The sequence below is a fragment of the Caloramator sp. Dgby_cultured_2 genome, from assembly GCF_028872215.1.
Lineage (GTDB): Bacteria > Bacillota > Clostridia > Clostridiales > Caloramatoraceae > Caloramator > Caloramator australicus.
In genome coordinates, this window is record NZ_CP118396.1 from 403,701 (window position 1) to 461,371 (window position 57,671).

At 42.6% G+C, this 57,671-nt stretch carries 46 protein-coding genes and 23 pseudogenes (2 of these 69 cut by a window edge); 53 read left to right on the forward strand and 16 right to left on the reverse strand.

What is annotated here, in order from left to right; genetic code table 11:
* From whiA to rlmD, 6 genes and pseudogenes are all read left to right on the forward strand, one after another.
* Positions 1–568, forward strand: a pseudogene (gene whiA / locus PWK10_RS02705) (DNA-binding protein WhiA); it begins 380 nt to the left of the window's first position.
* Between the two features lie 11 nt (positions 569–579).
* Positions 580–1,886, forward strand: a pseudogene (locus PWK10_RS02710) (DRTGG domain-containing protein).
* A gap of 4 nt (positions 1,887–1,890) precedes the next feature.
* Positions 1,891–5,355 (forward strand): annotated as a pseudogene (locus tag PWK10_RS02715) (DNA polymerase III subunit alpha).
* Between the two features lie 403 nt (positions 5,356–5,758).
* Entirely contained in the window at positions 5,759–6,736 is a 978-nt protein-coding gene (gene pfkA, locus PWK10_RS02720; RefSeq protein ID WP_274767308.1) for a 6-phosphofructokinase, read from the forward strand.
* Positions 6,733–8,489, forward strand: a pseudogene (gene pyk / locus PWK10_RS02725) (pyruvate kinase). Before pfkA ends, pyk begins: the two are co-directional and overlap by 4 nt.
* Before the next feature lie 208 nt (positions 8,490–8,697).
* Positions 8,698–10,067, forward strand: a pseudogene (rlmD, locus tag PWK10_RS02730) (23S rRNA (uracil(1939)-C(5))-methyltransferase RlmD).
* Between the two features lie 208 nt (positions 10,068–10,275).
* On the opposite strand, the gene PWK10_RS02735 reads toward rlmD, so the two are convergent.
* From PWK10_RS02735 to PWK10_RS02790, 14 genes are all read right to left on the reverse strand, one after another.
* Positions 10,276–10,977 carry a hypothetical protein gene (locus PWK10_RS02735; protein WP_274767309.1) on the reverse strand — a complete coding sequence of 234 codons (702 nt, stop codon included), beginning with the start codon at positions 10,975–10,977 and terminating at the stop codon, positions 10,276–10,278.
* A gap of 19 nt (positions 10,978–10,996) precedes the next feature.
* Positions 10,997–12,016 carry a hypothetical protein gene (locus PWK10_RS02740; RefSeq protein WP_274767310.1) on the reverse strand — a complete coding sequence of 340 codons (1,020 nt, stop codon included), beginning with the start codon at positions 12,014–12,016 and terminating at the stop codon, positions 10,997–10,999.
* Positions 12,017–12,115: 99 nt separating this feature from the next.
* On the reverse strand, positions 12,116–12,781 hold the full coding sequence (locus tag PWK10_RS02745; protein ID WP_274767311.1) for a DEAD/DEAH box helicase family protein: 666 nt from the start codon (positions 12,779–12,781) through the stop codon (positions 12,116–12,118).
* Positions 12,782–12,924: 143 nt separating this feature from the next.
* On the reverse strand, positions 12,925–13,074 hold the full coding sequence (locus PWK10_RS02750) for a hypothetical protein (protein WP_274767312.1): 150 nt from the start codon (positions 13,072–13,074) through the stop codon (positions 12,925–12,927).
* Positions 13,075–13,121: 47 nt separating this feature from the next.
* On the reverse strand, positions 13,122–13,910 hold the full coding sequence (locus tag PWK10_RS02755; RefSeq protein ID WP_342455608.1) for a hypothetical protein: 789 nt from the start codon (positions 13,908–13,910) through the stop codon (positions 13,122–13,124).
* A gap of 83 nt (positions 13,911–13,993) precedes the next feature.
* Positions 13,994–14,347: a hypothetical protein gene (locus PWK10_RS02760; protein WP_274767313.1), complete on the reverse strand. Its 354-nt coding sequence runs from the start codon at positions 14,345–14,347 to the stop codon at positions 13,994–13,996.
* On the reverse strand, positions 14,344–14,877 hold the full coding sequence (locus tag PWK10_RS02765; protein WP_274768079.1) for a DNA methyltransferase: 534 nt from the start codon (positions 14,875–14,877) through the stop codon (positions 14,344–14,346). The genes PWK10_RS02760 and PWK10_RS02765 overlap by 4 nt, the downstream gene beginning before the upstream one ends.
* A 229-nt stretch (positions 14,878–15,106) precedes the next feature.
* Complete coding sequence (locus PWK10_RS02770) at positions 15,107–16,744, reverse strand: DUF2326 domain-containing protein (RefSeq protein WP_274767314.1); 1,638 nt, start codon at positions 16,742–16,744, stop codon at positions 15,107–15,109.
* Positions 16,719–16,826, reverse strand: coding sequence for an ABC-three component system middle component 7 (locus tag PWK10_RS18315; RefSeq protein ID WP_342455609.1), 108 nt, complete (start codon positions 16,824–16,826; stop codon positions 16,719–16,721). The genes PWK10_RS02770 and PWK10_RS18315 overlap by 26 nt, the downstream gene beginning before the upstream one ends.
* Positions 16,811–16,960 carry an ABC-three component system middle component 7 gene (locus PWK10_RS19360; RefSeq protein ID WP_446715286.1) on the reverse strand — a complete coding sequence of 50 codons (150 nt, stop codon included), beginning with the start codon at positions 16,958–16,960 and terminating at the stop codon, positions 16,811–16,813. Before PWK10_RS19360 ends, PWK10_RS18315 begins: the two co-directional genes overlap by 16 nt.
* The gene (locus PWK10_RS02775) at positions 16,944–17,414 is read right to left on the reverse strand and encodes an ABC-three component system protein (RefSeq protein ID WP_274767315.1); all 471 of its coding nucleotides are present in this window, start codon (positions 17,412–17,414) and stop codon (positions 16,944–16,946) included. Before PWK10_RS02775 ends, PWK10_RS19360 begins: the two co-directional genes overlap by 17 nt.
* A complete protein-coding gene (locus PWK10_RS02780) occupies positions 17,384–17,929 on the reverse strand; it encodes a hypothetical protein (RefSeq protein ID WP_274767316.1) in 546 nt (181 codons plus the stop codon). Before PWK10_RS02780 ends, PWK10_RS02775 begins: the two co-directional genes overlap by 31 nt.
* Before the next feature lie 68 nt (positions 17,930–17,997).
* Entirely contained in the window at positions 17,998–18,180 is a 183-nt protein-coding gene (locus tag PWK10_RS02785) for a hypothetical protein (RefSeq protein ID WP_054644783.1), read from the reverse strand.
* A gap of 16 nt (positions 18,181–18,196) precedes the next feature.
* A complete protein-coding gene (locus PWK10_RS02790) occupies positions 18,197–18,424 on the reverse strand; it encodes a helix-turn-helix domain-containing protein (protein WP_028306832.1) in 228 nt (75 codons plus the stop codon).
* Positions 18,425–18,696: 272 nt separating this feature from the next.
* Here PWK10_RS02790 and PWK10_RS02795 point away from each other — a divergent pair, with 272 nt between their 5' ends.
* The 34 genes and pseudogenes from PWK10_RS02795 (at position 18,697) to PWK10_RS02970 (ending at position 44,133) form a co-directional block, all read left to right on the forward strand.
* Positions 18,697–18,906 carry a hypothetical protein gene (locus tag PWK10_RS02795; RefSeq protein ID WP_274767317.1) on the forward strand — a complete coding sequence of 70 codons (210 nt, stop codon included), beginning with the start codon at positions 18,697–18,699 and terminating at the stop codon, positions 18,904–18,906.
* 150 nt (positions 18,907–19,056) lie between these two features.
* Positions 19,057–19,326: a hypothetical protein gene (locus tag PWK10_RS02800; protein ID WP_274767318.1), complete on the forward strand. Its 270-nt coding sequence runs from the start codon at positions 19,057–19,059 to the stop codon at positions 19,324–19,326.
* Positions 19,327–19,931: 605 nt separating this feature from the next.
* Complete coding sequence (locus PWK10_RS02810; protein WP_274767319.1) at positions 19,932–21,107, forward strand: DEAD/DEAH box helicase; 1,176 nt, start codon at positions 19,932–19,934, stop codon at positions 21,105–21,107.
* A gap of 93 nt (positions 21,108–21,200) precedes the next feature.
* A complete protein-coding gene (locus PWK10_RS02815) occupies positions 21,201–21,617 on the forward strand; it encodes a gp33 family protein (RefSeq protein WP_274767320.1) in 417 nt (138 codons plus the stop codon).
* A gap of 132 nt (positions 21,618–21,749) precedes the next feature.
* Positions 21,750–22,501 (forward strand): annotated as a pseudogene (locus PWK10_RS18320) (hypothetical protein).
* Between the two features lie 56 nt (positions 22,502–22,557).
* Positions 22,558–24,478, forward strand: a pseudogene (locus tag PWK10_RS02830) (bifunctional 3'-5' exonuclease/DNA polymerase).
* Positions 24,479–24,482: 4 nt separating this feature from the next.
* A pseudogene (locus PWK10_RS02835) lies at positions 24,483–25,304 on the forward strand (phage antirepressor).
* Between the two features lie 15 nt (positions 25,305–25,319).
* The gene (locus PWK10_RS02840; RefSeq protein ID WP_011838167.1) at positions 25,320–25,745 is read left to right on the forward strand and encodes a DUF7768 domain-containing protein; all 426 of its coding nucleotides are present in this window, start codon (positions 25,320–25,322) and stop codon (positions 25,743–25,745) included.
* On the forward strand, positions 25,742–26,701 hold the full coding sequence (locus PWK10_RS02845) for a phage NrS-1 polymerase family protein (protein ID WP_274767323.1): 960 nt from the start codon (positions 25,742–25,744) through the stop codon (positions 26,699–26,701). Before PWK10_RS02840 ends, PWK10_RS02845 begins: the two co-directional genes overlap by 4 nt.
* On the forward strand, positions 26,689–28,173 hold the full coding sequence (locus tag PWK10_RS02850) for a DNA-binding protein (protein WP_274767324.1): 1,485 nt from the start codon (positions 26,689–26,691) through the stop codon (positions 28,171–28,173). Before PWK10_RS02845 ends, PWK10_RS02850 begins: the two co-directional genes overlap by 13 nt.
* 420 nt (positions 28,174–28,593) lie before the next feature.
* Entirely contained in the window at positions 28,594–28,896 is a 303-nt protein-coding gene (locus PWK10_RS02855) for a VRR-NUC domain-containing protein (RefSeq protein WP_274767325.1), read from the forward strand.
* An 89-nt stretch (positions 28,897–28,985) separates the two neighbouring features.
* Entirely contained in the window at positions 28,986–29,324 is a 339-nt protein-coding gene (locus tag PWK10_RS02860; RefSeq protein WP_274767326.1) for a hypothetical protein, read from the forward strand.
* Positions 29,325–29,566: 242 nt separating this feature from the next.
* Entirely contained in the window at positions 29,567–29,824 is a 258-nt protein-coding gene (locus PWK10_RS02865) for a hypothetical protein (protein WP_274767327.1), read from the forward strand.
* Between the two features lie 105 nt (positions 29,825–29,929).
* Positions 29,930–30,289: an HNH endonuclease gene (locus PWK10_RS02870; RefSeq protein WP_274767328.1), complete on the forward strand. Its 360-nt coding sequence runs from the start codon at positions 29,930–29,932 to the stop codon at positions 30,287–30,289.
* A gap of 118 nt (positions 30,290–30,407) precedes the next feature.
* Positions 30,408–30,957: pseudogene (locus PWK10_RS02875) on the forward strand (P27 family phage terminase small subunit).
* Positions 30,958–31,105: 148 nt separating this feature from the next.
* A pseudogene (locus PWK10_RS02880) lies at positions 31,106–32,409 on the forward strand (site-specific DNA-methyltransferase).
* Between the two features lie 5 nt (positions 32,410–32,414).
* A pseudogene (locus PWK10_RS02885) lies at positions 32,415–33,667 on the forward strand (site-specific DNA-methyltransferase).
* A gap of 116 nt (positions 33,668–33,783) precedes the next feature.
* Complete coding sequence (locus PWK10_RS02890; protein WP_274767329.1) at positions 33,784–34,209, forward strand: hypothetical protein; 426 nt, start codon at positions 33,784–33,786, stop codon at positions 34,207–34,209.
* 41 nt (positions 34,210–34,250) lie between these two features.
* The gene (locus PWK10_RS02895) at positions 34,251–34,457 is read left to right on the forward strand and encodes a hypothetical protein (protein ID WP_274767330.1); all 207 of its coding nucleotides are present in this window, start codon (positions 34,251–34,253) and stop codon (positions 34,455–34,457) included.
* Positions 34,444–34,779 carry a hypothetical protein gene (locus PWK10_RS02900; RefSeq protein WP_274767331.1) on the forward strand — a complete coding sequence of 112 codons (336 nt, stop codon included), beginning with the start codon at positions 34,444–34,446 and terminating at the stop codon, positions 34,777–34,779. Before PWK10_RS02895 ends, PWK10_RS02900 begins: the two co-directional genes overlap by 14 nt.
* A 3-nt stretch (positions 34,780–34,782) precedes the next feature.
* On the forward strand, positions 34,783–35,013 hold the full coding sequence (locus PWK10_RS02905) for a DUF4314 domain-containing protein (RefSeq protein ID WP_013297311.1): 231 nt from the start codon (positions 34,783–34,785) through the stop codon (positions 35,011–35,013).
* Between the two features lie 142 nt (positions 35,014–35,155).
* A pseudogene (locus tag PWK10_RS02910) lies at positions 35,156–36,054 on the forward strand (amidoligase family protein).
* Between the two features lie 61 nt (positions 36,055–36,115).
* Positions 36,116–36,610: pseudogene (locus tag PWK10_RS02915) on the forward strand (gamma-glutamylcyclotransferase family protein).
* A 111-nt stretch (positions 36,611–36,721) separates the two neighbouring features.
* Positions 36,722–38,288, forward strand: a pseudogene (locus PWK10_RS02920) (terminase large subunit).
* A pseudogene (locus PWK10_RS02925) lies at positions 38,285–39,553 on the forward strand (phage portal protein). The pseudogenes PWK10_RS02920 and PWK10_RS02925 overlap by 4 nt, the downstream one beginning before the upstream one ends.
* Positions 39,540–40,292, forward strand: a complete 753-nt coding sequence (locus PWK10_RS02930; protein WP_051533789.1) for a head maturation protease, ClpP-related — start codon at positions 39,540–39,542, stop codon at positions 40,290–40,292. The pseudogene PWK10_RS02925 and the gene PWK10_RS02930 overlap by 14 nt, the downstream one beginning before the upstream one ends.
* 14 nt (positions 40,293–40,306) lie before the next feature.
* Positions 40,307–41,503 carry a phage major capsid protein gene (locus PWK10_RS02935; protein WP_274767332.1) on the forward strand — a complete coding sequence of 399 codons (1,197 nt, stop codon included), beginning with the start codon at positions 40,307–40,309 and terminating at the stop codon, positions 41,501–41,503.
* Positions 41,504–41,524: 21 nt separating this feature from the next.
* Positions 41,525–41,831 (forward strand): annotated as a pseudogene (locus PWK10_RS02940) (head-tail connector protein).
* A 2-nt stretch (positions 41,832–41,833) separates the two neighbouring features.
* The gene (locus PWK10_RS02945) at positions 41,834–42,169 is read left to right on the forward strand and encodes a head-tail adaptor protein (RefSeq protein WP_028306856.1); all 336 of its coding nucleotides are present in this window, start codon (positions 41,834–41,836) and stop codon (positions 42,167–42,169) included.
* Positions 42,170–42,185: 16 nt separating this feature from the next.
* Positions 42,186–42,617: an HK97 gp10 family phage protein gene (locus PWK10_RS02950; protein ID WP_014256681.1), complete on the forward strand. Its 432-nt coding sequence runs from the start codon at positions 42,186–42,188 to the stop codon at positions 42,615–42,617.
* Positions 42,614–42,958, forward strand: a complete 345-nt coding sequence (locus PWK10_RS02955; RefSeq protein ID WP_003516028.1) for a hypothetical protein — start codon at positions 42,614–42,616, stop codon at positions 42,956–42,958. Before PWK10_RS02950 ends, PWK10_RS02955 begins: the two co-directional genes overlap by 4 nt.
* A gap of 5 nt (positions 42,959–42,963) precedes the next feature.
* Positions 42,964–43,563 (forward strand): major tail protein, encoded by a 600-nt coding sequence (locus PWK10_RS02960; protein WP_274768080.1) that lies wholly within the window; start codon positions 42,964–42,966, stop codon positions 43,561–43,563.
* Positions 43,563–43,945 (forward strand): annotated as a pseudogene (locus PWK10_RS02965) (hypothetical protein). The gene PWK10_RS02960 and the pseudogene PWK10_RS02965 overlap by 1 nt, the downstream one beginning before the upstream one ends.
* Entirely contained in the window at positions 43,942–44,133 is a 192-nt protein-coding gene (locus PWK10_RS02970; RefSeq protein WP_028306858.1) for a hypothetical protein, read from the forward strand. Before PWK10_RS02965 ends, PWK10_RS02970 begins: the two are co-directional and overlap by 4 nt.
* 48 nt (positions 44,134–44,181) lie before the next feature.
* On the opposite strand, the gene PWK10_RS02975 is transcribed toward PWK10_RS02970, so the two are convergent.
* Entirely contained in the window at positions 44,182–44,397 is a 216-nt protein-coding gene (locus PWK10_RS02975; RefSeq protein ID WP_274767333.1) for a PIN domain-containing protein, read from the reverse strand.
* A 184-nt stretch (positions 44,398–44,581) separates the two neighbouring features.
* A complete protein-coding gene (locus tag PWK10_RS02980; RefSeq protein WP_004463997.1) occupies positions 44,582–44,854 on the reverse strand; it encodes an AbrB/MazE/SpoVT family DNA-binding domain-containing protein in 273 nt (90 codons plus the stop codon).
* A gap of 133 nt (positions 44,855–44,987) precedes the next feature.
* Here PWK10_RS02980 and PWK10_RS02985 point away from each other — a divergent pair.
* The 13 genes and pseudogenes from PWK10_RS02985 to PWK10_RS03045 all read left to right on the forward strand — a co-directional run.
* Positions 44,988–47,171: pseudogene (locus PWK10_RS02985) on the forward strand (phage tail protein).
* A 13-nt stretch (positions 47,172–47,184) separates the two neighbouring features.
* Positions 47,185–47,958 carry a distal tail protein Dit gene (locus tag PWK10_RS02990; protein WP_028306860.1) on the forward strand — a complete coding sequence of 258 codons (774 nt, stop codon included), beginning with the start codon at positions 47,185–47,187 and terminating at the stop codon, positions 47,956–47,958.
* Between the two features lie 4 nt (positions 47,959–47,962).
* A pseudogene (locus tag PWK10_RS02995) lies at positions 47,963–50,484 on the forward strand (phage tail spike protein).
* Between the two features lie 10 nt (positions 50,485–50,494).
* Positions 50,495–50,690, forward strand: a pseudogene (locus PWK10_RS03000) (hypothetical protein).
* 9 nt (positions 50,691–50,699) lie between these two features.
* Positions 50,700–51,275 carry a hypothetical protein gene (locus PWK10_RS03005; RefSeq protein ID WP_274767334.1) on the forward strand — a complete coding sequence of 192 codons (576 nt, stop codon included), beginning with the start codon at positions 50,700–50,702 and terminating at the stop codon, positions 51,273–51,275.
* Positions 51,272–53,741 (forward strand): annotated as a pseudogene (locus PWK10_RS03010) (glycosyl hydrolase family 18 protein). Before PWK10_RS03005 ends, PWK10_RS03010 begins: the two are co-directional and overlap by 4 nt.
* Before the next feature lie 87 nt (positions 53,742–53,828).
* The gene (locus PWK10_RS03015) at positions 53,829–54,248 is read left to right on the forward strand and encodes a phage holin family protein (protein ID WP_274767335.1); all 420 of its coding nucleotides are present in this window, start codon (positions 53,829–53,831) and stop codon (positions 54,246–54,248) included.
* Positions 54,245–54,865 (forward strand): peptidoglycan recognition protein family protein, encoded by a 621-nt coding sequence (locus PWK10_RS03020; RefSeq protein ID WP_274767336.1) that lies wholly within the window; start codon positions 54,245–54,247, stop codon positions 54,863–54,865. Before PWK10_RS03015 ends, PWK10_RS03020 begins: the two co-directional genes overlap by 4 nt.
* Positions 54,841–55,248, forward strand: coding sequence for a LysM peptidoglycan-binding domain-containing protein (locus tag PWK10_RS03025; RefSeq protein WP_274767337.1), 408 nt, complete (start codon positions 54,841–54,843; stop codon positions 55,246–55,248). The genes PWK10_RS03020 and PWK10_RS03025 overlap by 25 nt, the downstream gene beginning before the upstream one ends.
* A gap of 57 nt (positions 55,249–55,305) precedes the next feature.
* Positions 55,306–55,524 carry an SHOCT domain-containing protein gene (locus tag PWK10_RS03030; protein ID WP_028306865.1) on the forward strand — a complete coding sequence of 73 codons (219 nt, stop codon included), beginning with the start codon at positions 55,306–55,308 and terminating at the stop codon, positions 55,522–55,524.
* Between the two features lie 62 nt (positions 55,525–55,586).
* Positions 55,587–57,154, forward strand: a pseudogene (locus PWK10_RS03035) (recombinase family protein).
* Positions 57,151–57,609, forward strand: a complete 459-nt coding sequence (locus PWK10_RS03040) for a recombinase family protein (RefSeq protein WP_446715287.1) — start codon at positions 57,151–57,153, stop codon at positions 57,607–57,609. Before PWK10_RS03035 ends, PWK10_RS03040 begins: the two are co-directional and overlap by 4 nt.
* Positions 57,572–57,671, forward strand: a pseudogene (locus tag PWK10_RS03045) (recombinase family protein); it runs 1,466 nt beyond the window's last position. Before PWK10_RS03040 ends, PWK10_RS03045 begins: the two are co-directional and overlap by 38 nt.

The following is a 57,671-nucleotide window of genomic DNA, read 5'->3' on the forward strand; positions in this document are numbered from 1 at the left end:
AAAGCTGCTGCAAGAAGGCATTTTTGCGAGGTGCATTTTTGGCATCAGGTTCAATAAGTAACCCTGAAAAAACTTACCATTTAGAATTTGTATCAAACAATCAAGAGCTAGCTGAAGATGTAATGAAGCTTCTAAACTCCTTTGATTTAGGTGCAAAAATAATTTTAAGAAAAACAGCTATGTGGTTTATATCAAAGAAGGGGATAAAATAATAGATCTTTTAAATATCATTGGAGCTCATAATGCTCTGTTAGAACTTGAAAATGTAAGAATATATAAAGAGATGAGAAATAATGTTAATAGACTAGTTAACTGTGAAACTGCTAATCTAAATAAAACTGTCGATGCTGCTGTAAGGCAAATAGAATCCATAAAACTAATACAGGAAAAGATAGGACTTAAAAAGCTTCCACCAAATTTAAGGGAGGTTGCAGAACTTAGATTAAATTATCCAGATATATCATTAAAGGAATTAGGGCAAATGTTAAATCCACCAATAGGAAAATCGGGAATCAACCATAGATTGAGAAAAATAGAAAAGATAGCAGAGGAGTTAAGGGATGAATAGGAGTTGATGGCATGACAAAACATGAAGAGATTATTAAGTATATTACAAATTTAAAGATTGGGACAAAGATTTCAGTAAGAACCATAGCAAATGAACTTAATGTTAGCGAAGGGACAGCCTACAGGGCAATAAAAGATGCAGAAAATATGGGGCTTGTTAGTGCTGTTCCAAGAATTGGAACAGTTAGAATAGAAAAAATGACTAAAAGAAATATAGAGAAACTAACCTATGCTGAAGTTGTGAACATCGTCGATGGACAGGTATTAGGTGGAAGAGAGGGACTCCATAAAACATTAAACAAATTTATGATTGGTGCTATGACTATTGATGCTATGGAAAAATATATGTCCCCGGGTAATTTGTTAATAGTAGGTAATAGAGAAGAAGCTCAGAAATTAGCTCTTGACAAAGAATGCGCTGTCCTTATAACAGGAGGCTTTGGATGTAGCGATGAGATAAAGCAATACGCCAATCAAAAGCAGCTGCCTATAATATCATGTTCCTACGATACCTTTACAACGGCTGCCCTTATAAATAAGGCATTAGCGGAAAATCTAATCAAAAGGATATCATCCTTGTTGAAGACATAATGAAAACAGATGTTGCATTTGTTACAACACAAGATGATGTAGGAAAAACTAGAAGAATTATAAAGGAAGCTAATTATGACTTACTTCCTGTTGTTGATGAACACCAAAAATTAGTTGGGGTTATTTCAGTAAACGATTTACCTCATGATGGTTTTGACTATGAAAAGGTTTATAAATTTATGAATAAAAATGTAATATTTGTAACCAACAAGACATCAGTAGCATATGCTGCTCATCTTACCATTTGGGATGGGGTAAAGTATTTGCCGGTTGTCGAAGGAAAGCGCCTTGTAGGTATGGTCAGTAGACAAGATATAGTTGCAGCGCTGCAGCAAATTAGCGGACAACCACAGATAGGGGAAACTATTGATGACATGATTTTAAAAAATTTCAATTTTGAAGAAATAGATAATGGTTTTAAATATGTTGGTAAAATATTGCCTGAAATGTTAAGCCCACTTGGAACAGCAAGCTGGAATACATTGTCATTAATTATGTCAACATTAGGTTTAATGGCTCTTAAATGCAATAATAATATTAATATCTCGGTAGATTCATTTACTGTTTATTATATGAAACCAGTTCAACTGGATACTAATATAGCTGTTTATGCACGTTGCATCGATAGTAGCAAAAACTATTCTAAGGTTGAAGTTGAAATGATTTCAGAGGATGATAAAGAGATAATTGGCAAGGCTCTTTTGAGCACAAGAATTTTTAGAAAGTAGGTGAATGAAGATGAGTTTTGTTCATCTTCATGTTCATACAGAATATAGTTTGTTGGATGGCTCATCGAGGATAAAGGATATAGTAAAAAGGCAAAGGAATATGGAATGCCATCACTTGCCATCACAGACCACGGAGCAATGTTCGGTGTTATTGATTTTTATAAGGCCTGCAGAGAAGTTGGAATTAAGCCTATATTAGGATGCGAAGTTTATGTTGCTCCAAGGAAAATGACGGATAAAGTGGCAGGCATAGATAATGAATATTATCATTTGGTTTTAATAGCTGAGAATAATGAAGGCTATAAAAATTTAATGAAGATAGTTTCAAAGGCTGCCCTAGAAGGATTTTACTATAAACCAAGGGTTGATAAAGAGCTTCTTAAAAAATATTCAAAGGGCATTATAGCCTTATCGGCTTGCCTTGCTGGTGAAGTTCAGGATTTACTATTAAAAGGACGCTATGAAGACGCAAAGAGAATAGCTCTAGAGCTTGAAGATATTTTTGGAAGGGGCAACTTTTATTTAGAACTTCAAGATCATGGTATAGAGGAGCAAAGGACTGTAAATGAAAAATTAATTGATCTTTCAAAAGAAACAGGAATTCCACTTGTAGCAACTAACGACGTTCATTATGTCAATAAAGAGGATGCAGTTGCCCATGAAATCCTTTTATGTATTCAAACGGGGAAGACAATTGATGATGAGGATAGAATGAAATTTCCAACAGATGAATTTTACTTAAAATCTCCTGAGGAGATGAAAAGGCTTTTGACTTTGTCCCTGAAGCTATAGAAAATACTATAAAAATTTCAGAAAGGTGCAATGTTGAACTTGAATTTAACAAGCCAAAGCTTCCTAAATTTGATGTTCCTGATGGAAAGGAAGCAAATGTGTATTTACGAGAATTATGCTTTAATGGCCTTTATGAAAGATATAAAGAACCGCCAAAGGAAGTTATCAACAGATTAAATTATGAGCTTGAAGTAATTGAAAAAATGGGATATGTTGATTACTTTTTGATAGTTTGGGACTTTATAAGATTTGCAAGGGAAAACAATATAATGGTGGGACCGGGTAGAGGTTCTGCAGCAGGTTCTATTGTTGCATACACATTAGGTATTACAAAGATTGACCCAATTAAATATAATCTTCTTTTGAAAGATTTTTGAATCCCGAAAGGATTAGCATGCCGGATATAGATTCTGACTTTTGCTACGAAAGAAGACAGGAAGTTATAGATTATGTTTTTAAAAAGTATGGAGAGGATAGGGTTTCACAAATTATTACCTTTGGAACCATGGCTGCAAGGGCTGTAATTAGAGATGTAGGACGAGCTCTTAACTATTCTTATGCTGAAGTAGATACTATAGCTAAAATGATTCCTATGGAGCTTGGAATGACCATAGATAGGGCTTTGGAATTAAATCCCGAGCTAAAGGGAGAATATGAAAACAACGAAAGAATAAGGCATCTTATTGACATTGCCCGCTCTTTAGAAGGACTACCAAGGCATTCCTCAACCCATGCTGCAGGCGTTGTAATATCCTCTGCGCCATTAGTAGAATATGTTCCACTTACGAAAAATGAAGATACGATAACAACACAGTTTCCAATGACTATTTTAGAGGAACTTGGACTTTTAAAGATGGACTTTTGGGTCTTAGAACCTTAACTGTATTAAGGGATGCTGTAGACTTGGTTTATAAAAATAAAGGAATAAAGGTAGACCTTGACAGTATCGATTTTGAAGACCAAAGCGTTTATGAAATGATATCACAAGGAAAGACAGAAGGAGTATTCCAGCTTGAATCTTCAGGAATGACAAATTTTATGAAGGAATTAAAACCATCAAGCCTTGAGGATATTATTGCCGGGATTTCCCTATATAGACCAGGACCTATGGATCAAATTCCTGAGTATATAAAAAATAAAAACAATCCTGAAGACATTAAATATATTGATGAAAAATTAAGACCTATTCTTGATGTTACCTATGGATGTATAGTATATCAAGAGCAGGTTATGCAAATAGTAAGGGATATAGCAGGATACTCACTAGGACGATCGGACCTTGTAAGAAGGGCTATGGCAAAGAAAAAGCATGACGTTATGGAGAAGGAAAGGGAAAATTTTATTTATGGTTTAAAAGATGATAAAGGAAATATTATCGTCCCTGGGGCCTTAAGGAATGGGGTAAGCCTTGAGGTTGCCAATAAGATATTTGATATTATGATGGATTTTGCAAGTTACGCCTTTAACAAGTCCCATGCAGCAGCCTATGCAGTTGTTGCATATCAGACTGCCTTTATGAAAAGATACTATCCTGTTGAGTTTATGACGGCCCTTTTAACAAGCGTAATGGGAAATTCAGATAAAATAGCCTTTTATATAAATGCATGCAGGAGGATGAATATAACTGTTCTGCCACCGGATATAAACAAAAGCTTTGAGAATTTTTCGGTAGAAGGAGATAAGATAAGATTTGGATTGGTTGCGATTAAAAACGTAGGTGAAGGAGCAATAAAATCAATTATTGAAGCCAGGGAAAGGGATGGAGATTTTAAAAGCTTTAGAGATTTTTGCGAAAGGGTTAATTTATCTGAAGTTAATAAAAAAACTATAGAAAGTTTGATAAAGGCAGGAGCCTTTGACAGCCTAGGACTAAAACGTTCAGTCTTAATGAATAATTATGAAAAGGTTATTGATTCAATATTAAGTGAAAAAAGCAAGTTATAGATGGGCAAATTGGTTTTTCCAAAAGGAACTTGTAAACCTTAAAAAGGATGATTTTGAGGATATCAAAGAATTTGATAAAAAATATCTTCTTGCGATGGAAAAGGAAATGCTTGGCCTTTATATAAGTGGGCATCCGCTTCAAGACTTAGAAAAACAATTAGAGCTTTTAACTAACACTAAAATTTCTGAAATATATTCAATCAGTGCGGAGGATCATGACCATATAGATGTTAAGGTTGAAGATGGTCAGAGGGTTGTCATAGGTGGAATAATAACAAATATAAGCATTAAATCTACAAGAAACAATGAAATAATGGCATTTATAAAAATTGAGGATATGAATGGAACTATCGAAGTATTGGTTTTCCCAAAGACGTATCAAAAATGTAGCAAGATTATCATGGAGGACAATATAGTTATAGTTAAAGGACGAGTATCGATAAAGGAAGAGGAACAGCCTAAGATAATTGCAGAGGAGATAGAACAGTTAAGGGGATATGAAAAGACGATCAATAAATTATATATTAGACTTGATGATAAGGAATGGAAAAAACAAATAGAAAGAATAAAGCCTGAGATAATTAAATTTAAAGGCCTTACACCAATCTATATAGTTTTAAAGGATTCAAAGAAGATCCTAATGGCTTCGAGGGAACTTTGGGTAGAGGTCAATGATGAGCTTATAGGGATTTTAAAAAGTGAATTTGGAGAAGATAATATTAAAGTAGTATAACTGCCTTTAGGCAGTTATACAGATTGTAGACAAACTCTCATTGGTGTTTAGACTTTGCAAGAGCCCCGTGAATGGATTTCAAAAAGGCATCTTTCATGAGCTCTAGCAATTTTTGCTTTTCGACTTTTGAAAACAAAGAAAAGCTTAGAATTGCTTAGCGAAATGAGCGAATGCCAGGGAAATCCTTCACGGGGCTTATCAAAAATAACTTTTTCAACAGTCTGATACCAAAATTATTGTTGTTATATAACAAAAAGAGTGTTAAAATTATTTAAAAGTATTGATTTTAAATTTAAAGTAAAATAAAATACTTTTTGTCTAAAGAAGGAACATGTAATATACAGCTAGATTATTCAAAAAGTGGGACAATGCTTGTCCCGTATGGACAAAGGAGGTTAAATATATGAAAACCATCGGAGTATTGACAAGCGGTGGAGATGCACCAGGAATGAACGCAGCTATAAGGGCAGTTGTAAGAACAGGACTTGCTAATGGTTTAAGAGTAATGGGAATACAAAGAGGTTATAATGGAATAATAAATGGTGAAATATTTGAAATGACATCCTCAAGTGTTTCTGACATAATTCAAAGAGGAGGAACTATATTAAGAACTGCAAGAAGCGAAGAGTTTAGAACAGAAGAAGGAAGAAAAAAGGCTTACAACGTATTAAAGGTTTTTGGAATAGAAGGACTAGTTGTAATTGGTGGGGATGGTTCCTTTACAGGAGCTATGAAACTATCAAACGAGCATGGCGTTAAAGTTGTTGGCATTCCTGGAACTATAGATAATGACCTTGCCTATACTGATTATACAATCGGATTTGATACAGCAGTTAACACAGTTTTGGATGCTATAAATAAACTAAGGGATACATCAACTTCCCATGAAAGGGTCTCAATTGTTGAAGTTATGGGAAGACGCTGTGGTGATATTGCTCTTTATGCTGGGCTTGCCGGTGGAGCTGAAAGTATAATCATACCTGAACAGCCATATGATTTTAATGAGTTATGTAGAACTATTATTGAAAGTAAGGCAAAAGGTAAGATGCACAGCTTAATACTTTTAGCAGAAGGTGTTGGAGGAGCAGAGGATTTGGCAAAGAAAATTGAAGAGATTACAGGAATAGAAACAAGGGCTACTAAATTAGGACATATTCAAAGGGGTGGAAGTCCAACTGCCTTTGATAGAATACTTGCATCAAAGATGGGTGCAAGGGCTGTTGAACTTTTAATGGAAGGAAAGAGCCAGAGAGTTATTGGAATAAGGGACGGCAAGATTATAGACATGGATATCGTAGAGGCGCTTTCAATGAAAAAGAAAAGCGATGATTATATGTATGAACTTGCAAAAATATTATCTTTTAAGGGGTTGAAGGTATGAGAAAAACAAAGATTGTGTGCACGATAGGTCCTGCAAGTGAAAGTGAAGAAATGCTAAGAAAACTTATAGACGCAGGAATGAATGCTGCAAGACTTAACTTTTCCCATGGGGACCATGAAGAACATGGGAGAAGAATTGTGCTTATTAAAAACTAAGAGAAGAGCTTGGAAAACCCATAGCGATAATATTGGATACAAAGGGGCCTGAGATTAGAACAGGCAATTTCAAAGGCGGAAAGGTTGAGCTTGTTGAAGGCCAGGAATTTATAGTTACTACAAGACAGATTGAGGGAGACAATACTATATGTTCTGTAACCTATGAAAAATTGCATGAAGATGTTAAGCCAGGAGATACCATCCTTATAGATGATGGACTTATAGGACTTTTAGTGGAAAGAATTGAGGGACAAGATATTCACTGCAGAGTTTTAAACAGCGGTCCTGTTGGAAATCACAAGGGAGTTAATCTACCCAATGTTAAGATTAACCTTCCAGCTTTAACTGAAAAAGATATTGCTGATATTAAGTTTGGTATTGAAATGGGAATAGACTATATTGCTGCATCCTTTGTAAGAAAACCCTCAGATGTGCTTGAAATAAGAAAGGTTCTAGAAAAATTCGGCGGACAAAATATACAAATCATAGCCAAAATTGAAAATCAAGAGGGACTTGATAATATTGATGACATATTAAAGCTTGCAGATGGAATAATGGTTGCCCGTGGTGATTTAGGAGTAGAAATTCCTGCGGAAGATGTTCCTTTAGTGCAAAAGATGTTAATTGAAAAGGCAAATAAAGCAGGAAAACCTGTTATAACAGCAACCCAGATGCTAGATTCTATGATTAGAAATCCAAGACCAACAAGGGCAGAAGTTACTGACGTTGCAAATGCAATATTTGATGGAACAGACGCTATAATGCTAAGCGGTGAAACTGCAAATGGTAAATACCCATTAGAGGCTGTAAAGACGATGGCAAGAATTGCAGAAAAGGCTGAAACTGCTTTAAACTTTGATATGCTTCTTGAAAAGAAGGCAAAACAAAGGTTAAACACAGTCCCAGATGCTATAAGCCTTGCAACAGTAACTGCAGCAGCAGAACTTAATGCCTCCGCTATAATCACAGCAACTCAATCCGGCCACACTGCAAGAATGGTTTCAAAATATAGACCAAAATGCCAAATAATTGCTGCAACTCCTTATGACGATGTTGCAAGAAAGTTATCTATAGTGTGGGGAGTATATCCGATAATTGCATCAAAAATGGAATCAGCCGATGCAGTTATAGATTTATCAGTTAAGGAAGCTCTAAACAAAGGACTTGTTTCAAAGGGGGACCTTGTTGTTATTGCAGCTGGTGTTCCGGTAGGATTTACTGGAACTACAAATATGATGAAGGTTTCAATTGTTGGGGATACCCTAGTTCAGGGTAAGGGTGTAGGCAATCCGGTATATGGAACAGCATGCGTAGTTATGTATAACAAAGATATTGATGATATGCTTGAAACAGGAAACATACTAGTTACAAAGGAATTACAAAAGGAATACATTCAGCCGGTTCTTGAAAGGGCAGCGGGAGTTATTATAGAAGAAGGAAGTTTGACTACAGATGCTGCAGTAGAATGTATAAACAATGGTATACCAATCATTGTTGCAGCAGAAGGTGCAACTAAGATAATAAAACACGGAACGCTCATTACTATGCTTCCAAGAAACGGAATGGTGTTTAGCGGAAAGGCTAATATTACGGCATAGTTGAATAAAACTTTTTAAACTTGGCAATAATTAAAAATGAATTAGTGGCAACTGATTCTATCTTTGCACACCTTAAGGTGTGCTATTTTTTGTTAAATGAAAAATTTATCTTTTGTGTTTTATCTTGCTTTACAGCATATTATTGTTTATTTTATATTTCTATTCTGATAAAATATTAAAGATAAAAATATTAAAAAGGGTGATGAAGTTGGCTAAATATATCCCAGTTGAAGAAGGAAAGATTTATGAACTTGATATAACAGGTATGGGTTTTCAAGGCGAAGGAGTTGGAAGGATTGAAAACTTTGCAATCTTTGTTAAGGGTGCATTAAAGGGAGAAAAGGTTAAAGTTGAAATCCAAAAAGTTCAAAAAACTTTGCCTTTGGTAAGTTAATAGAGATAGTAAAATCATCACAATATAGGACAAATCCCATATGTCCAATTTATGAATCATGTGGTGGGTGTCAAATTCAGCACATGACCTATGAAGGCCAATTAGAGTTTAAAAGGGAAAGAGTAGAAGACGTTATAAACAGAATAGGTAAAATAACTAATGTTAAAATACATAACACTATAGGAATGGAAAAACCTCTAAGATACAGAAACAAGGTGCAGCTTCCTGTAAGAAGAGAAAATGGAGAAGTAAAAATAGGATTCTTTAAGCAGGGGACGCATGATGTAATAGATGTAAGAGAGTGTTTTATACAAGATGAAATTGCTGATAAAGTTGTGAATTTGACAAGAGAGTGGATTAATAAATATAACATCGAGCCCTATGATGAAACAAATGGAAGTGGAATAGTAAGGCACATAATGATAAGAAAGGCTTTTGCAACTGGAGAGGTTATGGTTGTAATAGTAACAAACGGAGAAAAGCTGCCCTTTAAAGAAGAATTTATTGATTTAATGGTCAAAAACATTGATGGGCTAAAAAGTATAGTCCAAAATATTAACAGCAAAATCACGAATGTAATTTTAGGTGAGAAAAACATTTTGCTCTGGGGGCAGGATTATATAACTGATTACATAGGAAAGTTTAAATTTAGAATTTCCCCATTGTCATTTTTTCAAGTAAATCCTGTTCAAACAAATGTTTTATACAATAAAGCCCTTGAATATGCAAATCTTTCTGGAGATGAAATAGTTTTTGATGCCTATTGCGGAACTGGAACCATATCGTTATTTTTAGCTCAAAGAGCTAAAAAGGTTTATGGTGTTGAAATTGTAGAAGAAGCAATAAAAAACGCAAGAGAAAATGCAAGGGAAAACGATGTTCAAAATGTTGAATTCATTGTTGGTAAGAGCGAAGAAGTAATTCCAAAACTAATCGATAAAGGCATTATTCCTGACGTTGTGGTTGTTGACCCTCCAAGAAAGGGCTGTGATGAAAAGCTTCTGTATTCCATTGCAAAGGCTAACCCCAAAAGAATTGTCTATGTTTCCTGCGATCCATCTACATTGGCTAGAGATTTGAATTTGTTAGATAAATTGGGCTATAAAACAATTGAAGTGCAGCCTGTTGATATGTTCCCATTTACAGCACATGTTGAGTGCGTCACATTGATGTCAAGGGTTTAGAAATAAAGAACAGAAAAGCTTGTAAATAAAGGGTTTCCAGACATTTAGTTTTTCCCGAGGCCGATCTGCCGGATGTGGCAATGTCAGGAAACCCTTATTTTGGTTGCTTGAGGGAACATATCAACCGTCCAGAAAATTAATAGTTGAGTTACCAGATTAGATAACCCCCTTTTTACAGGGGGTTGAGGGTGCAGGATGGATGTATAATTTAATCTTCTCGCTCAGCATCCGTATCAAAAATTCTATCAAGTTCCTCGTTTGATGTAATGCCACGAACTTTATTTCTAACAGCTACTTTTGCCATATCAAGTCTATAGAAATGTTCACGACCGTCTAATCCTTTCTTTTGCCGGATAAGTTGAATTCTTCCAAATTTATCCCAATGTTTCTCTGCGAATTTTGCTAGGCCAACTGCCTTGGGATAATTGTCCTTACGGCTGGGGTCGTGTGGTTCTAGAATATCAAAAATGTAACCTTGTACATCAGCTCTCACTACCACTAAATCAGGAAACATAGAAGTGATAACACCGCCGACCTCATATGGGATTTCAAGTGACCACTTTTTACGATCAAGATTACGTAACCAGCAAACGGCACCGTTTTTTAGTTCTTCTTCAATAACTCCCTTTTCCCATGGGTTTAGTGATGCTTGGAATGTTCCATCCTCAGAACAATAGAGGTGTCGATCAATTTTTATACTGTTATCTGAAACTGAAAAATCGATTGAATCTGGCAATACCCAAGGAATAGCTATTGGTTGAGCGGAAGCATTTATTAATCTTTCATAGATGTTTTTTCGAGCCTCATTTAATCTTGCAATAGAGCGTTTATTATTCTCATATAGACTAATAAATTTCTCTTCTGCAAAGGCGTTTATTCGCTCCATAGCAGCAGTATCACTTGTAAGCACAATGACTTCAATCTTTACTTCAATATGGTCTCGGTATGTGGCGAATCCAATACTCCTTATGTAAGCCTTCTCCCAATATCCTTCCAGCTTGTTCAAAATGTCGAGAAATGTCAAATTCGGTAACAGCCATGGTTTGTGTAGCTTCATCAAATGAATAAGCATTTTCTCCATAGTCAAATGTTAGCGTATTAAGAGCAAATCCAGTGATTGAAGCAACTCGACCATCAAAGTCACCACTTTCTTTTATGCGAGCAATTTCTTCGTCCATTTTTGATAAAACTGCATTTTTAACGGCTTTTTGTGCTTCCAAATCAATACCATCCATTGTTAATGCTCTAGAAAGCTGTATTAATAACTTAAGCGGTGCTTGCTTGCGGGATGAATCCAGGCGGTATGTAATGAGCTTATCCATTGAATCAAACACATCAGAATAAGCGAGGTTGCGCCCGAGTGTTATAAGCTCTTTATTTGTACCAGTTTCAGTGGGCATAACCGATTCACTATCATGTAGAGCATTAACAACATTTTTTACTGTATCTTTATCAAAGTATGGAAGAAACAGACTTACATTATTAAGTTCAGCATCGGAGGCAATTCTTCTTGCCAAAGGAGTGCGAATCATACGCCCCAAAAGCTGTGCTATGTAGGTATAGTCCTGCGCGCTACGAAATGACATCATTGTTTCAGCACGAGGACAGTCCCAACCTGTGGAAAGGTTCATTTTGAAGAACACAACCTTCACATTTTCTTCGTCTTCGATTCTAGAAGCTTCAATTTGATGAATTTCAACGTCACGCACTTTGATCGTACCATAATCATTAAAGGTATGTACCACTTCACCGGGCAATAACTTGCGTACCATTGCCTCTTCCAGCAAATCGATACAAATCCCTAAATCGGTATGGGTTATTTCTCGTTCATTACCATCTTCGACTTGGACGACAAGGATAGGGTTTACCATTTTCTCATTTTCACGTTCACAGTAAGCTTTCCAGTGAGCACATTTATTAAGCCAATTTTCGACTGCACCTTTGAACATTGTCATATCGGCACCAAGTTGGATATCTGGGTAATGAATAATGATTCTGTCCTTTAAAAGCCCCGATTCACGTACTTGTTCAGGTGGAACAATAACTTTTTATATTGTCGAAGTAGTCCCAGCAATTAAGTTATCAAATCTCTGGGGTGTTGCGGTCACGCCGATAACTAAAGGCATAATACAAAGTCCGTCTTCTTCGCTACCTTTGATGAATTTTTGCATGATGGATTGTGCTTTATTTTCTGCTTGAGCAGATGTATAAGTCCCTCTATGTGCTTCATCAATGACCACATAGAACTGTTTGGGAATGCGTTTAGCTGTATTTGTGAGTGTTTCCCAAATTGTATATTGCCTTGTATCGGACTTAGTTGTTAATAACTTGTCAGAACCGAGTTTTTGTGTGTTAATAAAATAAATACGTCCACCCTCCAAATACTCGGCATCAAAGTTTGAATCTACAGTTACTAAGTCCCATACACGAATTTTGTCTGATTTGCTTTCAATTTTTAATCGCGTTTGCTCGTTAAGTTCCGGCGAATCGGAAAGCCAAACAAACACTGAATTCGGATCGCCGATATTATCTGAACCTCCATATAGGATTTCTTCAAAAAGTGCAGTCATAATTATAGTTTTTCCAGAACCCGTAGGTGCGGAAAACGATATTACCTGAGGGTCTTTTTCGCTCCACATTAAATGAGCTTTATTAATTTTCTCATGCAATTCTGCAAGAGCCGTTTCCTGAAATGGAAATAAAGTAACTCTCATTTATGAATCCCTCCTACTTCCCAACACAAAGTTATCAATGTAATCTCGGTATAGTTGGTATGTATTTTTTATTTTTATGCCATCAGTCATTTCGCGGAAAGCTTCCTCCGAGTTTGTTACAAAATATACCACTTTAATATTATTTACTTCTGAAATCTTTTTGCAAACTCGGCATATTTTGCTTCATCAACCAGAACTGCAAAGCCGTTTTGAGGAAGAATTAACATATCTGGTTCTTCATCGCTGTTTATTTCTGGCCTCCGGCCGATAGCACCGGATTTTAGCCAAAGCAATGGTAATATTTCGCGGAATTGTTGACCTAGTGATACGCTGTTTTTATCTAAAAACCTAGTTTAAAATACTCAACATTTGCAGGAAAACCATCGCTCATGGGACGTTTAACTTGCAATGTTACATTCATTGGACCGAGCAAGTTTGATACCTGTGCTTTAATTTCCTTGAAAGTGGCAGCAGATTTTACCACTATATAAAAGTCTGTGATGTGGTCTTGATCTTCTAAAGCTTCCAGCCATTCATTAACAGCATTTACATCAAACAAGATAGTCGCCGAATGTTTATCCGAAACAATAAATTTACTATCTGCTTTGACTAATGATTGTGGTAATTGCGACTTTCCATCCTTACCGCGTAGCAAAGAAACAAGCTGCTTTTTTGCATTAGTTGTTAGTTCCGTAGGATTATCAATAAAGCCAAGCTGATAGAATGAACGCTCTACCTCTTTTGATACTGTTTGGTTTGTGTAATACTCTCCTGATAGGATAGTGCCATCATCACGTTTTCCAAGGATACTATATTTTATCCTAGGCCAAGTAACCGAGCGACATATACCATGTTTTTCCCATTCTGGGTCGCCAGGTTGATATCCTTGTTCGCGTAAAGCTTTTGATTCTGCGTCTGATACTTCGTTATTTGTTACTAAAATACAACGACGGTTACCATTATCCTCTACGTTTAGTAAATTTACCGCATGGAGCGTTGTTCCACTACCAGCAAAAAAGTCGACAATTAAAGCATTTTTCTTTCCTGATACAGCGAATAACAATGCATCATGGACAGCATAGAGTGATTTTGGGTAAGAAAAACCGCCACCAATTATGGTTTTAAGCATATCTGTACCATGGGCTTCTGCATTATATAAAGGATCAGTCCAAACCGCTTTTGGAGGTTCGCTTTCTCTACGTAAAATAATTTCTATTCGATTTCCTCTTTTTCAATAAACATTCTATCTTTTACTGATTCTACGGTATCACGTCCATATCGCCATTTCTTTTCAATGCCATTCTTATCAATTGGCCAAACATAAATTGTACCATCTGCATTATATTCTACTTGAGCTGTAGGGTGTAACTCTTCATCGAGTAAATCACCAAAACCGATGATGTTATAGTTAGAGTCTAGAATTACTGGATAAAAACATGTTGCACCTTCGTAGCGACCTGAAGTGCTTCCCCAACGTCTTAAATTATATACATCTCCACCAGTATGTTGCTTGCGAAAAATAATACTTTCTGATGAATATGAAAATATTGCATATTCATGAGTCACAGAAAATTTTTGCCCTGAGTTCCGCCGGGATTATGCTGAATGGTTATGCAGGTATGAGTTAGGTTTGGAAAAATTTCGTGAAGGAGAATCCATAGATGAGCATATTCATTGTCATCTATTGTAGTAATCAAAACACCATCATCAGCAAGTATTCTTTTTGCTATCTTTAAACGTTTCTGCATCATGGATAGCCATTTACTATGACGCCAATTATCAGTGGAATCAACATAATCATTATTATATTTCCAATCCCGAGCACCGGTATTGTATGGTGGATCTATATAAATGCAGTCTACTTTCTTTGGATATAAATATTCTAATAACTGGAGAGCGTGGTAATTATCTGCTTCAATAATAGTGTGCCATAAATTACTGTCAGGTGCATTCTCTACAGCAGCAATTGGCTGAAGCATGGGGAAAATAGGTTCTCCAAATTGAGCAACTGAAACCAACTCCGAAACTGGGATATTTCTAGTATCACCTGTTGTTTTGTTGCGGCAAAGGGCAATATCCTCTTCTATTTTTAACACCGTATACAAATCGTTAATATGACCTGTTTTGAGTGCAACCGTCGAGCCACGTTTTACAGGAACATCATAAAGAGGAGTACATTCAGGAATGTGCTCTTCAAATACAAGACCAAATTTTTTATTTTTGATAAGCGGGCAAATTCCTGTTCTAATCGATCACGCAAAGAAGTGTCAGGAATTTGACGCAGTAAATCATTGATTGCAGCCATATTTTTCATCCTCCTAATATTTAATCATTCGATTCGTATTTACTCCACGAACGACCAAATAGTTCATTACCATCTGATAATCGCAAGATTGCTGTTTCTTCTAAAATCTTGTGCGCTTTCTCAGTTGTAGAATCAGCTTTATCAAACGCAATGAAAACCTGGCGATTACTGGATTGATAACGTTCCAATATATGTTCTAAGTGTATATCCTCAATACGTTTAAGGATATTGGAGTCGTGGATAAGTGCAGGGATTGGACGTAGTTCAAGTATAGTTAAATCGTATATAACTAGGCTCTTGAAAGCGGTTCCCTCACTTGTGTTTCCGGGTGTTTCAAATATAATTTCCTTTTGAGGAGTTATCTGCAAAAGTGGGGCGATTTCCTGCTGTTCAGTTACTACGTCGTTAATCATTTTCATTCGTAGGTTAATGTTATCTTGTATTTCATGTATTATTTCGGTTTGTTGCAGCAGCAAATCTTTTAATTTCCTCTCCGCTTCAATGCGAGCTTCTTGAAGCTCTTTCTGACGAATTAAATCCGCCGTTTCTTCTTCAAGTCTATCAATTGTTTTAGACACATTAACACACTGTGATAGTATTCTCTCTGACATTTCCTTAGCTAAGCCAGTTTCTTTAATTTTTCTATTAAGGCGATTTATTTCTTTATCATATTGATCAATTATTTGCTGCAAACGCTCAATTTCCTGATTCATCTCTTCGCCTAAAATTTCTCTAATTTTCTCATGAAAATATTCAATCTTTTCAAATGCTGCTATATTAGCATTTGGGAAAAAGTGTAACAATGAATCAAATTCACTTGCGATTTCGGCCTTACTATCAGCTATATTGCTCATAATAGCATTAAGCTGCGATTGCAAGCGATTACGTTTGCGAATAAAACTATTCAATTCTTTTTGAATTGCAGTTATTTGTTCGAATGTATGTGTATCAAACCCAAAAACTGCTAATTGCGCTTCTTCGTTGTTTTTCATTAATTTTTGAAGCCTTTTCTTTAAAGACTCGATCATTTTTTGATTGGTTTCGATTTTTTCTATATCCACTCTCTGATGTTGGCGGTATTTGAGCTGCGAAAATTTAATCCCAAGTTCTTCTTCCATGCTCTTAATCGCAGATAGAATTTCATAATGCCCAAAAAGTTTTAATAAAAAATCGACTGCCTTTTCATCTTGTTCACGAGGTTTTACAAGTAATGGATACTTTTCAAGCGTATTTTCGCGCCCATAAATGCGGAAAAAACGCTCAGTTATATCTGAAAATGTAAGAGAGGGGATACCAACTTTATATTCTTGAAATAGAAAGCTACGAAATTCATCAAGTGTCAATTTTGTAATAAAATGTCCGTCCTTATCACTTCGATATACATTTTTAGTATCTTCAGTATTTCTATAAAAATAGTATGGTTGTCCTTCAAACTCGTAAGTGAAATGGATGGTATGTGGGCCTATTTCCTTTTTTATATCATCCGACATGGAGTAGTATCTGTCACCGCCGAATGCATAATCTATAACCCACAGAAATGTTGATTTTCCTATTGCATTAATACCGCTGGAACTGCCCAAAACCGTGTTTAATCCTTCATTAAGTTTTATCACTTGATGATTTGGAGCAAATTTATCGCATCGTATCTCTTTTAACATAGCGCAATACCCTCTTTTCCTCAATTAGTTTAATTCTGCCTAATGCAAACAAGCAGTCTAAAGCACTTAGAAAATCAGCCATGTTTTTTGGCGTGGCATGGTTCGTTCAAATAATTCTTTTGGGGACATATCTTGCTGTGACAATGCTTCTAAAATACCTGGAAAAAGCGCAATAATACTGTTTGAATATGATGTTACTTTATTTGGTAATCTCATCGAACACCTCACACCTTTGCACGAAGTAGGAGATTATTATCTCACAAGCCTCTCTGTATTTACGACCGGTCTTTTCAAATAATGTCTCAACAAGGAGGTTGTAAATAGCACTTTGTGAAATCTGTGATTCACTAGCATCTTCATACATCCGTTTAATACTTTTAGCAAATCTATCCACATTTAATTTATTTTCTCCGGCTAACCGATCTAATGTATCATTTACTCCTTCATAAAACCGTCTAACATCAAAAAGCACTCTTTCTTTCAGGCGTTTTTCAGTAATTTTATTTTCAACCTTAATAGGTTCCATTTTGAGTTGTGTATCGGCTGTAACATCCATTAGATCAACTTCTCGAAGTATTTGTTCAATTTGCTTTTCTATTTCATGTCTTGATGTAGCATCTCTTGCCTTAACAAGTATTTCTAAGTCATGCTTGTCGGATAATAAAGCCAATTTATCTTCTTCAGATAAATTTCGAATTTCGCGTTCACAGTCAACACATAGAATAATATCGTCAGTTTCTGAAAGGCGAACGATCTTAGCGTAGTTAATATCGTTGCCTTCTTTTTTATACCAAGAATTCTACCGCACTTTTGGCATCTGCCGCCCGTTTCAGCTAGTAGCACCAAAGCTCGAGCATCGATCGCAACTTCATTAGCGGCTTCCATAGAAAAATTATTGTAAGTTGTAATAAATTTAATGCTTTTCTTTTGAGTTTCAAAGGATTGTATGTACTCATCGGTTATCTCTCTTACACTATTTTCACAATTCCTGTTTTCGACATTAAGTACTGTATAAAGAAATATTCCGGCAAGAAAGTCTTCCAGAACAAATGAATTACAGCTAACAATATCCTCCTTTGTCATGTTATTTACTTTCTCAACAATTGTTTCAGGTTCGATTGTGTCATCAGAAGCAATGATGTCCTTCAATGCAAGAACTATTAGGCTATTTTTATTACTATCCAACATGGGGAGGACTTTCTCCTTAAAGAAAACCGAAATATCACGAGCATCTACATCCGGAGCAGCATCGGTTACAACAGGTGAAAGATTTTTTTACCTAATATCAAATCTGAAACGGTGCCATCATCGCTGCGAATATCATAAGTAGGCGCAATAGAAAGCAGCATGGTACCGCACAATTGCTTTTGTGTTACTCTTTTTGCCATGCAAATCTTTAAAATTGTTGCAAAAGTGCCAAAACATAGCTTCTTCATGTATTGCGCCCTCCTGTTATTTTGTTTTATTGGTTGGAATATCGTCGTCAACATAGTCGACAATATCGCCTATGTTGACATCAAGAGCTTTACAGATTCTTCCTAACACATCCATGCTTACCGGCAAATCTTTACTCAACTTCGCTATTGTTGTCGATGTTAAATTCGTCATCGCCATCAGATCTTTTTTCATCATCTTTTTATCAATTAATAGTTTCCAAAGTTTATTATAACTAAATGCCATTTTAATCGCCTCCAAGCACTATTGGATGGTATTCCCAACAGGTTATTTATTATTATAGCAATTAACTATACAAATTACAATTAGTTATTTATATATACAAACTTCGGCTTTACAAACGCTTATGTTAGTTTTGTTCCAAAAATAAATGGAGATTTGCGGAGTTTCAGCGGAGTAACAGCGGAGTCATAGCCGAGGACTTCAGGTGCTCGAATTAATAAAATTTAGATAGACGGCGGAACAAAGCTGTAATTTAAGAAAAAGGAGGGTAACTCATGAAAGATATTCGCGATTTCAATGGTCGCTTAGTCTGTAAAGCTGACGCAGCCACAGGTCTTGTAGAAGTTGCATATAAACGATGTAAAACCAATACACAGATACCTATCGGAGGAAGATTGAAGATTGAACGTGATGGGGTTGTCACAATAATCAAACGAATAAATGATGCTGCTTTTCATGTAGAAAGCTATGTCTGCGCAGCATAAGACGTTAATCAACTAAATAGAAAATCCGCGGAGCTGCATGACGGCCAGGATTAATTCTCATACCAGAGAATTATCCCGGCCGTCATTTTGTTCTACGGATTTTCGGCTCCTGCGGATTTCAAAAATCTGAAATTCAAGGAGCTGAGAAAAATGAAAATCAAATATCACTTCAACACTGAAACCATTGAAATTGAAGTATCTGAAGAGTGGGGAGAAATTCTGGTCGAACTTGACCGTCAGGAATACAACATTAACCATAAAGAGACTCGCCGACATACATCACTTGATGCAATGAAATATGAGGGAGAGATTTTCGCAAGCAATACCGACATTGCCGCAGAGTATATAAGAACTCAAGAAAATGAGACATTGCTAAAAGCCATCGATAGTCTTCTCCCACAGCAAAAAGAACTGGTATGAAGGGTGTACTTCAATAATGAATCCCTTGCTTCAATAGCACGAGAAGAAGGGGTCAGTAAGATGGCTATTACAAACCGCATGAAAAAGATCCATGAAAAACTAAAAAAATTTTGAGTTAGGGGATTTACTTTTACTGTTTTCGTGGCCTAACAGTGAGGGCCAAAACATCAGTCCTAAGAAAGATGAGGTGAAAAGAGCATATGAAACACAAACTCAAAATCAATATCTCGGATAATGACAGAGATTTAGGTATTGTGAAATGTCGCAATGTCACTCTACGAGAAAGGTTTTTGCAATATCTGCTGGGGAGAAAACAGAGAGTAACGATTATTGTTCCTGGTAACAGTGTAAAGTCTGTCGATATCCGCGAAGTTTCGGAGGTAGATGATCTTGATGCATTCTAAACGCGAAGAAATTATTCCAATGCCCATAAAGGGCAGACCATATAAGCATCAGATTCGTGCTTTCAATTTCATCTGCAGTCTATTTGGGCTTTTGAAGGGTGGTGGTGTTTCTGCCATTTCCGGATGGGGTGCAGCGCTCCTGATGGAAATGGGCTGAAAAGCACCGGGAAAACTCTTGTCTCAATCGCCATTATAGGAGCATTGCTTGCTGCAGGAAGAATAAAACGTGTGCTGATTGTTGCGCCACTTTCCATTCTGGGAGTGTGGGAAGACGAATTTAAACGGTTCGCAGATTTTCCATATCAGCTTGTAGTCCTTAATGGCACGATTCAGAAGAAAATCCAACAGCTAAGATTTTTAACTGGCGAAGGTATCCATGTGGTGGTAGTCAACTATGAATCAGCGTGGCGAATGGAAAAGGAACTGGCAAACTGGCATCCTGACCTTATCATTGCCGATGAAGGACACAAAATTAAAACTCATAATACAGCGGTTTCAAAAGCAATGCACCGGTTGGGCTTGCTTGCCCGGTGTCGGCTCTTGCTGACAGGAACGGTTATAACCAACAAAGCCATAGATGTATTCAGCCAGTACAAGTTTCTTGATCCTCGTATCTTTGGAAATAGCTTCTATGCATTCCGAAACCGGTATTTCAACATGGTTGGCTATGGCAACCATACGCCAGTGCTGAAAAAATCAATGGAACAGGATTTGATGAAAAGGATCCACAGCATCGCCTTCCGGGCGACCAAAGCGGAGTGCCTGGATTTGCCGGAAACCACCGATATTATTCGCCATATTGAGCTTGAGCCTGTCACTTTAAAGAAATATAAAGAGCTTGTCAAACAAAGCTATACTGAGCTGTCAGCAGGAGAAGTAACAGCTACAAACATACTGACACGCTTGCTTCGTCTTTCGCAATTAACCGGCGGCTTCATCGGAAGCGATGACGGTGGGAAAATCGAGCAAGTCAGTGATGCCAAGTTGAAAGCTCTTGAAGATATCCTTGAAAGCAGTATTCAAGAAGGACATAAGCTGGTTGTCATAGCAAGGTTTATCCCTGAAATTCATGCTATATGCAGGTTGCTGGAGAAAAAGAACATCGGCTATGCGTGTATTTATGGTGCGACTAAGGATCGCCAAGAGCAAGTAAACCGGTTTCAATGTGATCCCGACTGCATGGTGTTTGTAGGCCAGATTGCAACCGCTGGACTCGGTATTACGCTGACTGCTGCAAGCACAATGGTATTTTACTCCCTTGATTATTCCATGTCGAATTTCGAGCAGACAAAGGCCCGCATCCATAGAGTTGGACAGAAGAATGGCTGCACATATATCTACCTTATTGCCAAGGGCATGTGGATTCAAAAATCCTGACTGCCCTACGCAATAAGGCAGATCTTGCAAAAATGCTTATAGACGACTACCGCAAAGGAGCAAATCCTTTTGCCCCAGAGGGAGGTGAAAGCTATGAGCGATAATGCGATGTTTGAACTTGCTGACCGTCTTAAGGAGCTTCGCGATGCAAAAAAGGCCGCGGAAGAGGAACTAAAAAGCATTAATGCAGAGATTGACGATGTTGAATACCGCCTGTCTGAGCTGATGATCAGCAGTGAGACGCAAAACTTCACAAGAGCAGGAACAATGTTCTGCCTTTCAACGACAACAAGAGCCAGTGCTGCCGCAGGCATGAAGGAAGAACTGCTTGACGCTCTGCGCAGTAAAGGCTTTGGAGAACTCATCTATGAAACAGCCAATGCAAATTCCCTGTCAGCATTTGTTAAAGAACAGATTGCGGAGAATGGGGACGAGCTTCCGGACTGGCTGAAAGGCCTTGTGAATGTCTTCGAAAAGACAACAGTAACTGTGCGGAAAGCAGCAAGATAAATAGCTTCAGAAAGCAATGCTCCAATATCAATGTTCAAGGAATAACTGCTCGAAGAACAATGCTTCAAAGAACAATGATATAGATTACATTTCAAATTCATATCAAATTCATATTTACGGAGGTATAAAAGCATGAAAAACAATGAACTCGTAACTATTAGCGAAAATACAGGTTTTCTTCAGCTCGCTGATTTCAATCTTGACGAGGCAATGGCATCAGAACTTGACGGTCTTGACATGACTTTTGAACGCATAAAAATCCCGTCCGCAGGCAGCACAGTATTTGAAGTGCCTGGTGAGAATCCCGGAGAACCTGATACTGTCAAGGAATTCTCAGCGGTAATTCTTTATCATCATCCACTTTATGCATACTACAAGGACAAGTATACCGGAGGCAGTAACCCACCGGATTGCGGAAGCTTTGATGGTATAACCGGCGAAGGAGACCCCGGAGGAAGCTGTTCTAAATGCCCATATAATCAGTTCGGTTCGGGGAAAACGGCAGCAAAGCTTGCAAGAACCGCCGCAGGATATATGTACTGCGTGAAGGGGAGATTTTTCCGTTGATACTCTCATTGCCAACAGGATCGTTGAAAGAGTTTTCCCGCTACATCAAAAGGCTGCTTTCTAAAGGTAAAAAATCGAACAGCGTAGTTACCCGCTTTTCATTGAAAAAGGCGACTAACTCAAGCGGTATCACCTATTCCCAAGCTCAGTTTGCTGTAGATCGGGATCTGACCGCTGACGAATATGCGTTGATATCCAAGCTTTCCGAGCAGGTCAAAGCATTCAGTACCCGAGTCGGCCATGACACTGAACCTGCCGGTGAAGAGGTAATAAATGTAGACCCTGAATCAGGTGAAATTACTGAGCCGCTTAAGTGATCAAAGGCCCTATCGGAGGAACTTTCTATCTCCGATAGGGCGGAAAGGAGAACCGCATGGGATACAAATGTGTTTATATGCTATCTGAAATACAAGAGTATCTGAAAAACACTGTCCTATTTGCTTTCGATTTTGAAACCTCGCCTTGCGATAAATGGAGGAACGATAAAAGTGCAGCTCTGGATGCTCATAAAGCAGATATTACAGGAATCAGTTTTTCAGTATCAGAAGGGACTGCTATATATGTCCCACTTAAACATCGTAGCGGGCGAAATGCAGAGAATCAGGCGGCAATATGGGATTATCTGAAATTACTATTCGAATCAAAAGATGTAATAAAAGTTGCTCATAATCTGGCTTTTGAGTCTATGTTCCTTTACGCAAGATGTATCGTCCTTCAAAAGCCTTGCTATGACACGATTGCAGCATCACAACTTACATTAAAAAGCAAGTGGGAGTTCAGAAGTCTTGCTGACAGCGGACTTAAAACGCTTGCACCTGCACTCTGCAAAGCAGAAATGACAGAATTCTCAACGGTTACTGAAGGTCGGTTTTTCGATGAATTGAACCCTCAGGATGAGAAGACTGTCCGCTACGCTTGTGCTGACAGCGACTACACTCTTCGCTTGTATCATGTTTTCAATCAGTGGTTTGATAGATTTTTACCCAAACACAGAACTATTGTGGAAGAGGTAGAATCGCCTACATCAGTATATGTCGGGATAATGAAGTATAACGGCATATTGGTGGATAAGTCAGCCATGCTGAAGAAACAAGCGGAAGCCGCAGAAAAGATTGTCAGTATCAGAAAAGAGATTGCCGGAATTATCGGCAATGTAGAGATTGGGGCAAATGCTTCAACTTCAGCATTTAAAAATATCTTTTGTGGATCTCGGTCTTCCGGTAATGAAAACGACCGCAAAACATCAGGAAGCTGCCGATGATGAAACCATGATCCTATTAAAAGGATGGTGTGAATCCAACAGGCCTGAACTTGCTCGCTTATTTGAACTGGTGCAGGAATACCGCAAGTGGGGAAAACTCAAATCCACCTATATAGACGGGTATCTTCGATTTATCGATGAAAATACCGGCAGGATTCATCCGGATCTTATGCCACTGGGTACAGAGACAGGGCGGTTTGCTTCAAGAAATCCGAATATGCAGAATTGTCCGCAGAAAGACAATGACCCAATAGGCGTATGAAAATTTATCATTGCACCGGAAGGAAAGGTTCTTTTATCCCTTGACTTTTCACAGATAGAACTGCGCGTCGGAGCGTTTTATTGCAGGGACAAACGTATGCTGGAAACCTATCGTACTGGCGGTGATATCCATGCTCAGACCACTTCTGTTATTTACCGCATTCCTTTTGAAGAGGCAGCAGACAAAAATGCTCCGCATTATAAAGAGCGCAGGACCATTGCAAAGAACTGCAATTTCGGTGTGTTCTATGGCCTGTTTCCTACTGGCTTACAGAGAACACTTAAATTTAAAGCTGGGCTGAACCCAACTTTGTCCGAATGTGAGACCATCATTCAAAACTTGAAATCCGGATACCCCGGTCTTGCCAAATGGCAGGATGAGGTAAAAAAGCGGGCTGCTGTAAGCTGCTATTCAGAAACATGGCTGGGCAGGCGAAGATACTTGCTGGGAATTCGGTCATCAGATTGGGGCAAGAAGTCGTTTGCCGAGCGGTGCGCATTAAATACACCTATTCAAGGTACAGCGGCAGATATTCTAAAGCTTGCCTGTGGGCGCATCATCAGTGGACTTCCCGAAAGGCTTTGGCTGAAACCTATGCTGCAGATACATGACGAGCTGGTTTTTGAATTACCGGAAGACAAGGTGGACGAAGCAGTTGTTTTTATAAAAGAGTGTATGGAAACACAACCCTTCCCTGAATTTGATGTACCTATTGTGGCAGAGGCTTCGGTAGGAAGAAATTTTGGAGAAATGAAAGAAATGGAGGATTGATATTATGACTAATTTACAGGTTTTTAAGAATACAGAATTTGGAGAACTTAAAGTATTCGTTATTGATGGAAAGGAATACTTTCCTGCAACGGATTGTGCAAGGATGCTAGGATATAGTAACCCTCGTGATGCGATACAACGCCATTGCAAACCAGACGGGGTCGTGAAACACGACGGGGTCACCTTAACTACAAATCAATATGGTGTCTCGACTGAACAGCATGTTGAACGGACTTATATTACAGAGGGAAATCTATATCGTCTCATTATACGTAGCAAACTTCCTGCTGCTGAACGCTTTGAAAGATGGGTCTTTGATGAAGTGCTGCCCACGATCAGAAAATATGGAGTTTATGCTACAGATAAAGTTATCGAAGAGATGATTTCTAATCCGGAGTATGGCATCAGGATTTTCTCTGAACTAAAGGCAGAACGCGACAGGCGGAAAGCTTTAGAAATAGAAAATGCAAAGAATAAACAGATTATCAGTGAGCTAAAGCCCAAGGCGAGCTATTATGATCTCATATTGCAAAATAAAAGCCTTGTGCCGATCAGCAAGATTGCCAAGGATTACGGAATGTCTGGCCGCGCTTTCAATAAGCTGCTTCATGAGCTTGGAGTATAATACAAAATGGGAAACTGCTGGCTTTTATATCAGGAGTATGCCGATCAAGGATACACGCAGTCCAAGACCCACGCTATTGATGCAGAAAGAAGCGTAATGCACACATATTGGACACAAAAAGGAAGGCTATTTATCTATGACCTTCTTAAAAACAAGAAAGGTATATTGCCTGTAATCGAACGTGAACAAAAAAGCGCATAGGCAGGGGGTAATACCATGAGTATCAGCAAGTTTAACGCGGAAGGATATTACGACCCCACACCCTATGAAGCACTGCTTAGGATTGAGCGAGAGGCCAGGAAAGCGCCTTACAGACCGATGGTATTTATCTGCAGCCCATATGCTGGTGATATAGAACGTAATATCCGTAAGGCTCAGGGATACTGCCGCTTTGCAGTGAGCAGGAATTGCATACCTATTGCTCCGCACCTCTTGTTTCCGCAGTTTATGGACGACGATGATGAACAAATGCGAAATCTGGGCTTGTACTTTGGCATGGTATTGATGTCAAAGTGCTCAGAAGTGTGGGTATTTGGCAGAAAAATTACTAAAGGGATGTCCATTGAGATTGAAAAGGCAAAGCAGCGCAGCATTCCGATCCGGTATTTTAATGAACGATGCGAGGAGGTGCAGTGTAAGTGAGCATCTCATTCCCTAAAGAATTGGCAAACCGGAAGCAATGGATCTGCTGGCGTCTGGAACCAAACACAAAGGACGGAAGAGACAGTAAAATCCCTTATAATCCCTTAACTGGTAGAAAAGCCTCAAGCACTAACCCAAACGACTGGTCGACGCTTGACGATGCGATTGCGGCAAAAGAACAATACCTCTATACCGGATTAGGTTTTGTATTCGCAAAAAGCGGAGGTTTAGTGGGGATAGACATAGATCACTGCCGCGACAAAAACACTGGGGAATTAAGCGATACCGCCAAGGATATCCTTGAGCGGTTTCCGTCCTATACGGAAATCAGCCCTTCAGGAACTGGGCTTCATATTTTCTATAAAGGGGAGATGCCTGCTAAGGGCAATAAAAACACTAAAACCGGCGTTGAAATGTATGCCCACAGCAGATACTTCACAATGACTGGCGAGCGACTGCCAGGGACTCCTGATTACATTGCTGAAGATAATGGAGCTCTAGCCTGGATACATGAGAATTATATCAAAAGTAAAAAGCGGAGAGGAAAAAGCAAGAAAGACAGTAAGGTGGTTAAGCTAGAGCCGCTTACAGATGAAGAAATTCTGGAGAAAGCCCGGACAGCCGAAAACCATAAGGAATTTAATCTGCTATGGGAAGGAAAATGGCAGGAAGCAGGGTATCCGAGCCATTCCGAAGCCGACCTTGCCCTTTGCTGTATGCTAGCTTTCTGGTCAGGCAAAAACAAAGAGCAGATGGACAGGCTGTTTAGAAATTCCGGGTTATTCCGGGAAAAGTGGGATACGTACATCATGCAAGTGGAGCAACATATGGGCAGGAGACACTGGATAAGGCCATTGAAGTCACAGAGAACGTATACAGCCGCGAAAGCGAGTCAGTTATCTTTGAACATGAGGGCAGGTATTACCGCACCAGAGGCGAAAGTGTGTATCCTATAACAAACTTTATCATTCAACCGGTGGAGATGATTGTATCAGAAGATGAAACGCAGATGACTGCTGACCTTATTACAATTCGTGATGAAATATACCGCCAGACATTTATGACTACCGACTTCAATAACATCCAAAAATTTAAAAATATCTTGAACCGCCGGACGATATCCTTAGGCTATTTTGGCTCAGAAGGAGATTTGGAACTGCTGAAAGGTTATATATCTGAAATGGAGTGGGTAAGGAAAACAGGGGTCAAGGCTCTTGGGATTTATGAGCATGGCGGGCGGATGGTATATGTTTCAACGGATGGTGCCATTGAAGCCGGAAGCAACATTGTTGAAGATATCGTGCAGCTTGATAAGTATAAAAGCATAACAACCGATATCCTAATCTTTGAGCCATTGACAAAGGAACAGCTTATTATACTTGGTGAATGGCTCCTCAGCTATAACGAACCCATAAAAACGGTATCAGTAATGGCCTGGGTGGCCGGATGCTTTATTAAACCGCATCTTAAAAAATCAGGCATCAAGTTTCCTCATTTATTGCTTGTCGGAGAACAAGGCAGCGGAAAAAGTAATACATTGGAGCGGGTTATTCTGCCGGTATTTTCGTGCAGTAAAATCCGCGCGGCTACACAGGTTACTGCATTTACACTGATGAAGGAATCTGCATCATCGAATCTGATACCGCAGTTGATGGATGAGTTCAAGCCTTCAAAGATAGATAAGTTAAGGCTAAATGCCTTATACAACCATCTTCGAGATGCATATGATGGCCATGAAGGTGTCCGCGGTAGGGCGGATCAAAGTGCTGTTACTTATGAACTGTTGGCACCTATTATTGTAGCTGGTGAGGAATCGCCGGATGAAGCGGCCATCAGAGAACGGAGCATAGAATTGCTATTCAGCAAGAAGGACTTAAAACCAGCCAGCCATAGACAAGCATTTTATAAGCTGTGTGCAAAAGCGGATCTGCTTGGCAGCTTCGGTCGGAGCCTGCTGGATATAGCACTCAGAGTATCGGTTGCTGAGGCAGAGAAGTGGTATGAGGAAGCAAAGTCAGAGATATCTGATGAGTTTCCATCTCGTATCGTCAATAATCTCGCCTGTTGCTATGCCGGACTGAGCCTAGTAAACAAACTGTGTGAATTCCTTAATGTAACGTGGGCTGAAGTATTTCCCATTAACAAAGGGGCATGTATTCGATATCTTCAAAACGGTGTGCAGGAATACTTGCTGGATGGCGGCAGCAATAACAAGACCATTGTAGAACAGACCCTGGAAATCATGGCCCGGATGAAACTGGCTCCGAATCAAGACTACACTTTTGATAAAGATGGCAAGGTTATCGGGATTCGTTTCTGTGATGTATATGACCGCTATACCAAGTACAGACGCGATTATGCAATCACTGGTGAATGTCTTCCATATAACCAGTTTTTGAAGCAATTGAGGCAAAGTGACTTTTTATAGAGAGCAATAAAACGATGCGTTTCGGGAATGAAACAAAAAAGCGTGGGCTCTTGATTTCTCGATACTGAAAGAGCGATGCGATGTGAGCGGCTTTGAAATCACAGATATTGAGCCTCTTTAGTATTGAAAAAGGTAACAAGGTAACAAAAAGGTAACGCCCGAAACGCTAATGAATAGCCACTTGTTACCGATGTTACCTTTGTTACCTCAACTTTATATATACGCGCGAAAATACCATTGCTTTTTTAAGACTAAAAAATATAAAAATAAAAATATTTGTGTATACACCTACCCCAAAAAGAGGTAACAAGGTAACAAAATCCTGAAAAGCGCTTGGGAAGCTGATTTATGAGATGCCTTATTTGGATGTTACGAGGTTATAAGAGGGAAAAAGGTAACATTTTTGGAGGATGAGCGGTTATGTCTGAAAGAAGTATTGTGACTAAAATACTGCGGTACTTAAAGACAGTACCGGGGTGTTTCTGTTGGAAGGAACATGGTGGTATGTACGGGACAGCGGGGATACCAGATATTATTGCCTGTGTAAATGGGCGGTTTATAGCTTTTGAAGTAAAAACCCCATCGGGAAAGACAACAAAACTGCAGGAAGCAACTATAAGGAAAATCCTCAGTGCCGGAGGTGTGGCAGCGATTGTTCATTCGGTAGATGAGGTGAAGGTTATTCTGGAAAAGCATGGCCTTCTGCAAAGAACGAAGACATAACGAACAAGGGAACAAGCACTGCAAAGCAACGAAAAAAGCATACTGCTTCAAAGATCAAGGTTTTTTATCTTGATTTTTGGAGGTGCGATATGCTGATTGCATGGCAGTATTTAGATAAAAAAGCGGCTGCTGTTGAAGCTTTGAAAGATTACAGCAGCATGCAGTACATTATCGAACACAGTGATGAGGATATATATGAAATTGAAACCCGTATGACAAGCCCTCATAGTGCAAAGATTACCGGAGTTCCGGGCAAACACAATCCCAAAAGCGGCGAAGAACGCCTTGCTGCTTGCCTTGACGAGATTGATGTGTTGAAAGAACGTTACAGACGGGCATTGGAATATATGGAATGGTTCAAGCCTGCTTGGGAAGCCCTGTCGGAGGAAGAACAGTTTATACTGACAGAATTTTTGTTAATGATGTGAGCAAGACAGAAGCTGTAGCAAACATCGGAGAGAAGCTGTTTCTTGAAAGAGCACAGGTGTACCGCAGGAAGGACAAGGCACTTAATCATCTGGCACTGCTTTTATACGGGAAGTAGTAATGAGATTTTTATGAGATGTAAAACACAGGTATCCAATATATAATGATATCGTGAAAAAATGACATTAAAACGCATAAGCCCTTCGGGGCTTTTTCTTATGACATAAAACGGGAGTGAAGAAAGATGTATGATAATTGTTTTGGCAGTAACGGAAGGAATGGCTGCAATATCCTGACTATACACAAGTGCTTGCAAGATAAATGTTCCTTCTATAAAAGCACCCAGGAGTTAGAGGAAGATAGAAAAAGGCTTATCTTTTGCTTGCAGCTTTACCACCCGATATGCAGAGATATATTTCAGATAAGTATTATAACGGCAGGATGCCATGGGCAAAAAGTAAATGTTCTGTTTAGTATTCCAGATGAGATTTTTATGAGATGAAATTCAGTAAAAAACCAAATATAATGGTATTGTGAAAAGTTATGGATAAGCCTTCATGGGATGAACCTGTGAGGGCTTTTTTATACGCGTAAAGGAGGTGGCCAGATGCCAAGAAAACCAAAAAGGCCTTGCTCCTTTCCTGGCTGTCCTGAACTGACGGACGGAAGATGCTGTGACATGCATCAAAGGCAAATGGATGCTTATTACAGCAAATACGAACGAGATCCCCAAACAAGAAAATGCTATGGCCGGAGATGGAAACGCATCAGGGACAGATATATCTCAGAGCATCCGCTTTGCGAGGAGTGCCAAAAGTATGGAAGGCTTACACCAGCCGAAGAGGTACATCATATTATCCCTTTATCCAAAGGCGGAACCAATGCAGACAATAACCTTATGAGCCTGTGCAAACAATGTCACTCATCGATCACTGCTCGCGAAGGAGAACGATGGGCAAGACGGTAGGGGGTCAAAATCTCTGGTGAAGCAGTTTTGTGCAACGGGCGGGGGTCACGCGCGAAAAATCGCAGTTTCAAACGGGGTATATCCCCTGTTTATTTTTACATGAATCGAGGTGATGTGTATGGCAAAGGACGGTACCAACCGCGGCGGGGCACGTATCGGTGCAGGACAGAAGAAAAAACCTCTGGCGGATAAGATTTTGGAAGGAAATCCCGGCAGACGAAAGCTCATGGTAATGGAGTTTACGGATGCTGCGGAACTGGAAGGAGAGAGCATGCCGCCACCGAGGGATTATCTTGCTGCAAAGCAGAAGAACGGAAAAACAACACTGGCGGTGGAAATATACGAAAAAACATGGCAGTGGCTTAAGGAACGCAGGTGTGTTCACCTTATCCCTGCGCAGCTTATAGAGCAATATGCCCAGAGTGTGGCGCGGTGGATCCAGTGCGAGGAATGTATCACTGAATTTGGCTTTCTTGCTAAGCATCCGACGACTGGCAATGCCATCCCGTCACCTTATGTGGCTATGAGTCAAAGCTTCATGAAACAGGCCAATAACCTGTGGTATCAAATTTATCAAGTCGTGCGGGAAAACTGTGCTACCGAATACAAGGGGCCACTCCCACGATGATGTGATGGAAAAACTCCTGACAGCCAGGAGGGGTGGCTGATGCATAAAACAAATTCAATCTTTCTTAGGGAACTAAGAAAATATAAAGACCATTTAACGAAGCAGCAGTTTAAGACTCTGCGGGGACAAGTAATAAACGGAGATTGTGAGGGCGCAAAAAGGGTCTTAAGAAAATATTGAACAGGAGAATGCAGCATGAACATACAAAAATATCTGTTGAAAAACTTAATCCAGCAGCATACAACCCGCGCAAGGATTTAAAACCCGGCGATAAGGAATATGAAAAGCTAAAACGGTCAATAGAGGAATTTGGCTATGTGGAGCCTGTTATCTGGAACCAAAAACAGGTAATGTGGTAGGCGGGCATCAACGCTTAAAGGTTTTGCTGGACTTGGGACAGACTGAGATAGATTGCGTCGTTGTAGATCTTGACCTGCAGAGAGAAAAAGCGCTTAATCTTGCTCTTAATAAGATTCAGGGAGAGTGGGACGAGAATAAACTGGCTGAACTGATGGCCGAGCTTGACGCAGGCGCGTTTGATGTGTCGCTCACAGGATTTGACGCTTCTGAAATAGACGAACTGCTCAACCGATGGTATGCCAAGGAAGCGGTGCAGGACAGCTTTGACATAGATAAAGCGCATGAGGAAATTGTGCAGTGCGAGCCTGTAACGAAGCGGGGCGATATCTGGCTTCTCGGGAATCATCGCTTGATGTGCGGTGACTCTACTAAGGATGAGGATTTTGAGAAGTTGATGGAAGGGTGTCACGCACAGATGGCAGTGACTTCCCCTCCATATGGGGTAGGCAAAGAATATGAAAAGGCTGGGATTGAACCATGGTTCGAGACAGTACGCCCAGTGATTAGAAACCTGTGCAAGTATGCAGATATTGTCTGCTGGAACTTAGGTGATCTCTATGCCACCGGCTCTCAGTTTATTGAACCCACCAGTGTTTACAGTGTGAATATGTTTTTGGCCAATGGTTACCGCCCTATCTGGATCCGCATTTGGAAGAAACAAGGGCAAAATTTCGGCGTAGGACCTTATCATCTTGTTTCAAACAAGCCGGTTCAGCAATATGAGTATATTTCAGCCTTCAGCAATAAAGGAGAGACTGAGGAATATAACGATCAGGAATATGTATGGCTTTCAGCCTTTGCGGGACACAGTTATAAATTTGTGAAACGGCTTACAAAGGAAGAACGCAAGAAATGGGGCTATGCTGGGATATGGGAGATGACCACTATACGGGCAAACAAGGAGCATCCTGCAATGTTCCCTGTGGAGCTTCCATGGCGGTGCATCAAAATGCACAGCGACAAAGGCGGTATTGTGCTTGAGCCGTTCTCTGGTAGCGGAACTACTATAATTGCGGCTGAACAGACCGAGCGTAAATGCTACGCAATGGAGTTATCCCCTGTTTACTGTGATTTAGCTGTTAAGCGCTGGGAGGAATTCACCGGTGAAAAAGCCATCAAACTGGAGGGTTAAGATTTATGGATATACTGAAAATACCAACAGAAAAACTAAAACCATCTAAATATAATCCGCGGAAAGATTTAAAGCCTGGTGACCCTGAATATGAAAAATTACGTCGGTCTATTGAAGAGTTTGGATATGTAGAGCCGGTTATATGGAATAAACGCACCGGGAATATTGTCGGCGGACATCAGCGTTATAAAAGTACTTACAGCTTTGGGGTATAAGGAGATCGGCTGTGTTGTAGTTGATTTGGATGAACAGCGGGAAAAGGCGCTCAATGTTGCACTGAATAAAATCAGTGGCGAGTTTGATATTCCGCTTTTGACCGATCTGCTTATGGATTTAAATGAAGATGGTTTTGACGTTTCTCTTACCGGGTTTGATGCTTCGGAAATTGATGAGTTGTTCCGTGATAAAACAACCGCTAATGTCAAAGAAGATAATTTCGATACAGAAAAGGCAATTGCAGAGATTAAAACTCCGGTTACCAAAAAGGCGACATATGGGTACTTGGCAGCCACCGCCTGATGTGCGGTGATAGCACCATGCTTTCAGATGTGCAAAAGCTGATGAACGGACAAAAGGCGAGATTTGTTTTCACTGACCCACCCTGGAATGTTGATTACGGTTCAGATACCAGGCATCCAAGCTGGAAGCCAAGACAAATTCTAAATGACAATATGAGCACCGAAGAATTCGGCGCTTTTTTATTGCGCGCTTTTAAATGCATGAAAGAGGTTTCTGAAGCCGGATGCATGACCTATGTGGTAATGAGTGCTCAGGAATGGGGCAGTTTGATGAACGTCATGCGGGAGGCAGGGTATCACTGGTCGAGCACAATTATATGGAAAAAGACAGCTTGGTACTATCAAGAAAGGACTATCATACCCAGTACGAGCCGATCTGGTACGGTTGGCTTGAAGGAACACGCCTTTGCCCGCTTAAAGACCGTAAGCAGTCAGATGTTTGGGAGATACCCCGTCCTAAAGTATCGGAGGAGCACCCTACCATGAAGCCGGTATCGCTTGTAGCAAAGGCAATGCTCAATAGTTCCCATATTGGAGATTTAACTCTTGACCTGTTCGGTGGTTCTGGTATGACAATGATTGCAGCGCAGCAGACCGGGCGGGTTTGTTTTATGATGGAGCTTGACTCGAAATACTGCGATGTGATTGTAAAGCGCTATGTTTCACAATTTGGCGCAGATTCAGTATTCTTGGTAACAGGTAGTAGAAAAATACCTTACGCGGAAACACAGATTGATTAAAAATGTCCTTGCTTTCCCCTCAAAACAGAGCGTTAATATACCCCGCCAATAAAGAAAGGTGGGATTTTTTATGATCATCAGAGCAATTTCAGCTTTTCCGGAGGGAGGTGTATGGAATGAGAAATAACAGCTTCCGCTTTTCACAGAAGGTTGCCGGCCAGGAGAGGAAAGTCATTGCCGCAATAATCGCCGAGGCCCTCGGAGGCCAGGTGCGCTATGCCGGAGCGCCGGGCTTTACCTACGAAGCTGATGGCTGGACGGTTGACAGGGACAGCGTGGTGCATTCGCCGGAAATCGGCCTTGACAAAATCAAAAGCGTCAGGCCGGTGATCGACGCGATGAATATCGCCGGGCTGTCAGCGGAGGAAAACATGACGATTGCGCTTGCTTTGCACGGCTTTGGCGAGGCGAGCCTTGAAAACCTTAAAAACCTGCTGGCAAGCAAGGAAACGCTGCTCAAGAAAGCGCTGTCTGTCAAGCGCAATATTGAAGTTTCGGCTGAAAACGGCGAAATCACATTCCCTTTTGGAATGCGACTTTAAATGCCGACGAGGTGCAGACATATATCACGCTTGCAAGGCAGATGGCGGAACAGGCCGGGACACAAAAGCGCGTGCTGGCTGCCGAAAAACCGGCGGACAATGAAAAGTATGCCTTCCGCTGCTTCCTGCTTAGGCTGGGGTTTATCGGGGATGAATTCAGAACTGAGCGCAAGGTGCTGCTTTCAAGGCTGTCCGGCAACGGGGCGTACCGGAAAGGCAGAGCAAAGGCGGCGGATGGAGATGACTGATTTTCAAAACACCGCCTTCTTTGTGCGGCGTCCGTTTGCGATCGAGGATTTGAGAAAACCGCATCCGCATAAGGAGGAAAAGCCTTTTGCGGTTGTGAAAACTATCGGGCTTTCAAAGATTGACTATGAGAACTTTATTGCCGATCTGTGCGTCGGCCGCCGGTTTATCGAGGAAAATAAGGAACTCTGCCGCATTGACGAAGACGGGGTATGGCAATGCCTGCTGGTACAGCGGCGCGGGCGGCCGGACGGAGTCCTGGTGATGCCGGACGACACGGATTATCCCAAATACGCCGCATATTATCCGGGAGGAGAGGATTGAAAGATGAGCGCAGGAGGCTTTCCTTCAAAAGAAACTGTTCAAAGGCTGAGAGAGGAATATCCGCCCGGAACGCGCGTGGAGCTCATCCGCATGGATGATCCATACGCCGCGCTGAAACCGGGAGATCAAGGCACTGTTTCATTTGTGGATGATATAGGGACTATTTTTGTGGATTGGGACTGCGGTTCAACCCTCGGCGCGGCCTATGGCGCGGACATGATCAGAAAGCTGTAAATGTACACAAATTAAGACGCGAAAAATTGCTCAAAATCCTGCGGAAACTCATGCAGAATTGCCTTGCTATCCTGTGTTTTCAATGGCCTAATGTACACTGCCGAAGGGCAGAAAACACAGAGAAAGCGAGGAGAATGGCGCAATGCTTGAAACGAGATTCGGGATCGAGGTAGAATTTACAGGTATTACAAGGGCGCAGGCGGCAAAGGTCGCCGCGGAGTTTTTGGGCGGGAGGGTCGAAAGCGGCAGCGACTACTACAACACGCAGAAAGTTATCGCGCCGGACGGACGGGTTTGGAAATTCATGAGCGACGGGAGCATCCGGACGCAGAAAAAGGAACGCGGCCGGATTGTGGAGGCGGGCTGGGAATACAGCGTGGAGCTGGTAAGCCCCATACTCACCTACCGGGAGGACATTGAAACCCTGCAGGAGCTGATCAGGAGGTTCCGCAAGGCGGGCGGCTTCAGCAACAGCAGTGCAGGAATTCATGTCCATCTTGACAGCGCAAACCACACGCCAAGAAGCATCCGCAACTTCATCAACATCATTGCCAGCAAGAACGACCTGCTCTACAAGGCGCTGCAGATTGAGCCGGAAAGGATGCGTTTTTGCAAGAAGATGGACGCGGCGCTGGTGGAGAAGATAAACCGCCGCAAGCCGAAGACCATGGCGGCCATTGAGAGCATCTGGTATGAGGGTTACAGCGAAAGCCGCAGCCAGCGATATCATGGAAGTCGGTACTATTTTCTCAATCTGCACAGCTTTTTCAACGGCAACGTATGATCGAGCTTCGCGGCTTCAACAGCGAACTCCACGCCGGGATAATAAGGAGCTACATCGTCCTTGCCTTGGCGCTCAACCATCAGGCGCTGACGCAAAAATGCGCTTCCAGCAAAAAGCCGCAGGTCGAGAACGAGAAGTTTGCCATGCGGACATATCTCAACCGCATAGGACTTATTGGTGATGAGTTCAAAAATTGTCGGGAGCACCTTTGCAAACACTTGGGCGGCAACGCGGCATGGCGGTTTCGGGCGGCATAGATAGACAAGCGCAGGGGCGGATCTCCGCCCCTGCCTTGGTAAATACAAGGAGGATGATACGATGAGCAAAGAAAAAGGAACCATATATTTAGCATACGGAAGCAATCTGAACTTAAGGCAGATGGCATACCGCTGCCCGACGGCAAAAGTGCTGGGGAGTGCAAAACTCACAGGCTACCGGCTGTTATTCCGGGGCGGCAATGGAGGCGCGGTGGCGACGATAGAAAGGCAAAAGGCGGAAGCGTGCCGGTACTGCTCTGGAGAATCACGCCTTATGACGAGGAAGCGCTGGACCGCTATGAAGGCTATCCGCATCTATACCGGAAAGAAACGGTTAAGGTGCGTTTCAAAGGACAAGTGGTTGTCCGCAATGGTGTATATCATGGATGAAGGTAGACATTTGGGAGCACCGGGTCGTTACTATTACGAGGTAATCCGGCAGGGATATATGGACGCGGGCTTTGATATTTCCGTTCTCAATAAAGCGGTGCGGGATTCGGCGGCGCAGGAGACGGGAGATATAGGGAAAGACGCCGCCGGCATAGAAATTTCATAGAAATCCACTTGATGAGAGGAACTTCGTAAGGAGGTTCCTTTTTCTTGTTCACTTTCAGGAAGGGAGGCGGCAAAGCTGCGGAAGTTAAAGCGATATAAGCCAACCAAGTTTATGGCGGAAGGTTCCCGATACGACAAGGAAGCGGCGGACGCCGCCGTTGCCTTTATAAACTGCCTGAAGCATACCAAGGGCGAATGGTACGGGATGCCCTTTGAGCTTATTGACTGGCAGGAGCAGATTGTCCGGGATATATTCGGCGTCTTGAAACCGAACGGATACCGGCAGTTCAACACTGCCTATATAGAAATCCCAAAAACAGGGGAAGAGCGAGCTTGCGGCGGCCATCGCCTTATACCTTACCTGCGGTGATTTCGAGCATGGCGGCGAGGTTTACGGATGTGCATCTGACCGTCAGCAGGCATCCATTGTTTTCGATGTTGCAGTAGATATGGTGGAACAAGTGTCCGGCATTAAAGTCTCGAATTAAACCAATGCTGTCGCAGAAGCGGCTGGTATATAAACCGTTAGGCAGTTTTTATCAGGTGCTTTCAGCGGAGGCATATACGAAACATGGGCTAAACGTCCATGGTGTGGTATTTGACGAACTTCATGCCCAGCCAAACAGGGATCTTTATGATGTAATGCTTCACGGATCTGGCGATGCAAGAAAACAGCCGCTGTTTTTCCTGATTACAACTGCTGGCACAGACCGCAATTCCATCTGCTGGGAAGTACATCAAAAGGCTGAGGATATTCTTCAAGGGCGTAAGATAGATCCGACTTTCTACCCTGTTATCTACAGCGCAGCCGATACCGATGACTGGACAAGTGAAAAGGTATGGAGAAAGGTTAACCCGTCACTGGGCATTACAGCCGACATCGAAAAATTGAGGGTGGCTTGTGAAAATGCCAAGCAAAATCCTGCAGAGGAAAATTTATTCCGTCAGCTCCGCTTAAATCAGTGGGTGAAACAATCGGTGCGCTGGATGCCAATGGATAAATGGGATAAGTGTGCGTTTCCTGTTGATGCAGAAAAATTGCGCGGCAGAACCTGTTACGGAGGACTTGACCTGTCATCTACTACCGATATTACCGCCTTTGTGCTGGTGTTTCCACCGCTTGATGAATCTGATAAATATCAGATTCTACCTTTTTCTGGATACCGGAGGAGAATATTGATCAGCGTGTGCGGAGAGATCATGTGCCTTATGATGTCTGGGAGAGGCAAGGCTTTTTATATACCACTGAGGGTAACGTCGTGCATTATGGCTTTATCGAAACCTTTATTGAGGAACTCGGAATGAAATATAACATTAAGGAAATAGCCTTTGACCGCTGGGGCGCAATTCAGATGACGCAAAACCTCGAGGCTTTGGGGTTTACGGTTGTTCCATTCGGTCAGGGTTTCAAGGATATGTCGCCGCCTACAAAAGAGTTGATGAAGCTGACATTGGAAGAACGCATCGCCCATGGTGGTAATCCAGTACTGCGGTGGATGATGGACAATATCTATGTCAAAACCGATCCCGCCGGAAACATTAAGCCGGATAAAGAAAAATCCACCGAGAGAATAGATGGTGCGGTAGCGTTAATTATGGCGCTTGACCGCGCGTTAAGGCATGACGGGGATGAACGCAACGGATCAATTTATGATGAAAGGGGGCTGTTGATTATATGAGTGTATTTTCCCGTTTGTTCAAAGCAAGGGATAAGCCGAAAAACAGCCTGTTCGGTAATGCATATAGCTTTTTCTTCGGCGGCACATCCAGCGGAAAAGCTGTCAATGAGCGGACTGCTATGCAGACAACTGCAGTGTATGCCTGTGTAAGGATACTTGCAGAAGCCATCGCCGGGCTTCCGCTTCATGTGTACCGCTATAAAGAAGACGGTGGCAAAGAAAAAGCGCTGACCCACCCGCTCTATTATTTACTCCATGACGAACCAAACCCTGAGATGACTTCATTCGTGTTCCGAGAAACACTGATGAGTCATCTTCTTTATGGGAAATGCTTACGCTCAAATTATTAGGGACGGTTCCGGACGAGTGCTGGCGCTTTATCCACTTTTGCCAAACAAAATGACGGTAGACAGGGCTCCAAACGGAGAACTGTTTTACACTTATCGGCGCGACAGCGATGAGAGCAGGGTTAATCCAAAAGCAGGCCTTATATACCTACGAAGTGATGAGGTTCTTCACATCCCGGGACTCGGTTTTGACGGACTGATCGGATACTCCCCTATTGCTATGGCCAAGAACGCCATAGGCATGGCTATTGCCTGTGAGGAGTATGGTGCATCCTTTTTGCCAATGGTGCAAATCCGGGTGGCGTTCTGGAACATCCCGGCGTATTAAAGGATCCGGCAAAGGTGCGAGAAAGCTGGAACGCTGTTTATCAAGGCAGTGCCAACGCCCACCGCATTGCCGTTCTGGAAGAGGGCATGAAATTCCAGCAGATCGGCATCCCGCCGGAGCAGGCACAGCTTTTGGAGACAAGAAAGTTCCAGATAAACGAAATTGCCCGGATATTCCGCGTGCCTCCCCATATGGTTGGAGACCTTGAGAAGTCGAGCTTTTCAAACATCGAGCAGCAGTCGCTGGAGTTTGTCAAATATACACTTGATCCATGGGTGGTGCGATGGGAGCAGGCCATCCAAAAGGCGCTGCTTTTGCCGTCGGAGAAGCGGACATACTTTGTCAAGTTCAACGTGGACGGCCTTCTGCGCGGGGATTATGCCAGCCGCATGAACGGCTATGCCGTGGCGCGCCAGAACGGCTGGATGTCGGCCAACGATATCCGTGAGCTTGAGAACATGAACCGCATTCCCGCGGAACTGGGCGGCGACCTGTATCTCATCAACGGCAATATGCTTCCGCTGTCGCAAGCAGGCAATTTTTATGATAAGGAGGCAGATAAGAATGCAAGCAAAAATGCGGGCAGATAAGCCCCAAAACCCGCAAAACCCGGAGCGCGGATTGGGTCCAGCGTCACGCTGGTGGAACTGGGTGCAAAACGATGACGGCAGCCGGACTCTGTACCTTGACGGGCCCATAGCCGAGGAAAGCTGGCTTGGAGACGAAGTAACTCCCAAGCAGTTCAAATCGGAGCTGTTGTCCGGAGAGGGAGACATAACGATCTGGATCAACAGCCCGGGCGGCGATGTATTTGCGGCCAATCAGATTTACAACATGCTGATGGATTACAAAGGCAAGGTCACCGTAAAGATTGACGGTATTGCGGCCAGCGCCGCGTCGGTCATTGCCATGGCCGGAGGCGACGTCTTCATGTCGCCGGTATCCATGATGATGATCCACAACCCGATGACCATAGCCATCGGCGATACGGAGGAGATGGAGAAAGCCATCGCGATGCTGGAGGAGATCAAGGAATCCATCATCAACGCCTATGAGCTGAAAACCGGGCTATCCAGGGCGAAAATATCGCACCTTATGGATGCCGAAAGCTGGTTTAATGCAAGGAAAGCGGTGGAACTGGGCTTTGCCGACGGCATCCTGTTTATGGAGGACGAATCGTCCCCTTCCGAGTTTGAAATATCTGAGGGGATGATCTTTAGTCGGCAGGCTGTTACTAATTCCATCCTGCAAAAGCTTGCATATAAAGAAAAACCAAAAGGAACCCCGGTTGAGTCGCTTGAAAAGCGGCTTTATTTATTAAAACCATAAGGAGGAATTCGACCATGAGCAAAATACTGGAACTGCGCGAAAAACGCGCGAAAGCCTGGGAAGCGGCCAAGACTTTCCTCGACGGCAAACGCGGAAGCGACGGGCTGCTTTCACCTGAGGACACCGCAACTTATGAGAGAATGGAAGCCGACGTTATTGCGCTGGGCAAGGAAATCGAACGGCTGGAGCGCCAGGCCGCCATTGACCTGGAACTGCCAAAGCCGGTCAGCAATCCCATCACCAACAAACCCGCTCCTCAAGGCGAAACCAAAACCGGCAGGGCAACTGACGAGTATAGGAACGCGTTTTGGAAGGCCATGCGCAACAAGCTCAGTTTTGACGTACAGAACGCCTTGCAGGTAGGAACTGAAAGCGAAGGCGGGTATCTTGTGCCCGACGAATTTGAGCGTACTCTTGTGGAGGCGCTGGAAGAGGAGAATATCTTCCGCCAGATTGCCAATGTCATTACAACGTCCAGCGGCGACAGAAAAATTCCGGTGGTGGCAAGCAAGGGCACCGCGTCCTGGGTGGACGAAGAAGGCCAGATCCCGGAAAGCGACGACTCCTTTGCGCAGGTCTCCATCGGAGCTTACAAGCTGGCGACCATGATCAAGGTGTCCGAGGAACTGTTAAACGACAGCGTGTTCAATCTTGAGCAGTATATCGCCAGGGAATTCGCCCGCCGCATCGGAGCAAAGGAGGAGGAAGCCTTCTTCATTGGGGACGGCTCCGGCAAACCTACCGGAATTTTGGCTAATAACGGAGGCGGCGAGGTGGGAGTGACCGCGGCAAGCGCGGCAGCCATTACCCTTGACGAGATCATGGACTTGTTCTACAGCCTCAAGTCTCCCTACCGCAGAAACGCGGTGTTTATAATGAACGATTCAACCGCCAAGGCCATCAGGAAGCTTAAAGACAATAACGGTCAGTATCTCTGGCAGCCTTCTGTAACTGCTGGAACACCGGATACTATCCTCAATCGTCCAGTTAAAACTTCTGCATTTATGCCAGCCATTGCCGCCGGAGCAAAAACGATTGTATTCGGCGATTTTTCTTATTACTGGGTGGCAGACCGTCAAGGCAGGGTTTTTAAGCGGCTTAATGAGTTGTATGCTGCGACCGGACAAGTTGGATTCATGGCAACCCAGCGTGTAGATGGAAAGCTGGTACTGCCTGAAGCAGTCAAGATACTGCAGCAGAAATCAGCTTAATGAAAACGGAGGTGCTGCGGCATGGAACTTTTGGAGAAGGTTAAAGCAAACCTCATATTGCAACACAACGAAGATGACGCACTTTTACAAGAGTATATCAAAGCCGCAGTGGCCTATGCGGAAAGTTACCAGAAAAAGCCGGAAGGATATTATGCCGAAAACCCCATGCCGCCTACTACTGAGCAGGCTGTCATTATGCTGTCGAGCCATTTTTATGAAAGCAGGGATGGCTCGACGGCTGGCTTTTGGGGATAGTGTGCAGGCAGGACAGCAGGTATGGAATACAGTTAATCTATTGCTGCGGCTTGACCGGGATTGGAAGGTGTAAATATGGGCTTTGGGAAAATGAAAACTTTTGTGGATATTATTTCAACCAAGCCGGTTAAGGATAGTGAGGGTTTTACTGAAAAAGGTGATGTCATTCTCGCTTCGGTAAGGGCATACAAGGAAGATAGGCATGGCAGTGAAAAATGGGCAAACAGGGCGGCGTTTTCGCAGGCGTCTGCCCTGTTCCGCTTCCGTAGGATCCCTAACCTTGAAATTACCACAGATCTTGTACTCGTTTGCAGCGATGGCAGGTACAACATTATCAGTGTAGAGGACGTAAAAGGACGTGGAATGTATATTGAGGTGCTTGCGGAAAAGGTGAAATCAAGTAAAGCATAAGAGGAGGGGCCGCAACGTGGCTAAGGTGGAAGTTAAAATGCCGGAAGAGTTCTTGCTCAAGTTATCCAGACTTGGAGAAAGAACAGACGAAATCATACCTAAGGTGCTGGAAGCAGGCGGAGAAGTGGTACTTTCAAAAGTGAAGTCCAACCTTCAGTCAGTTATCGGGAGCGGCACTAAATATCCGTCCAGAGCAACCGGTGAATTGGTAAATGCTTTGGGACTCTCTCCTGCCAAACAGGACAGGGATGGAAACCACAACATAAAAATCGGCTTTACTGAACCAAGGAAGGATGGGGAAAGTAATGCGAAGATTGCTAATATTATTGAGTATGGCAAGTCCGGGCAGCCTCCAAGGCCCTTTTTGAAACCGGCAAAATCAGCTACAAGGAAGTCCTGCATCGAAGCAATGAAGTCAAGACTGGAACAGGAGCTGGGTCGTATATGAGCATATTGTCAGAATTAAACTCGTTATTGGATGGTTTGGGTATCCCCATTGAAACCGGGGTATTTAGCGGTGTACCGCCAGATGAGTACCTTGTCATTACTCCGATGACAGATACATTTGAAGTTTTTGCAGACAACCGGCCTCAGGTAGAAACCCAGGAGGTAAGGTTGTCTTTATTTATAAAGGGAAACTACACTGCCCGTAAAAACGAAATAGTGAACACATTGCTTCAAGCAGGCTTTACCATTACCGACAGGCGGTATATAGGCCATGAGGACGATACCGGCTATCACCACTATGCCATTGATGTGGCAAAAGAGTATGAAGTAAAGGAGGAATGAAAAACATGGCCACAATCGGACTGGACAGGTTATATTATGCCAAAATAACTGAGAATGAAAACGGAGAAGAGACATACGACACGCCTGTTCCGCTGGCTAAGGCTATTACGGCAGAACTTTCTGTGGAGCTGGCAGAGGCGACACTTTATGCCGATGACGGGGCGGCAGAAGTGGTCAAGGAATTTCAAAGCGGCACACTGACTCTTGGTGTTGCAGATATCGGAGTTGCCGCTGCAGAGGTTTTGACGGGAGCCACTCTTGATGATAATAAGGTGCTGATTTCCACCAGCGAGGATGGAGGTGCGCCTGTGGCAATCGGCTTTAGAGCCAAGAAAGCTAACGGCAAGTACAGGTATTTTTGGCTTTACAGGGTGAAATTCGGCATCCCGGCGACAAATCTGCAAACGAAAGGTGACAGCATTACCTTTTCGACACCCACCATTGAAGGGACAGCCATGAGACGTAACAAACCAGATGGCCAGGGAAAGCACCCTTGGAAGGCAGAGGTCAGCGAAGACGATCCCGGAGTATTGCCTGAAACCATTAATAATTGGTATACGGAAGTTTATGAGCCGGTCTTTGCTGTGGGAGGAGGCAGCGAATAATGCAGGATAATGACAGAAGCGCGATTATCAAAATCGGCGATGAAGAATATCAGCTTATACTAACCACTAAAGCGACAAAGGAGATTGCAAAAAGTATGGCGGTCTTGAAAACCTCGGCACAAAACTGATGAAAACCGAGAACTTCGAAATGGCTCTTGACGAAGTGGTATGGCTGATTACACTGCTGGCTAACCAGAGCATTCTGATACACAATCTCAAACATCAGGATAAACGTGAACTCCTGACTGAAGAGACAGTGGAACTTCTCACATCTCCCTTGGAACTGGCAGCATATAAAGACGCTATCATGGAAGCAATGTTCAAAGGCACCAAAAGAAATGTTGAAAGTGAGGATGATTTAAAAAACACACCGGCCGAGTGAGCGATGAGGAATTGTTCACTCGGCTTTTATATTACGGCACTGTCCAGCTTAATCGTTCAGAGGAAGAAGTATGGCTCATGCCTGTTGGATACCTGCTTGATTTATGGGAGTGCCACAAGCAGTTTTTAGGGCTGGCCAAACCAAAGCGTATGCTGACCATTGATGACGTGATACCTTATGGAATATAAGCAGCAAAAAAGCAGGGTGGCTGTAATCCCTGCTTTAAAAAGCTGCTTTTATTCCATTTGCAAAAACTCTGCCGCTGTTACGATCTTTGGGTTTGTTATGCCGGATTCAAGGAAATCCCTGTCTCCGGTTACAAGCACGTCAGCTTTTGCCGCAATGGCCGCCCTGAGTATTGGCCTGTCGGATGCGTCCCGGACAAGCGCCTCATCCGACACGTCAACTGCGGGAGTTGGAACAACTTCAAGAACAGTAAGCGCAATCGCCAAAAGCGTTCAAGCGCCTGGATCTTATGGGGGAATTTCCGGTTGTATACCCGGCGAAGCTCATCGATGTTTTGATCGCAAACCATACCATGGTTGGGGTGTGTTACAGCTTTAATGTACGCCTGATAAGGCGTTCCTTCGCAGCTCAAGGAAGCGGAGATCAGGATGTTGGTGTCAATTAACACTCTCATAGACCTTCAATCTCCGCGCGGACGTCCTTCACCAGATCCATAACATCGTCATCATTGCGGATCCCGGCTTTTTCCGCTTCGCCCTCCATTTCTTTCTGTAGCATTTTCATGGCGTAGACAGCGGAGTTCATAAGGATAACCCGGTCTTCCTCGCAAATGAGGGTGACGCGGTCTCCGGTGGAAAGGCGAAGTTTGGAGCGGATATCTTTTGGCAGCGTGATCTGGCCTTTTGCCATTACCTTTGCATTATCAACTATGGGAACGTTCATGCTAAGTCCTCCTTTTTAGGATTTGAAAAGCAGGAAATTCCCTACTTTCCCTACTATTAGTATATGCCAAACCGCATTGAAATACAATAGCCTTTTATAATTTTTTAATTTTTACTCGAAAGGAGGCGGTTATGTGGCAGACAATTTTGGCTTGAAGATCGGGATTGAAGGCGAAAAGGAATTTAAGAACGCCATTCGTGAGATCAACCAAAGTTTTAAGGTACTGGGCAGCGAGATGAACCTGGTTGCATCTCAGTTTGATAAGCAAGATAAATCAGTTGAAGCTGTTACTGCAAGAAACAAGGTGCTTAACAAAGAGATCGAATTGCAGAAAGAAAAAATTGCTACTTTGGAGAAAGCGCTTGCCAATGCCGCCTCATCTTTCGGAGAAACCGACAGACATACTCAGTCGTGGCAAATACAGCTTAATAATGCAAAAGCCGAACTGAACAAAATGGAGCGCGAGCTCGAACAGTCTGCTGAAAGTGCAGACGAGCTTGGGGACGAATTGAAGGAAAGTGGAGACAATGCCGAAAAATCCGGCTCGAAATTTGAGAAGCTGGGCAGCGTTCTTAAAGGTGTTGGCGCGGCTATGGGTGCTGCAGCAGCCGCAGCGGGCGCGGCTGCCATCAAGCTGGGAAAAGAGGTCGTGGAGCAGTTTGGTGAGCTTGAGCAGAACCTTGGCGGTTCTGAAGCTGTGTTTGGAGAATATGCTGCACGTATCCAAAAACGGGAGAAGAAGCCTACAAGAATCTGGGCTTGTCCCAATCCGAGTATCTTGCCACCGCCAACAAAATGGGCGCACTGTTTCAGGGTGCTGGTGTCGATCAGCAAAAAGTCTGGAACTTACCGAGAAGGCCATGCAGCGAGCGGCAGATATGGCTTCGGTTATGGGTATTGACATGCAGACTGCTATGGAATCCATCGCTGGCGCAGCCAAGGGTAACTTCACCATGATGGATAATCTGGGTGTCGCCATGAACGCCACTACCATCGAAGCTTATGCTCTTGCAAAAGGGCTGGATTTTGCCTGGAATAGCGCAACCAATGCCGAAAAGGCCGAGATCGCCATGCAGATGTTTTTGAAAAAACCGAACAGTATGCTGGCAACTTCGCAAGAGAGTCTACCCAGACCATCAGCGGTTCCATTGGTCTTTTACAAGCCTCTCTAAGTTCGTTTATAGCAGGACTTGGCAATGCGAACGCTGATATGACGAACCTAACCCAAAATCTTGTGGATGCCTTTCAGGCTGTAGTTAAAAATATTGTACCGGTTTTGGAGAATATCGTGGCAGCCCTGCCGGAGGCAACTGGTTCTATTATCTCAGCAGTCAAAGATCTGCTTCCCATGCTGTTGCAAACTGTAACTGAATTGTTCTCTCAGGTGCTTCAAACTCTCTTGAGCCTGCTGCCGGAGCTGATTCCAGCAGCAGTAGATGCGGTCATGACTATTGTAGGAGCACTCATTGATAACCTGCCTTTACTCATTGATGCAGCTGTGCAGCTAATCACAGCGTTGGTAATGGGGCTTGGAGAAGCATTACCGGAGCTAATTCCAGCATCGGTTCAAGCAGTAATCACCATTGTGCAAGGACTGCTGGATAACATGGACAAAATCCTTGAAGCTGCTTTTACATTGATTCAGGGACTGGCGCAGGGACTTTTAAACGCATTGCCAGAACTCATTGAAGCACTGCCGAGGATAATTACAGCAATCATTGACTTTGTGACGAACAATATGCCGAAGATCATAGAATTAGGAATTATGCTTATCATACAGCTTGCTGCCGGGCTTGTGAAAGCCATTCCAGAACTAGTAAAGTCTTTACCTCAGATTGTTGCGGCTATTATAGAAGGCTTGGGCAAGGCGGTTGTTTCAGTGGTTGAGATTGGTAAGAACATTGTAAAAGGCATCTGGGAAGGTATTAAAAGCCTTGGTAGCTGGATTAAGGATAAGGTTTCCGGTTTCTTTTCCGGTATTGTTGATGGAGTAAAGAATTTTCTTGGAATCAGATCTCCGTCCACTGTTTTTGAAGGTATTGGCGGCAATATGGCACTGGGTATTGGTGAGGGATTTGACAAGGCTATGGCCAGAGTGGCAGACGATATGCAAAATGCAGTGCCGACAGATTTTAATATATCTCCTGATATTAATGTAAGTGGAAGAGGTGGATTTAGCGGTTTAGCTTCCGGGCCGCTTGTTGTGGTGCAGCAGATGATTGTTCGTGGTGAAGAAGACATACGTAGGATTTCACAGGAGTTATATAACCTGATGCAGACAGGTTCAAGGGCGCAGGGACGTTTTATAACAGCGTAATGGAGGGAAGCATATGGGATTTATCTACAATGGAATATCGTCGCAAAGTATGAAAATACGAGCAAGACTTACCAAATGGCAGGTCTCCCCTGCCCTGCGCAATTCATTTGAAACTGTGCCGGGCAAAGCAGGTATTGCAGATTTTGGCTGCGACATATCAGAACGAAACATAATAATTAGCTGTAGTGTGCTTCCCCAGCGCAGTTTTACTGAGCTTGTATCGGTTCTTGATAATGTTGCTGAATGGTTAAATCCGGAAAACGGTCTTAAACAACTTGTTCTAGATGATTTGCCCGACCGATATTTCATGGCTCGCTTATCAGAAGCGGTTGACTGTGAGCGGATATTGCGGACAGCGGGCAGCTTTGAACTTCGGTTTGTTTGTCCCGACCCATATGCTTATGCGTTGGAAGATGAGATATTTGTTCTTTCTGAAACAGGTCTGCATGAATTGGAGAGGGTTAAAGGAAATGCGGATTCCAATCCGGTTTATCTCTTGAAGGGTTTGATATCAACGTCCTCATCAAGCTATATTTCGCTTATTACGAACGGAGAGGAATTGCGAATTGTTGGCTCATTATCTGAAGGTGAGACACTTGTTATCGATTCTGGCATGGTAACGGCTAAAGCTATTGATGAAACAGGCCGAACCTTGAGAAATGGTCTTCCCAGCCTGCAGGATCTGAATTTTCCAATTCTCAGGAAAGGTGTTAATCATATTGAGATTGCCGCAGAAAACGCGACCTTTACTGAGTTAAAAATACAGGCAAAAAGCAGATGGAGGTGATAACATGGCGATAAAATCAATTCTAACGAGCCAAGAGGATTTTACCGGTGAGTTTCCTGTAACATCAAGGACGTCTGCTTTATGGCGATTTAATGAAAAAACACCAGACGAAAATCTTCAGCTTATGGATTCATCGGGACATGGCAGACATTTTACCATCTCCGGCTGGTCAGGTATATCAGCAAACCTTATTGCTGGAAGATTCGGAAGATACTTTAGGCAAAATATTGTTAATCCGACTTCTGAAAAGACCCATCTTATAGCAGAAAATGATGGGAGTTTCTTTAGCAATCTGGGCGAAAAGATTGTTGTAGGCGGTTGGATTAATCCTACCACCTATTCGGTCGGCCAGACATATATACCCATATTCAATACCCGCCAAGGACCTGGTCAGCCAATTCTTTATGTTTCACTTTATCAAGGAAGACTTAGGCTGATGTTGTATAACTCCTCCGGCACACTAATCTACGACCAGAGTGAAACAGCTACCATTACCTTAAAAAACGGCGGCTGGTACTTTATCGCCTCCATCATTGAAGTAAGCAACAAAAAGGTACAGAACATCATATGCGATCGCAGCGACGGGGCAACCTGGGTGTCGCCTGTGCGTTCCTTTTCGGGAGAATTGAACCGGGAATGCATAGCAAACATTATTATGGGGATGCATGCAAATACCTACTACTATGCCGGAGGCTTTGATGACTGGTTTCTGGAAACGGACTCACAGCTTACAATTGATGATTTGCTGTTATATTTTAAGTCGTCTTTACATGCAAGCGGTGGGGATGCGGCTTCGGATGTAGATGCTTTGGCAGAGCCTGGCACAGTCACCCTTAAAGCAACAGATGGCGAGTATCCTGCAAGTGGCGTATCTTTATACAAGGGCGGTTCCATGTGCTTTATCAGGCAGCGGTCGTGTAGCTGTCACAAGCGAATATACTGCAGGTGTTACGTCAGTGACTTTATTAGAGACCAGTACAAGCGATGATCTTGAAGAATGGTCTGCATGGCAGGCTGTGGGAACCAGCGGTGAACTTCAATCGCCAAATCGGCAATATATAAGGTTCCGTGTTACCCTTACCAGCAGCGATCCGTTGAAGACACCAAAACTTCTGGAAATACAGCTTCATGATATACCGAAAGCGCCCTATGAGAAACTAGGCTTTGCCCGTCCTGTGATTTTGGACAAAAACGGAGCATGGGAAGCTGTTCTTGAAAATGCCTTTGATATCATTGTCACTGGTGAGGTGAACGGCGCGGATACGCTGGAATTCAAGCTTCCGTTCCATGATCCAAAAAGAAGCACACTGGAAAATGAAAAACAAGTGCAAATCGTAAATGACATTTACCGGATCCGAACCTTAACGGACAATAAAAGCGAAGATGGGCGTGTTATTACGCAAGTATATGCTGAAGCGGTATTTTACGATCTGTCTTTCAGTGCGGAAAAAGAACCTAGAGAATTCAATGCAGATACTGCAGATGTTCCGATGCAATATGCACTTTTGGGTACAGGTTGGACAGTAGGAAATGTTACTGTCACTACGAAACGGACATGGCAGTGTACAGAAAAAATGCCTTATCCATCCTTCGCACCGTACAGAATATTTATGGCGGCGATCTGGTGTTTGACAGCGCCAACCGCCAGGTACACCTTTTGACTTTTAGTGCTACTGATAGCGGAGCGCTTTTTCATATAGAAAGAATTTGAAAAGTATTCAGCGGGTAGTCGATACACGTGAATTAGTGACAAAGCTCTATGCTTATGGAAAGGACGGATTGACCTTCGCTTCAATTAATGGAGGTAAGGAATACGTGGAAGATTACACTTTTTCCAGTGAAGTGAGGGTGTCGACGCTTGATTGTTCGTCGTTTACAAATCCGTATCAGATGCTGGAATATGCAAAAATGCGGCTTGCAGAATATTCGAAGCCTCGCGTTTCTTATGTATCTGTCTGCAATGGATTTATCTGCGCTAACCGGTTATGAGCACGAAGCATGGAAACTGGGTGATATTGTAACGGTAGACGATAAGGAACTAGGCCTTTTGGTAAAGACTCGTGTTGTGAGAAGGCAGTATAACTTGCAGGAGCCATGGAAAACAGTGATTGAGCTTTCAACTAAACTGCGGGAACTCGGCGATTCTTCAGCACAGTGGGACAAGGCAGCGGATGCGCTGTCCTCAGCAGAGTTGATAAACCGTCAGGAAATTAAAGATATGGTACCATTCAACCATCTGCGCAATTCCAGAGCGGATGATGGTTTTGCCTACTGGGTCAATTCCGGCTTTGAAGTGGATACTGAGAATGGTGTTTCGGGAACTGCTTCCTTCAAGGCTGTTGGTGTACCTGGTATGACAAAGAGTCTGTCACAGACGGTATACCCAGCAACACGTAAAAGCTATACATTTTCAGCGCAGATTGCTTCCGAAAACCTTGAAAAGGGCGAAAACGGCCAAGTTGGTGTTGAGATAGTCATTGAATACGAGGACGTACAACAGAAACAAGATTTATAGACCTGATTTGAGGGTGATGATATGGCATATTTCAATCAGATTGCACACAGTATTTCTCCCAAAAGTATCAGCAGAGTCAAATCTATCACCATCAGGCTGTGCGTCACTGACTGCACCGGCACAGGTATACTTTACAGACTTATTGCTTCAGGGCGGTTCGGTTTCCACTGGATGGATCGGGCATGTATGCGAAATTCAGTGGACATTAGACGGGTAGGTGAAATGGATGCAGTTTTCAAGATTTACAGAAACCATACAACTAAAAAGCAATAAACATGTGGTGGGCGTTACTGTGATACTCAAGATTTCCGACTATACCGGAATAATCTATTTCACCGACCTGCAGCTTCAGGATGGAGATCAGTTGACAGGCTATACCGTCCACACGAGCAAAATGCTAACGAAAATGCAGGAAAACGGGCAGCCAGTTCCGCCCCGGCATTATAACGGTGTGGTGCGAACAGCGGAGACTGTAATTTTATTCAACCTGGGTAAAACTTCTGCTGGTCTTGACTGCTATATCTATCCTATACAGGATATGGCCACAGGGAGTATTGAACTATCCCAAGGTGTGGGTGCGCATAAAGTAAAGTTTCTTGACCCGGTTAATGCAGGCGATGAGCTGGCGCTCAAGGCTTCCACCCGCCAATGCCTTAAAAACGGAAGTCCCACTCGTAAGGATGGGTTTTATCAATACTCTGCGGCATGGGATAGCAAACATATGGTGAAGCTGGAAGAGAGAAAATCGGCGCGGGTGCTCTTTGAATTTCAGGAGATGCAGGAAGGCGGTGACCGGTTGTGAGGGATTTCTTAAAAGGTAAGCGGTGCATGGTGTGGAGTTTTATGGGAAATGCCCGAATGTATGAAGCACTTAGAGACTACGGCGACCGCTTTGATACGGTAGGCATTTTTACTTTTGAGGTTGACGCAACAGGCACAATCACTGAAACCGGTACCAGCATCAGCAGCATGCTTCCGTATATTCAGAAATGGCCGCACATTAAGTGGCTGCTCACTATTATGAATCATGGAATAGCCAATATTTTTACTGCACTTCGCAACAACGAAAACGGTGCAAAGGATAAGTTTCTTACTGAAATCATCCGAATCATGAACAAGTATCCATGGTGCGCTGGGGTAGATATTGACCTGGAGCGCGGCGGCGGTTATGAAAACAAGGATGCGGCGAATGCACTATTTAGGGATATATACAATACAGTTAAGTCTTATGATGCAACAAAGCTTGTCAACATCTGCCTGCCGGGTATGACCGGCGTTCAAGGCTCGGTGGGCGGTGAAAACTGGTGTGTTTATGCCGATCTTAACGACTATTGCGATACCGCCGCCATCATGAGCTATGGCATGGCATGGGCGGGCTCTGCTCCCGGCCCAGTATCTCCTCGTGACTGGCTTGAGGGCATATATGATTATGCTGTTTCCGTTATGTCACCCGATAAGATATTCATGGGTTTGCCTGCTTATGGCTGGAACTGGAGGATTCATGATACACCTGAAAACCTTGGAATAACCTATCGAGGAGTGTCTAATACCTACTATGCGGCAAAATACTGGATGACTGGAGTTTACAATTTCACAGGCGATGCACCGCCCCAGCCGTTTATTCCAATTGTGGCTTACTGGGATGACTATAACAAAGTACCTTGGGCTCTTCCTCATGTATATGATTATATGGAAGGATGGGATGCTGTATCCTGGGAATATCCGCTGCTAAAAGGGGTTTATAACAGGCGAAGATATTTGACAAGCTATGGCAAGGAGCAGAAAGCGGAGTTCGGAACCATTTATATTGACAGGAACGGAGTTCCGGATGAATACGAAGGAAATGTCATTATTACTGATGAGATGGCCTCACTTGGAGATGACCAGGCGTCAGCAGAGATACGTTTTGAGATAAGAGAAGCGGGATATTACGATATTGCAGTACAGCTTTGCTTTCCTTACTGGGACAAAAATGCGATTATCGTTTCCCTTGATGGTGAATCAAAGACTTTCAGCGAGAACCGTTTATGGTGGCCATACTGGAGAAGAGTTTGCTGGTTGACACTTGCAAAAGGTGTATTTCTCCAAGAGGGAACGCATGCTGTCAGCATAAGCGGTGGTGTGCCGGGAGTCCAGTTTTACGGTTTTAGGGTTTGCAGTGGATTTTCGGAGTATCCCTTTGCCGGTGAAGCCAGCTTTATGCTCTCTCCTCGTCGGTTCAAGGATGTAAATGGTGTGATGGTTGAGCCGGATCGAGGTTTTAAACTGACCTTTGAAATGTTGCGAAGAAAACCCGACTCGGCGCTTATTTGGTATGAGGATTTTCGGGACAGGAACATCCTGCCTGAAAATTATTGGACTGTGCTGGATGGCGAATGGGATGTTTGGCAAGATCCAGACAGCACAGAAAGCCGCCCATATTCCCAGCTCGAGGGATATGGCAAACTTGCATGGAAATACGACGGGTTTTCCGACATCCATATCCGGGCAAGGCTGGCTTTCCCTCAAAATAGCAGTGGACGGGCTGGGGTGTTCCTTGGGGATATTTTCTGCTGCTTAAACTATGACACGCAAAGAGTCGAGCTTTATCAAGGTAATTCCTTGCTTGGTAGCTATTCCACCAGTTTCTCAAAAACTGTAGATGCCGATCTTCGTGCTAATCCGAATATGTATACTATAGAGATGCGAAAACGCGGCAATAAGGTAAGAGTATATTCTGGTGCAGCTTCAACCCTGCGTTTCACGAGTGAATGTAAGCGGTGGTAGTGGTTATGCAGGGGACAGCTCGGACAACCGGACGGTATGCGAGCTGCTGAGACTGGGCGATGCGTGGGTATATGAACCATACGAGCGTTTTGATGTGGAACTCCCGGATGGAACTATAACCAGCTTTGGCAGGCTTGCTCGCACTGGTGTCACGTGGGATGATGAATTTCAGGTGTTTTCAGTAAATAACGATGTGGAGGAATCGATAACTCGCAGTGAGGACATTTCGATGGACTATGACTTCTTCCACTCACAACTTTTGGCTCTTTCTTGCGGTAATGACTATGAAGTAAAGATTATACCGAAAGACATCAATATCTGGATATCCCGTCTCTTCCTCGGAGATGCAGATGGTTTTTCTATTCTGTATTATCAGGATGCAGACAGCCTTGTTTACTGGGCAAACGAAGCGGCTTATCGATGGAAACTGCGAGGTATAGCTATCTGGTCTCTTGGGCAGGAGGATATGCGGCTGTGGGAGGCGCTTCCGAAGCAAATATAGTTTAGAAGTTTTATTTATTCAGCGCTTTGCTTTAAGGCAGGGCGCTTTTTTATATGCAAAACTCAAGTTGAACGGAGGTTTAAGACAATGAAAACAGTATGGAACTGGGTACAGGCGGTTTTTACTGCTATTGGCGGATTTCTTGGCTGGTTTCTTGGAGGGCTGGATGGATTTTTATATGCACTCATCGCTTTTGTAGCCATTGACTATGTGACCGGAGTGATGTGTGCCGTTGTAGACAGAAAGCTTTCGAGTGAAGTCGGGGCCAAGGGCATCTTTAAGAAAGTGCTTATTTTTATACTTGTAGGAGTAGGACACATCATCGACAGCCAGGTGCTCGGCAATGGCGGGGCAATCCGAACAGCGGTGATTTTCTTTTACCTGAGTAACGAGGGAATTTCAATTCTTGAGAATGCAGCACATATAGGACTGCCCATTCCTGAAAAGCTGAAGAACGCATTGGAACAACTGCATGATCGCTCAAATGAGGAGGATGAAAAGAAATGAAGCTTTTTACTAAATACATGACGCGAAACGATTGCTATACAGCAGGCCGCAAAATCACGCCTAAAGGAATCATGGTACATTCGACGGCTGTGCCGGGTGTAATGGCGGCTGAGTGGTTTTCCCGTTGGAACAAATCTTACAAGGCCGGCGAAATAAATAGGCAGGTATGTGTTCACGCTTTTGTAGACGATAAAGAGATTTGGCAATACCTGCCTTGGGATCATCGCGGGTGGCATGCGGGAGGAGCAGCCAACAATACCCATATTGGCTTTGAAATCTGTGAGCCTGCTGGGTTTTCGTATAAATCCGGGTCGGTAATGGTGGGTTATGATGCAGCAAAGCAGGAAGATTATTTCCGTAAAGCGTGGCAGAATGCTGTTGAACTCTGCGTTATGCTCTGCAAGAAGTATGGCCTTAATGAGAATGACATCATCTGCCACTCCGAAGGATATAAGCTCGGTATTGCCAGCAACCATGCTGATGTGATGCACTGGTTTCCCAAGCATGGGGAGAATATGGACACTTTCCGTAAAGCAGTAAAAAAGCGCTGGAGAACAATACAGATATCAATACTGATATTGGAATTGGAGATATGGTGGAGTTTAAGGTCAGTGTAAAGAATTACTACCCCGGCAGTGTGGAAGTTCCAACGTGGGTCAAAAATGACTATTACCACAGGGTCACACAGACTTTATACAAAGGCAAGCCGGTCATAAAAGGCGGCAAAGAATGTGTATTGCTTGGCAAAAAGGTTAAGAAATCCGGCGGTCAAGAGATTGCAGGCATAAACACTTGGGTAGCAAAAGAAAACCTTGTAATTGTAAACAGCATTCCTGATAACAAGGGCAATAGAACCTATACAGTGCAAAAAGGCGACACCTTATGGAGAATAGCAGAAAAAGAACTCGGTAGAGGAACAAGATATCCGGAGATTAAGAAACTCAATGGCCTGACTTCAGATACTATTTACCCCGGACAAGTTCTCAAATTGCCGGAATAACGATAAAGGACAGCCAGTCGAGGCTGTCCTAAGTTTTTATAGGAGGTGCTTTCTTGAATGATAGAGACGGCTAATCATATACCATATAACCCGCAGGAAACTAACTATACAAAGATAACGCAGGAGGAACTTCAAAGAGAGGTTGATTACTGGCGGGCATACAAAATTCTGCAGAGGATGCTTAAGGCGGGACTGATTTCAGAAGAAGAATTCAACAAAATCGACAAATTGAACCGCAAAACTTTCTCGCCGATGTATGCACAGCTTATGGCCTAATTGGCTTGCTATTAGCGGCACACAGAGGTAACATGTCACATACCCAAAGGAGGTGAAAACAAGTGAGAAAGGTAACAAGGATTGATGGAAACAATGCTCTCCAAGCTTTCAAACCAAAGGTAAGAGTGGCAGCTTATTGCAGGGTTTCAACCGATAGTGATGAGCAAATGGCAAGCCTGGAAGCGCAAAAGGACCATTATGAATCCTATATAAAAGCAAATCCTGATTGGGAATTTGCAGGGATTTACTATGATGAAGGCATTTCAGGTACAAAAAAGGAGAATCGGACTGGACTTTTAAGGCTGCTTGCAGATTGTGAAAACAAGAAAATTGACTTTATTATAACCAAGTCAGTCAGCAGATTTGCCAGAAACACAACCGACTGCATTGAAATGGTATGAAAACTTACCGATCTCGGTGTTTTCATCTATTTCGAGAAAGAGAATATAAACACACAGCGCATGGAAGGCGAATTGGTGCTGACAATTTTGAGCAGTCTTGCAGAAAACGAGTCATTATCCATTGCAGAAAATAGTAAGTGGTCTATCAGACGTAGGTTCCAAAACGGAACATACAAAATTTCGTATCCTCCCTATGGTTACGATTATGTGGATGGAAAGCTATTTATCAATAAAGAACAGGCTGAAATCATAAAGCGGATTTTTTCCGAGGCTTTGGACGGTAAAGGCACACAGAAAATTGCAGATGGGCTAAATTCGGATAAAATCCCAACAAAGAGAGGTTCACACTGGACAGCGACAACTATCCGCGGCATTTTAAGCAATGAAAAATATACTGGGGATGTTCTTCTGCAAAAACCTATACAGATGAGAATTTTAAGCGGCATTATAATCGTGGGGAAAAAGATCAATACATGATAAAAGATCATCATGAAGCCATTATATCCCATGAGGAATTTGAAGCCGCCCAAGAGATATTAAAGCAAAGAGGAAAAGAAAAAGGTGTAATTAAGGGAAGCAGTAAGTATCAAAAACGCTACCCTTTCTCGGGGAAAATCAAATGCGCAGAATGTGGCAGCAATTTTAAGCGTCGAATTCATGGCAGCGGTGACCGTAAATATATTGCATGGTGCTGCACAAAGCACATAAAGGACGCATCAAGCTGTTCCATGAAGTTTATAAGAGAGGATGCGATCCATCAGGCCTTCGTTGTAATGATCAATAAGCTTATTTTCGGTCATAAGTTCATTCTAAGGCCATTGTTGCAAAGCTTAAAGAAGACAAATTACTCAGATAACATAACAAAGATTCAGGAGATGGAAACAAAAATCAAAGAAAATACAGAGCGAGTTCAGGTGATTATGGGACTTATGGCTAAAGGATACCTGGAACCCGCTCTTTTTAATACACAGAAAAATGAGCTGCTCAAAGAAGCAGCCATATTAAAAGAACAAAAAGAAGCCATAAAACGCGCAATCGATGGGAGTCAGACTATCCTTGTTGAGGTTGAGAAGCTTCTTAAATTTGCAACGAAAGCTGAAAAGCATATTGATGCATTTGATAGCGATATATTTGAGAACTTTATTGAAGAAATCATTGTGTTTTCACAGGAGGAAATAGGTTTCAAAATGAAATGCGGGTTGAACTTAAGGGAAAGGCTGGTGAAATGATGAGCCATATACCTTTTGGATATAACATTCAAAACGGCAGGGCTGTCGTTAATGAAGAGGAAGCAGTTAAGATTGAGAAACTATTTGAGGCTTATCTTTCCGGGCTTTCTTTAACCGATGCGGCTCAAAAAGCGGGCATTAAGCGTTACCACACATCTGTTGCAAAAATGCTTTCAGATAAACGGTATGTTGAAGACAAATTCTATCCGCCAATTATCAGCAGGGACACATTCGAAAAAGCACAACTGGAAAGACGCAGACGAGCTAAGGCGCTTGGCAGGATTTATGAACATAAAGGAAATGAAAAGAAATGCCTGAATTTTAGGTTTCATGCTTCAATGCCAGATAATCTATACGATGATCCATTTCAGCAGGCAGAGTATGCTTATAGTTCTATTAAGAGCGAGGTGATTTTAGATGACAACCAGGAATGTTACGATAATTCCTGCTCGTAAGCGAATTGGGAATAGTGCAAAGGCTGAGGAATTGCCTAAGCTTCGGGTAGCAGCTTACTGTC

What these genes read in the sequence shown, in the direction of transcription:
- PWK10_RS03040 (WP_446715287.1), top strand. Translation starts at nt 57,151, where the DNA reads ATGATGAGCCATATACCTTTTGGATATAACATTCAAAACGGCAGGGCT.
- PWK10_RS02770 (WP_274767314.1), bottom strand. Translation starts at nt 16,744, where the DNA reads ATGTTAAAAGAGATACGATGCGATAAATTTGCTCCAAATCATCAAGTG.
- PWK10_RS02790 (WP_028306832.1), bottom strand. Translation starts at nt 18,424, where the DNA reads ATGGCATTTAGTTATAATAAACTTTGGAAACTATTAATTGATAAAAAG.
- PWK10_RS02870 (WP_274767328.1), top strand. Translation starts at nt 29,930, where the DNA reads ATGCCAAGAAAACCAAAAAGGCCTTGCTCCTTTCCTGGCTGTCCTGAA.
- PWK10_RS02745 (WP_274767311.1), bottom strand. Translation starts at nt 12,781, where the DNA reads ATGAGAGTTACTTTATTTCCATTTCAGGAAACGGCTCTTGCAGAATTG.
- PWK10_RS02960 (WP_274768080.1), top strand. Translation starts at nt 42,964, where the DNA reads ATGGCCACAATCGGACTGGACAGGTTATATTATGCCAAAATAACTGAG.
- PWK10_RS02900 (WP_274767331.1), top strand. Translation starts at nt 34,444, where the DNA reads ATGGAGATGACTGATTTTCAAAACACCGCCTTCTTTGTGCGGCGTCCG.
- PWK10_RS03030 (WP_028306865.1), top strand. Translation starts at nt 55,306, where the DNA reads ATGATAGAGACGGCTAATCATATACCATATAACCCGCAGGAAACTAAC.
- PWK10_RS19360 (WP_446715286.1), bottom strand. Translation starts at nt 16,960, where the DNA reads ATGAGATTACCAAATAAAGTAACATCATATTCAAACAGTATTATTGCG.
- PWK10_RS02895 (WP_274767330.1), top strand. Translation starts at nt 34,251, where the DNA reads ATGGCGGAACAGGCCGGGACACAAAAGCGCGTGCTGGCTGCCGAAAAA.
- PWK10_RS03025 (WP_274767337.1), top strand. Translation starts at nt 54,841, where the DNA reads ATGGTGGAGTTTAAGGTCAGTGTAAAGAATTACTACCCCGGCAGTGTG.
- PWK10_RS03015 (WP_274767335.1), top strand. Translation starts at nt 53,829, where the DNA reads ATGAAAACAGTATGGAACTGGGTACAGGCGGTTTTTACTGCTATTGGC.
- PWK10_RS02800 (WP_274767318.1), top strand. Translation starts at nt 19,057, where the DNA reads ATGAAAATCAAATATCACTTCAACACTGAAACCATTGAAATTGAAGTA.
- PWK10_RS02740 (WP_274767310.1), bottom strand. Translation starts at nt 12,016, where the DNA reads ATGTTCAAAGGTGCAGTCGAAAATTGGCTTAATAAATGTGCTCACTGG.
- PWK10_RS02860 (WP_274767326.1), top strand. Translation starts at nt 28,986, where the DNA reads ATGCTGATTGCATGGCAGTATTTAGATAAAAAAGCGGCTGCTGTTGAA.
- PWK10_RS02980 (WP_004463997.1), bottom strand. Translation starts at nt 44,854, where the DNA reads ATGAACGTTCCCATAGTTGATAATGCAAAGGTAATGGCAAAAGGCCAG.
- PWK10_RS03020 (WP_274767336.1), top strand. Translation starts at nt 54,245, where the DNA reads ATGAAGCTTTTTACTAAATACATGACGCGAAACGATTGCTATACAGCA.
- PWK10_RS02905 (WP_013297311.1), top strand. Translation starts at nt 34,783, where the DNA reads ATGAGCGCAGGAGGCTTTCCTTCAAAAGAAACTGTTCAAAGGCTGAGA.
- PWK10_RS18315 (WP_342455609.1), bottom strand. Translation starts at nt 16,826, where the DNA reads ATGGCTGATTTTCTAAGTGCTTTAGACTGCTTGTTTGCATTAGGCAGA.
- PWK10_RS02840 (WP_011838167.1), top strand. Translation starts at nt 25,320, where the DNA reads ATGAGTATCAGCAAGTTTAACGCGGAAGGATATTACGACCCCACACCC.
- PWK10_RS02855 (WP_274767325.1), top strand. Translation starts at nt 28,594, where the DNA reads ATGTCTGAAAGAAGTATTGTGACTAAAATACTGCGGTACTTAAAGACA.
- PWK10_RS02955 (WP_003516028.1), top strand. Translation starts at nt 42,614, where the DNA reads ATGAGCATATTGTCAGAATTAAACTCGTTATTGGATGGTTTGGGTATC.
- pfkA (WP_274767308.1), top strand. Translation starts at nt 5,759, where the DNA reads ATGAAAACCATCGGAGTATTGACAAGCGGTGGAGATGCACCAGGAATG.
- PWK10_RS02755 (WP_342455608.1), bottom strand. Translation starts at nt 13,910, where the DNA reads ATGCTTAAAACCATAATTGGTGGCGGTTTTTCTTACCCAAAATCACTC.
- PWK10_RS02945 (WP_028306856.1), top strand. Translation starts at nt 41,834, where the DNA reads ATGGGCTTTGGGAAAATGAAAACTTTTGTGGATATTATTTCAACCAAG.
- PWK10_RS02785 (WP_054644783.1), bottom strand. Translation starts at nt 18,180, where the DNA reads ATGAAGAAGCTATGTTTTGGCACTTTTGCAACAATTTTAAAGATTTGC.
- PWK10_RS03005 (WP_274767334.1), top strand. Translation starts at nt 50,700, where the DNA reads ATGCAGTTTTCAAGATTTACAGAAACCATACAACTAAAAAGCAATAAA.
- PWK10_RS02890 (WP_274767329.1), top strand. Translation starts at nt 33,784, where the DNA reads ATGAGAAATAACAGCTTCCGCTTTTCACAGAAGGTTGCCGGCCAGGAG.
- PWK10_RS02865 (WP_274767327.1), top strand. Translation starts at nt 29,567, where the DNA reads ATGTATGATAATTGTTTTGGCAGTAACGGAAGGAATGGCTGCAATATC.
- PWK10_RS02930 (WP_051533789.1), top strand. Translation starts at nt 39,540, where the DNA reads ATGCGGGCAGATAAGCCCCAAAACCCGCAAAACCCGGAGCGCGGATTG.
- PWK10_RS02990 (WP_028306860.1), top strand. Translation starts at nt 47,185, where the DNA reads ATGGGATTTATCTACAATGGAATATCGTCGCAAAGTATGAAAATACGA.
- PWK10_RS02815 (WP_274767320.1), top strand. Translation starts at nt 21,201, where the DNA reads ATGAGCGATAATGCGATGTTTGAACTTGCTGACCGTCTTAAGGAGCTT.
- PWK10_RS02795 (WP_274767317.1), top strand. Translation starts at nt 18,697, where the DNA reads ATGAAAGATATTCGCGATTTCAATGGTCGCTTAGTCTGTAAAGCTGAC.
- PWK10_RS02935 (WP_274767332.1), top strand. Translation starts at nt 40,307, where the DNA reads ATGAGCAAAATACTGGAACTGCGCGAAAAACGCGCGAAAGCCTGGGAA.